Origin of the sequence: Sphingobium abikonense NBRC 16140, from assembly GCF_001598335.1 — a bacterium.
GTDB classification, from domain to species: domain Bacteria; phylum Pseudomonadota; class Alphaproteobacteria; order Sphingomonadales; family Sphingomonadaceae; genus Sphingobium; species Sphingobium abikonense.
Window position 1 is genome coordinate 112493 of the sequence record NZ_BCYT01000008.1, and the last position, 43861, is coordinate 156353.

Annotated in this window: 41 protein-coding genes, 1 other RNA gene, 1 pseudogene and 2 riboswitches (1 of these 45 only partly in view); of the genes and pseudogenes, 21 read left to right on the forward strand and 22 right to left on the reverse strand. The window is 64.4% G+C overall.

Translation table 11 applies throughout. From position 1 onward, the window contains the following. On the forward strand, window positions 1-1737 hold the 3' portion of the coding sequence (locus SAB01S_RS11240) for a ComEC/Rec2 family competence protein (protein ID WP_083951303.1). Its footprint begins 405 nt before the window's first position; 1737 of the gene's 2142 nt are visible here — the last part of the coding sequence; its start codon lies beyond the left edge, outside the window; its stop codon occupies window positions 1735-1737. Here the strand turns inward: SAB01S_RS11240 and lexA are convergent. The 6 genes from lexA to SAB01S_RS11270 form a co-directional block, all read right to left on the reverse strand. After that, a complete protein-coding gene (gene lexA, locus SAB01S_RS11245; RefSeq protein ID WP_062733088.1) occupies window positions 1728-2399 on the reverse strand; it encodes a transcriptional repressor LexA in 672 nt (223 codons plus the stop codon). The genes SAB01S_RS11240 and lexA overlap by 10 nt on opposite strands. Window positions 2400-2500: 101 nt before the next feature. Beyond that, a complete protein-coding gene (locus SAB01S_RS11250; protein WP_062733089.1) occupies window positions 2501-3679 on the reverse strand; it encodes a molybdopterin molybdotransferase MoeA in 1179 nt (392 codons plus the stop codon). Then, window positions 3676-4149 carry a cyclic pyranopterin monophosphate synthase MoaC gene (gene moaC, locus SAB01S_RS11255; RefSeq protein ID WP_062733090.1) on the reverse strand — a complete coding sequence of 158 codons (474 nt, stop codon included), beginning with the start codon at window positions 4147-4149 and terminating at the stop codon, window positions 3676-3678. The genes SAB01S_RS11250 and moaC overlap by 4 nt, the downstream gene beginning before the upstream one ends. Next, window positions 4146-4937, reverse strand: coding sequence for an indole-3-glycerol phosphate synthase TrpC (gene trpC, locus SAB01S_RS11260; RefSeq protein ID WP_062733091.1), 792 nt, complete (start codon window positions 4935-4937; stop codon window positions 4146-4148). The genes moaC and trpC overlap by 4 nt, the downstream gene beginning before the upstream one ends. Beyond that, window positions 4934-5926, reverse strand: coding sequence for an anthranilate phosphoribosyltransferase (gene trpD, locus SAB01S_RS11265; protein ID WP_062733092.1), 993 nt, complete (start codon window positions 5924-5926; stop codon window positions 4934-4936). The genes trpC and trpD overlap by 4 nt, the downstream gene beginning before the upstream one ends. Window positions 5927-6011: 85 nt before the next feature. Then, window positions 6012-6602 carry an anthranilate synthase component II gene (locus SAB01S_RS11270; protein WP_062733093.1) on the reverse strand — a complete coding sequence of 197 codons (591 nt, stop codon included), beginning with the start codon at window positions 6600-6602 and terminating at the stop codon, window positions 6012-6014. 64 nt (window positions 6603-6666) lie between these two features. On the opposite strand from SAB01S_RS11270, the gene ssrA reads away from it, so the two are divergent. From ssrA to SAB01S_RS11295, 5 genes are all read left to right on the forward strand, one after another. Beyond that, window positions 6667-7010, forward strand: a transfer-messenger RNA (tmRNA) gene (ssrA, locus tag SAB01S_RS11275). Window positions 7011-7314: 304 nt separating this feature from the next. Further along, window positions 7315-7698, forward strand: coding sequence for a tetratricopeptide repeat protein (locus tag SAB01S_RS11280; protein ID WP_062733094.1), 384 nt, complete (start codon window positions 7315-7317; stop codon window positions 7696-7698). 265 nt (window positions 7699-7963) lie between these two features. Beyond that, window positions 7964-9559: a beta-helix domain-containing protein gene (locus SAB01S_RS11285; protein ID WP_062733095.1), complete on the forward strand. Its 1596-nt coding sequence runs from the start codon at window positions 7964-7966 to the stop codon at window positions 9557-9559. A gap of 91 nt (window positions 9560-9650) precedes the next feature. Beyond that, window positions 9651-12344, forward strand: coding sequence for a TonB-dependent receptor domain-containing protein (locus SAB01S_RS11290; protein ID WP_062733096.1), 2694 nt, complete (start codon window positions 9651-9653; stop codon window positions 12342-12344). 145 nt (window positions 12345-12489) lie between these two features. Next, window positions 12490-13917, forward strand: coding sequence for a CYTH and CHAD domain-containing protein (locus SAB01S_RS11295; RefSeq protein WP_062733097.1), 1428 nt, complete (start codon window positions 12490-12492; stop codon window positions 13915-13917). A 3-nt stretch (window positions 13918-13920) separates the two neighbouring features. Here SAB01S_RS11295 and SAB01S_RS11300 read toward each other — a convergent pair whose 3' ends face one another. After that, window positions 13921-14580 carry a prolyl hydroxylase family protein gene (locus SAB01S_RS11300; protein WP_062733098.1) on the reverse strand — a complete coding sequence of 220 codons (660 nt, stop codon included), beginning with the start codon at window positions 14578-14580 and terminating at the stop codon, window positions 13921-13923. Window positions 14581-14743: 163 nt separating this feature from the next. On the opposite strand from SAB01S_RS11300, the gene SAB01S_RS11305 reads away from it, so the two are divergent. The 13 genes and pseudogenes from SAB01S_RS11305 (at window position 14744) to SAB01S_RS11365 (ending at window position 26636) form a co-directional block, all read left to right on the forward strand. Then, window positions 14744-15589 carry a type II secretion system protein N gene (locus SAB01S_RS11305; protein ID WP_062733099.1) on the forward strand — a complete coding sequence of 282 codons (846 nt, stop codon included), beginning with the start codon at window positions 14744-14746 and terminating at the stop codon, window positions 15587-15589. Continuing rightward, window positions 15586-17796, forward strand: coding sequence for a type II secretion system secretin GspD (gspD, locus tag SAB01S_RS11310; protein WP_062733100.1), 2211 nt, complete (start codon window positions 15586-15588; stop codon window positions 17794-17796). Before SAB01S_RS11305 ends, gspD begins: the two co-directional genes overlap by 4 nt. Further along, window positions 17793-19319 (forward strand): type II secretion system ATPase GspE, encoded by a 1527-nt coding sequence (gspE, locus tag SAB01S_RS11315; protein ID WP_062733101.1) that lies wholly within the window; start codon window positions 17793-17795, stop codon window positions 19317-19319. The genes gspD and gspE overlap by 4 nt, the downstream gene beginning before the upstream one ends. Beyond that, a complete protein-coding gene (gspF, locus tag SAB01S_RS11320) occupies window positions 19312-20529 on the forward strand; it encodes a type II secretion system inner membrane protein GspF (RefSeq protein ID WP_062733102.1) in 1218 nt (405 codons plus the stop codon). Before gspE ends, gspF begins: the two co-directional genes overlap by 8 nt. A 10-nt stretch (window positions 20530-20539) precedes the next feature. Continuing rightward, window positions 20540-21025: a type II secretion system major pseudopilin GspG gene (gene gspG, locus SAB01S_RS11325; RefSeq protein ID WP_062733103.1), complete on the forward strand. Its 486-nt coding sequence runs from the start codon at window positions 20540-20542 to the stop codon at window positions 21023-21025. 76 nt (window positions 21026-21101) lie between these two features. Beyond that, window positions 21102-21536, forward strand: a pseudogene (gene gspH, locus SAB01S_RS11330) (type II secretion system minor pseudopilin GspH); the annotation flags it as partial. Beyond that, a complete protein-coding gene (gspI, locus tag SAB01S_RS11335; RefSeq protein ID WP_062733104.1) occupies window positions 21529-21903 on the forward strand; it encodes a type II secretion system minor pseudopilin GspI in 375 nt (124 codons plus the stop codon). The pseudogene gspH and the gene gspI, both read left to right, overlap by 8 nt. Further along, window positions 21900-22592: a type II secretion system minor pseudopilin GspJ gene (gspJ, locus tag SAB01S_RS11340; protein ID WP_062733105.1), complete on the forward strand. Its 693-nt coding sequence runs from the start codon at window positions 21900-21902 to the stop codon at window positions 22590-22592. Before gspI ends, gspJ begins: the two co-directional genes overlap by 4 nt. After that, a complete protein-coding gene (gspK, locus tag SAB01S_RS11345; RefSeq protein WP_062733106.1) occupies window positions 22585-23574 on the forward strand; it encodes a type II secretion system minor pseudopilin GspK in 990 nt (329 codons plus the stop codon). Before gspJ ends, gspK begins: the two co-directional genes overlap by 8 nt. Next, window positions 23571-24689, forward strand: a complete 1119-nt coding sequence (gene gspL, locus SAB01S_RS11350; RefSeq protein WP_062733141.1) for a type II secretion system protein GspL — start codon at window positions 23571-23573, stop codon at window positions 24687-24689. The genes gspK and gspL overlap by 4 nt, the downstream gene beginning before the upstream one ends. Next, window positions 24686-25174 (forward strand): type II secretion system protein M, encoded by a 489-nt coding sequence (locus SAB01S_RS11355; RefSeq protein WP_062733107.1) that lies wholly within the window; start codon window positions 24686-24688, stop codon window positions 25172-25174. Before gspL ends, SAB01S_RS11355 begins: the two co-directional genes overlap by 4 nt. Next, on the forward strand, window positions 25171-25893 hold the full coding sequence (gspN, locus tag SAB01S_RS11360) for a type II secretion system protein N (RefSeq protein WP_062733108.1): 723 nt from the start codon (window positions 25171-25173) through the stop codon (window positions 25891-25893). Before SAB01S_RS11355 ends, gspN begins: the two co-directional genes overlap by 4 nt. After that, window positions 25890-26636: a prepilin peptidase gene (locus SAB01S_RS11365; protein WP_062733109.1), complete on the forward strand. Its 747-nt coding sequence runs from the start codon at window positions 25890-25892 to the stop codon at window positions 26634-26636. The genes gspN and SAB01S_RS11365 overlap by 4 nt, the downstream gene beginning before the upstream one ends. Before the next feature lie 30 nt (window positions 26637-26666). Here SAB01S_RS11365 and cobU read toward each other — a convergent pair whose 3' ends face one another. The 10 genes from cobU to SAB01S_RS11415 form a co-directional block, all read right to left on the reverse strand. Further along, window positions 26667-27179: a bifunctional adenosylcobinamide kinase/adenosylcobinamide-phosphate guanylyltransferase gene (gene cobU, locus SAB01S_RS11370; RefSeq protein WP_062733110.1), complete on the reverse strand. Its 513-nt coding sequence runs from the start codon at window positions 27177-27179 to the stop codon at window positions 26667-26669. Between the two features lie 22 nt (window positions 27180-27201). After that, window positions 27202-28140, reverse strand: a complete 939-nt coding sequence (gene cbiB / locus SAB01S_RS11375; RefSeq protein WP_062733111.1) for an adenosylcobinamide-phosphate synthase CbiB — start codon at window positions 28138-28140, stop codon at window positions 27202-27204. After that, window positions 28133-29110 carry a threonine-phosphate decarboxylase gene (locus tag SAB01S_RS11380; protein WP_062733112.1) on the reverse strand — a complete coding sequence of 326 codons (978 nt, stop codon included), beginning with the start codon at window positions 29108-29110 and terminating at the stop codon, window positions 28133-28135. Before SAB01S_RS11380 ends, cbiB begins: the two co-directional genes overlap by 8 nt. After that, window positions 29107-29829: an adenosylcobinamide-GDP ribazoletransferase gene (cobS, locus tag SAB01S_RS11385; protein WP_062733113.1), complete on the reverse strand. Its 723-nt coding sequence runs from the start codon at window positions 29827-29829 to the stop codon at window positions 29107-29109. Before cobS ends, SAB01S_RS11380 begins: the two co-directional genes overlap by 4 nt. Continuing rightward, window positions 29826-30395 carry a histidine phosphatase family protein gene (locus tag SAB01S_RS11390; RefSeq protein WP_062733114.1) on the reverse strand — a complete coding sequence of 190 codons (570 nt, stop codon included), beginning with the start codon at window positions 30393-30395 and terminating at the stop codon, window positions 29826-29828. Before SAB01S_RS11390 ends, cobS begins: the two co-directional genes overlap by 4 nt. Continuing rightward, the gene (gene cobT, locus SAB01S_RS11395) at window positions 30392-31408 is read right to left on the reverse strand and encodes a nicotinate-nucleotide--dimethylbenzimidazole phosphoribosyltransferase (protein WP_062733115.1); all 1017 of its coding nucleotides are present in this window, start codon (window positions 31406-31408) and stop codon (window positions 30392-30394) included. The genes SAB01S_RS11390 and cobT overlap by 4 nt, the downstream gene beginning before the upstream one ends. Beyond that, window positions 31405-31806 (reverse strand): DUF1636 domain-containing protein, encoded by a 402-nt coding sequence (locus SAB01S_RS11400; protein WP_062733116.1) that lies wholly within the window; start codon window positions 31804-31806, stop codon window positions 31405-31407. Before SAB01S_RS11400 ends, cobT begins: the two co-directional genes overlap by 4 nt. Window position 31807: 1 nt before the next feature. Further along, on the reverse strand, window positions 31808-33769 hold the full coding sequence (locus tag SAB01S_RS11405; RefSeq protein ID WP_083951307.1) for a TonB-dependent receptor plug domain-containing protein: 1962 nt from the start codon (window positions 33767-33769) through the stop codon (window positions 31808-31810). Window positions 33770-33896: 127 nt separating this feature from the next. Then, a riboswitch (cobalamin riboswitch) is annotated at window positions 33897-34082 on the reverse strand. A 45-nt stretch (window positions 34083-34127) separates the two neighbouring features. Continuing rightward, complete coding sequence (locus tag SAB01S_RS11410; protein ID WP_062733117.1) at window positions 34128-34904, reverse strand: ABC transporter ATP-binding protein; 777 nt, start codon at window positions 34902-34904, stop codon at window positions 34128-34130. Next, window positions 34898-35902 carry a FecCD family ABC transporter permease gene (locus tag SAB01S_RS11415; protein WP_062733144.1) on the reverse strand — a complete coding sequence of 335 codons (1005 nt, stop codon included), beginning with the start codon at window positions 35900-35902 and terminating at the stop codon, window positions 34898-34900. Before SAB01S_RS11415 ends, SAB01S_RS11410 begins: the two co-directional genes overlap by 7 nt. A 41-nt stretch (window positions 35903-35943) precedes the next feature. Between SAB01S_RS11415 and SAB01S_RS11420 the strand changes: the two genes are divergently transcribed. Then, window positions 35944-36810: an ABC transporter substrate-binding protein gene (locus SAB01S_RS11420; RefSeq protein WP_245646462.1), complete on the forward strand. Its 867-nt coding sequence runs from the start codon at window positions 35944-35946 to the stop codon at window positions 36808-36810. On the opposite strand, the gene cobO is transcribed toward SAB01S_RS11420, so the two are convergent. The 5 genes from cobO to SAB01S_RS11445 form a co-directional block, all read right to left on the reverse strand. Continuing rightward, on the reverse strand, window positions 36807-37415 hold the full coding sequence (gene cobO, locus SAB01S_RS11425) for a cob(I)yrinic acid a,c-diamide adenosyltransferase (protein ID WP_083951311.1): 609 nt from the start codon (window positions 37413-37415) through the stop codon (window positions 36807-36809). The genes SAB01S_RS11420 and cobO overlap by 4 nt on opposite strands. A 234-nt stretch (window positions 37416-37649) precedes the next feature. Beyond that, window positions 37650-37875: riboswitch (cobalamin riboswitch) on the reverse strand. An 86-nt stretch (window positions 37876-37961) separates the two neighbouring features. Continuing rightward, entirely contained in the window at window positions 37962-38594 is a 633-nt protein-coding gene (locus tag SAB01S_RS11430; RefSeq protein ID WP_062733119.1) for a nickel uptake transporter family protein, read from the reverse strand. A 21-nt stretch (window positions 38595-38615) separates the two neighbouring features. Next, complete coding sequence (locus tag SAB01S_RS11435) at window positions 38616-40715, reverse strand: TonB-dependent siderophore receptor (RefSeq protein WP_062733120.1); 2100 nt, start codon at window positions 40713-40715, stop codon at window positions 38616-38618. A 261-nt stretch (window positions 40716-40976) separates the two neighbouring features. After that, window positions 40977-41864 carry a TraB/GumN family protein gene (locus SAB01S_RS11440; RefSeq protein ID WP_062733121.1) on the reverse strand — a complete coding sequence of 296 codons (888 nt, stop codon included), beginning with the start codon at window positions 41862-41864 and terminating at the stop codon, window positions 40977-40979. Between the two features lie 4 nt (window positions 41865-41868). Further along, window positions 41869-42762 (reverse strand): TraB/GumN family protein, encoded by an 894-nt coding sequence (locus tag SAB01S_RS11445; protein ID WP_062733146.1) that lies wholly within the window; start codon window positions 42760-42762, stop codon window positions 41869-41871. Window positions 42763-42890: 128 nt separating this feature from the next. On the opposite strand from SAB01S_RS11445, the gene SAB01S_RS11450 reads away from it, so the two are divergent. Further along, the gene (locus SAB01S_RS11450; protein ID WP_021225665.1) at window positions 42891-43763 is read left to right on the forward strand and encodes a glycine--tRNA ligase subunit alpha; all 873 of its coding nucleotides are present in this window, start codon (window positions 42891-42893) and stop codon (window positions 43761-43763) included. The last annotated feature ends 98 nt before the right edge of the window (window positions 43764-43861 follow it).

Consider the following 43861-nt stretch of genomic DNA (forward strand, 5'->3'; position numbering starts at 1 on the left):
ATGGTCCGCGCCATGCTCCGGCCAATCGATGCACCTGCGCTGCCGGCCATAGTGCGGGTCAATATTCCGGTCGAAGATGTGCCCGATGGGTTGGGCAAAGGTGCTGTCATCCGGTTTCGCACGCGGCTGATGCCCCCGGCTCCCCCAGCCGTGCCCGGCGCCTATGACTTTGCAGCGCGGGCCTATTTTCAGGGCATAGGGGCGACGGGAAAGGCGCTGAAGCCGATTACCGTTCTGGAGCCGACACGCGAAGCGCCCCCTCTGCGCGCGCGATTGTTCGCGCATATATTGGAGCAGGTGGAAGGACCGGCGGAAGGCATTGCCGCCGCGCTGGCCACCGGCGACCAGGGCGCGATCAGCGAAGCCGACGCCGAGGCGATGCGGCGCAGCGGCCTCGCGCATCTGTTGTCGATCAGCGGCCTGCATGTGACGGCCCTGATCGGCGCGACGATTTTTCTGTTGATGCGCGTCATGGCCATCAGCCGCAGGGCCGCGCTCGATTGGCCCCTGATGCTGATCGCTGCCGGGGGCGGGGCGCTGGTCGGCATCGGCTATACCTGGCTGACCGGGGCAGAGGTGCCGACTGTGCGATCCTGTATCGCGGCGCTTCTGGTTCTGGGAGGGCTGGCGCTGGGGCGCGACGCCATCACCTTGCGGCTGGTCGCCACCGGAGCGCTGATAGTCCTGTTGCTCTGGCCGGAATCTCTGGTCGGGCCGAGTTTCCAGATGAGCTTCGCGGCCGTGACCGCGATCGTCGCCTTGGCGGAGCATCGCCGCTTTCGTGCCTTTGCCGCGGCACGGGAAGAGCATTGGCTTCGCAAATGTGCGCGCGCCCTCGCAGTGACGCTGGCGACCGGGCTGGTCGTCGAACTGGTGCTGATGCCGATTGCCCTGTTTCACTTTCACAAGGCCGGCCTGCTCGGGGCCTTTGCCAACCTGATCGCCATTCCGCTCACGACCTTTGTCGTCATGCCTCTGGAGGTGTTGGCGCTGCTGTTCGATCTGGCCGGTCTTGGCGCGCCCTTCTGGTGGATGACGGGTCATGCGCTCGATCTGCTTCTTGCCCTCGCTCATGGCGTGGCAGCAAGTCCGCTGGCGACGCTGCTGGCGCCGGCCATGCGCCCGGGCCTGTTTGGCATGGTGATCGCTGGCCTGCTCTGGTGCCTCCTCTGGCGCACGCGGTGGCGGTGGCTTGGCCTGCCGCCGGTTGTCGTCGGCGTGGCGCTGGTTATTTCGGCGCCTTCGCCCGACCTGCTGGTGACGGGCGATGGGCGGCATGTGGCGATCCGTTCGGGGGGCGGCATGGCGATATTGCGCGATCGGGCCGGGGACTATGTAAGAGATACGCTGTCGGAGAGCGCTGGATATGAAGGGGACCTCAGCGCCATCGCGGACCTCCCGGCGGCCCGTTGCTCGACCGATCTTTGCGCTCTCAACATGAGCGATGCGGCCGGGAGGACATGGCGTTTGCTGATGACGCGCAGCGATATGCTGATCGAGCGGCCGGTCTTCGAACAAGCCTGTGCGCAGTCGGACATCGTCATCAGCGATCGTCGCCTGCCGCGCTGGTGCCGACCCCGCTGGTTACGCATTGATCGCTGGCTGCTGGCGCGAACGGGCGGCCTGTCAATCAGCCTGGCACAAGGCGAAGTTCACACCGTTCATCGCCCGGGCGACGAACATCCCTGGATTGCGACGCCGCAGACTAGAAAACGACGCCTTTCCCGTCAGTTATAGCGACGCAACAGACCCGCAAGCTTGCCCTGGATACGCACCTGGCGGGGATCATAGACTTGCGGTTCATAGGCCGGGTTTGCAGGATCGAGCCGCACCCGGCCACCATCGCGCCGGAAATATTTGAGCGTGGCTTCATTATCGTCGATCAATGCGACCACAATCTGTCCCTCGCGCGCGACATCGGTGCGCTGGATGAGCGCAAAATCGCCGTCCAGTATCCCGGCGTCGACCATGGAATCGCCCGACACCTCCAACGCATAATGATCGCCCGAACCCAGCAACGCTGCTGGCACGGACAACATGGTCTGCCCCTCCATCGCCTCAATGGGAACGCCGGCCGCGATCCGTCCATGCAAGGGAATTTCGAGCACATCATTGGCGGCAATCGGGATCGGGGCCGCAGCCTTTGGCGGCAGAGCGATAGGCGCGGCCGGCGTGCGGTGCATCGCGTCGGGCAACTTCAAAACTTCAAGCGCGCGGGCCCGGTTGGGCAGGCGGCGAATGAAGCCGCGCTCCTCCAGCGCGTTGATCAGGCGATGGATGCCGGACTTGGATCGCAGGTCGAGCGCGTCCTTCATTTCCTCGAAAGAAGGCGAAACGCCGCCTTCCTCCAGCCGGTTATGAATGAAGCTCAGCAATTCCTGCTGCTTGGGCGTCAACATCGCTGCGATCCTTCTCTGGAACGAATAAGGAACGCATAGGAAACACAAAGAGATTAGTCAAGCGCGGCAAACTACGCAGGTGGCGATGCGCGCGGCTTTCGTTAGAGCGGCAGGATGATGACGCGATCGCCCGGCCGTGCGGGCGGGGCGTGCGCCGGGCGCAGGATCAGGCAATCCGCCTTCGCCATGGCGGCGGTGGCGGCACTGTCCTGCGACGTGACCGACACGATTCCATCGGCCGATCGCCAAGCGCGCAGATAGTCGTCGCGATCACCGGTGGCGGGCAGCGGGGAGGCGAGCGCCGCGTCGGTCAGGAAGGGCAGGGGATGCGCGGCGCCGGACAAATGGCGCACGAGCGGAAGCAGGAACAGGATGCCTGTGACGAAGGCCGAGACGGGATTGCCAGGCAGGCCGAGGAACTGCGCCTGCCCCAGCGTCCCGGCCATCAGCGGTTTGCCGGGACGCATCCGGATTTTCCAGAAGTCGAGCGTGCCGCCCGCCGCCGCGAAAGCGGGGCGAACCAGATCATGATCACCCACCGACGCGCCGCCCGTCGACACGATTATGTCCGCCTGAGCGGCTTGATGAAAGGCCGCGGTCATGGCGTCAAGATCGTCCGCGACGATGCCAAGATCCATCACCTCGCACGGCACATCGGCGAGCAAGGCGGCCAGCATCGGGGCGTTGGACGAGGGCAGCATGCCGGGCGGGGTATCGGAGCCGGGCGGGACCAGTTCGTTGCCGGTTGAGAGCAGAGCCACGCGCGGACGGCGGCGCACCGGGACGCAGCCATGGCCGCCAAGTACTGCAAGGGCGACCTGCGCCGCACCCAAGCGCGAACCCCGTTCCAGCAATATGGCCCCGCGCGCGAAATCGGATGCCTGCGCCCGCATATGGCGCCCGGCGGGCAAGGGATCGGCGCTGGCCGTCAGCATGCCAGCATCCCGCGTCGCATTTTCCTGAATGAGGATGGCGTCGGCGCCCGGCGGGACGGGCGCGCCGGTGAAGATGCGCAGCGCTTCGCCCGGCGCGAGCGGTGAAGGCGTGGCAGCGCCGGCGGCGCTTTCGCCCGTCACGCGCCAAGGCCCCGGATATTCGATCGCGCGCACCGCATAGCCATCCATCGCCGACAGGTCGGCCCAAGGCTGGTCACGCAGGGCGAGCAGGTCCTCTGCCAGCCAGCGGCCCACCGCCTCGCCAACAGGCAGCGTCTGTGTCGGCAATGGCTCTGCAAGTCCGAACAGGCGCGCCTGCGCCTCTGCGACCGGCAGGAGGCTCATTCCGGCCGCCGCCAGTCGCCCGACTTGCCGCCTGTCTTTGTGATCAACCGGACGTCGCGAATGACCATGGTCTTGTCCAGCGCCTTGGCCATGTCATAGATGGTGAGAAGCGCGACTGACGCGGCCGTCAGCGCCTCCATCTCCACGCCGGTCTGGCCCGCTGTTCGCGCGGTTGCTTCGACCGCGACGCCATGATCGTCGAGGGCGAAGTCCACCGTCACCGCGCTGAGCGCGATTGGATGGCAGAGCGGGATGAGGTCTGCAGTGCGTTTGGCCGCCATGATGCCGGCGACGCGCGCAACCGCCAGCACATCGCCCTTTTTTACCAGCCCCTCCGCGATGGCTCGGGCCGCTTGACTGCTCATGTCGATCCGGCCTGCGGCAATGGCTTCGCGCACGGTGACGGCCTTGGCCGACACATCGACCATGCGGGCCGAGCCTTCGGCGTCGAGATGCGTGAGGCCGCTCATGCGCCGGTCAGCAACGTGCGCGTGGCGGCTTCGACATCGGCCTGCCGCATCAGCGTTTCGCCGACCAGGAAACAGCGGACGCCATGGGCGGACATGGCGACAAGATCGTCATGACTGCCAAGCCCGCTTTCGGCAACGAAGGTGCAGCCTGCCGGTGCCTTGCCGACCAGTTCATAAGTGCGCGCGAAATCGACGCTGAAATCGCGCAGGTCGCGATTGTTGACGCCGATGAGGCGCGAGCGCAGCGCAAGGGCGCGGTCCAGTTCGCCTTCGTCATGCACCTCGATCAGCGCGTCCATGCCGAGGCCTAGCGCGGCATCCTCTATTTCGCGCATCTGGCCATCATCCAATGCGGCGACGATGATGAGGATGGCGTCGGCGCCCAGCGCCCGGCTTTCCAGCACCTGCCAGGGATCGACCATGAAATCCTTGCGCAGCACCGGCAGCGGGCAAGCGGCGCGAGCGGCGACTAGATAGTCATCCGATCCTTGAAAATAGGGTTCGTCGGTCAGGACCGACAGGCAGGCCGCGCCGCCCGCGGCATAGGCGGCGGCATGGGCCGGCGGATCGAAATCGGCGCGGATCAGCCCCTTGGACGGGCTGGCCTTCTTGACCTCTGCGATCAGGCCGAAGCCCGACGCGGATGCAGCGTCCAGCGCGCGCCGGAATCCGCGTGGGGGCGTCTGTTCGGCGGCGCGCGCTTGCAGGCTTGCGATGCTGGTTGTCGCCTTTCGCCGCGCAACCTCCTGGCGCTTGACGTCGCAGATTTCGATCAACTTGTTGGTCATGTATAGGCAATCCAGCAATTCAAAAGCGCGTTGGCAAGGCCGCGATCGAGCGTTTCGGCCGCTTCCTCCAGCCCTTCGCGCAGGTCGATGGCGGCATCCGCCACCACCAGCGCGACGGCGGCGTTAAGCAGCACGGCATCGCGATAGGCCCCCGGCTCGCCCTTTAGCAAGGCGCGCAGAGCCGCCGCATTATAGGCCGCGTCACCGCCCCGGATTGCCGAGACGGGGCGGTTGGGCAGGCCAAGGTCAGCCGCATTCAGGCGGTGCATGGCGACCAGCGTGTGATCCTTGACTTCCGCCATAGCGTTGCCGCCCGCCAGCGACAGCTCGTCCAGTCCTTCGTCGCCCGATACGATCATCGCCCGGTCGACGCCCAGTTCTGCCAGCGCCTGCGCATAGATGGGCACGTAATCCGGCCGGGCGATGCCGACCAGCTGGCGACGGACATTGGCCGGGTTGGCGAGCGGCCCCATGAGGTTGAAGATGGTGCGCTCGCCAATGGCACGGCGGATGGGGCCGAGCCGTTTGAGCGCGGGATGATAATTTTGTGCGAAAAGGAAGCCTATGCCCAGGTCCGCCAGCGTCGCTTCGGCGGTGGCGGCGGCGCGATCGAGGTCGAGACCCAGCGCTTCGAGCGTATCGGCCGCACCCGCCTTTGACGAGGCCGCGCGATTGCCATGTTTAGCGACGGGCACGCCGGCGGCTGCCACGACCAGGCTGACGGCGGTCGAGACGTTGAGCGTATGGTGGCCATCGCCGCCGGTTCCGCACACGTCGATGGCGCCAGGCGGCGCGCTGACGGCGATCATGCGCGCGCGCATGGCGCGGGCGGCAGCGGCGATTTCGGTCGCCGTTTCACCGCGCCGCGCCATCGTCACCAGAAACGCTTTGATATCCTCGTCAGGCAGGTCGGCGTCGAACAGCAGGTCGAAGGCGACCGTTGCGGCTTCGCCGGACAGTGGCGTGGAAGGATCGGGCAGACGGGTCATGACGGCTCGCCTTAATCAGCGCAGGCACGGTAAGTCGAGGGGCAAGGCGGGCGAGCGATGTTTTTTGCGGTGCCCCTCGGTTCGATCAGGCGGCTTCGCGTCGGCGTACGGGCAGCCCCGCCAGCGTCAGGAAATTGGCCAGCATTGCATGGCCATGTTCGGTGGCGATGCTTTCGGGATGAAACTGCACCGAATGGATCGGCAGGCTGGCGTGGCGGAAGCCCATGACCGACCCATCCTCGCTCGTCGCGTTGACGATCAGGCTGTCGGGAATGTCCTCCACGATCAGCGAGTGATAGCGCGTGGCGGTGAAGGGGGAGGGCAGGTCCCGAAACAGGCCGGTGCCGTCATGGCTGACCGGCGATGTCTTGCCGTGCATCAGCCCGCCGCGCACGACCTTGCCACCGAAATGCTGGCCGATGGCCTGATGGCCCAGGCACACGCCCAGTAACGGCGCGCCCGCGTGCGCGCAGGCCGCGACCAGGTCCAGGCTGACACCGGCCTCATTGGGGGTGCAGGGACCGGGCGACAGGAGAAACGCCTTGGCGCCGCTCGATAGCGCCTGGCCGGCCGAAATGGCGTCGTTACGGACGACCTCCACCTTGGCGCCCAGTTCCATGAGATAATGGACCAGGTTCCAGGTGAAGCTGTCATAATTGTCGATGACGAGGATCATGGGCAGCTTCTAGCGGCTAAGCGTCGTGCTGGAAAGATGCCGGAAGCGAACACCGCATCCCGCGGCGCTTGAAGAATCATTTGCTTGCGCCCATATGCTGCTGTGCCGGGTTCGCCCGGCTATGGTGATAAAGTGTGTCGTATAATAGACGCAGCGGACCCGGGGGCAGTACCCGGCGGCTCCACCACCTCTCTCGCGCAGCGGGGAAGATGACGGGGCCGAACTAGGATCGACGTGTGTTGAAAGGCGATGTTTTCACCCGGCCCGTGTAAGCCGTTAAACTGTGCAAAACTCACAAGTGCCAACGATAACGAAGCACTCGCCATTGCAGCGTAATTGAGGGCCTCACGGCCTGACATTACTCTAAAATAGCGCGGTTGAACCCACCGGGCAACAGAAGGGAATTCAGCGGCCCCCGGAGGCGCCGGGCAACAGAAGCCTCCGGACTTTTCCCGCACATCGACGCTATCGAGAGCGCAGGCTTTTTGGCCGGCGGGCGGCATCGTCCGCTCCGTGGAAAAGTGATTCGTAACGCGTCGGATTCGCGCAATTATTTAGATTACGCTTTTATGACATTATGGCGTAAAATATCTAACGTATTGACTTTAAGTGAAAGAAAGTTCTTGTCGCGCGCTCGTCGCCCGCTTGCGCGCTTGTCATCTAAATGAAATACTCTTGGCTATATTGGAAAGTTTTTTTCGGGAGATGAGAGATGTTAAAGGCCGCTATGATGATCGGGGTTTCGCTGGCTATTGCCGCGCCTGCCATGGCGCAATCTGCTCCCGACAGCCTTGTGGTCCTTGGCGTACAGGATGGCAATCTGGCCGCGAATGCAATAGCTTCGGGCCAGTTTGACGCCGCGATCGAGCGGCTGGAGCCGATGCAGCCTTTCAGCGCGAACGACCCGGCGCGCCTGATAAACTTGGGCAATGCCTATGCCGGTGCCGGCCGGATGAAACAGGCGAGGGAGGCCTATCGGTCCGCGCGCTTCGCGCCGGAGATGACGCTGGTGCTGGCCAATGGCGAAGAAGAATCGTCGCGCGTGATCGCCCGCCGCGCGATGAGCCGCCTCAATCCCAGTTTTGCCGCGCGCTGACCGCTTCATTGCGTTCATGAGGGGGAGGGCGTCATCCTGGGGGATGGCGCCCATTTATCATGCCCCACCGCCATTGTCATTTGCCTGACATGAGTGTCACGCGACCGTCATTTTAAAGACGCCAGACCGTCACAGAAGCGGAATGAGCCTGTCACCTGCGCCCCTTAGTGGCCCGTCGGGAGGGCGACAGGGGGCGTTGTCCGATTCGTAAATTCCCCTGCGCTCCGCAGTTCCACAACGCCGGCAAAGCCGGAGCGGAGATGACATGGCCAAGATTAACCGTATTCACACGATCCTGATGGCGAGCTGCGCCTGCGTAGGTCTGAGCGCCTGCGGCGCGGATGATATCGCTTCCCCGGGTGAGGGCACCATCGTCATCCCGGCCCCGACGCCCACCCCGACACCGACGCCAACACCCACGCCGACGCCGACCCCGACCGCAGTGACGCCCGCAGCGAGCTGCCCGTCCATCGCCGGTCCCAACCAGCTCAGCGACCTGGGCACCATCACCGACGGCACCAACACCTGGCGCAATTGCGGCTTCCCGTCGCGCTTCACCGCGACGACGGCGATCGCCAAGGCCGCAGGCGTGATCTACTCGCTGCCCGGCCGCGTCGATGTTGGCACCGATCAAGGCGCTGCCACGACCAACACCGACGTCACGCTGAACATCGATCCGGGCGTCGTCGTGTTCGCCAGCACGGGTAACGCCTATCTGGCGGTCAATCGCGGCAACAAGATCAATGCCGTGGGCAGCGCCAGCGCGCCGATCATCTTCACCAGCCGCGAAAACGTCACCGGTGCCGCGACCGACCAGTCGTCAGGCCAGTGGGGTGGCATCGTGCTGCTGGGTCGCGGCAAGATCACCGATTGCCAGGCACCCGCTGCCGCGCCCGGCACGACGGCGTGCGAACGCGACACCGAAGGCACCAGCAACGCCCTATATGGCGGCGCGAATGACGCCGACAGCTCGGGCCGCCTTTCCTATGTGCAGATCCGTTATTCGGGCTTCGTTTTGGCCGATGGCAAGGAATTGCAGGGGCTGACCCCCTCGGGCGTGGGCACCGGCACCGTCATCGACCATATCCAGGTCCACAACAGCTCGGACGACGGCATCGAAGCCTTTGGCGGTTCGGCCAACATGAAATATCTGGTGCTGACGGGTAACGAAGACGACAATCTGGACACCGACGTCGGTTTCCGTGGCACCGCGCAGTTCCTGATCTCGGTCCAGCGCGCAAACAACAATATCGGCGACACGTTCCTGGAAACCGACTCGAACGGTTCGACCAGCAACAGCAACGCCAGCGAAGACGCGCTGCCCCGCCAGTATCTGAAGGTCGCCAACTTCACGCATATCCAGCGGTCGAACACCGGCGATGACGGCGCTTCGATGCTGCTGCGTGGCGGCGCGGACCTGGCGCTGGTCAACGGCATCATCGTCAGCCCCGATCAGAGCTGCCTGCGCATCAACAGCGCCGCGACCGTTCGCGACGCCGACACGACGCTGCAGGACGCCGGCAAGCCACGCTACATCTCGGTGGTCATGCAGTGCAACAGCACGCCCTACAAGGGCACCGGTGGTGTCGACGTCGCTGTCGTGAAGTCGATCTTCGAAGCCGGCCCGAACAGCAGCATCAACTACACGCCGTCGCTGACCAGCCTGTTCATCAACGGCGCGACCGAAACCGCCGTGACCGCGACCGATCCCAAGACGATCGACAGCGCTTTCACGACCACCAACTATGTCGGCGCGGTCATGGACAGCAGCGACACCTGGTACGCCGGCTGGACCTGCAATTCCGTGACCGCCAGCTTCGGCAGCGCCAGCGGCAACTGCACGGCCATCCCGACCGCCTGATCGGCACCTGACCTCAATAGGGGCGGGGGAGCGTGAACCGACGCTTCCCCGCCTTTCTTGCACTGTATATTCCCAAAGGGGGACCCCTAGCATGTCGAAGCCGCTGACCTTGGCGCGCCTGCTCCTGATTTCCACCGCGCTGGTCGCTCCCGTGGCGATGGCGCAGACCGACACCAGTTCCTCGTCCGCCGGCGACGCGGGCCTGTCGACGACGCCCAGCACTGCCGACGAAGCAGCCGCCCAGTCGGGCGATGTCGACGTTTCCATTCCCGGATCCGACATTGTCGTCACGGGCCGCCGGACGAGCAACATCTCGCAGGCCGCGCCGCAGGTGGTGAATGTCCTCTCGGCTGCCGACATCAAGCGGACGGGCGAAGGCGACATTGCCGGATCGCTTCAGCGCGTCACCGGCCTGTCGGTCGTGTCGGGCGGTTATGTCTATGTCCGCGGCCTTGGCGATCGCTATTCGCTGGCGCTGCTCAACGGATCGCCGTTGCCCAGCCCGGAACCACTCAAGCGCGTCGTCCCCCTCGACATCTTCCCGACCAGCGTGATCGCATCGACCCTGGTGCAGAAGAGCTTTTCGGCCAACTTTCCGGGTGAGTTTGGCGGCGGTGTCATCAACCTGACGACCAAGGCGATTCCCACTGAATCCTATCTGGAAATCGGCGTGGGCAGCTCCGCCAATACCGAAACCTCGGGACAGCTTGGCTATACCTATTATGGCAGCAAGTCCGACTGGACCGGCTTTGACGATAGTTCGCGCGACGTGCCGCCGCTGCTCAAGGATGCCTTTGGCGCGGGCGTGCCCTTCGCGAATATCGATCGCTCCGACCAGCAAGCGATCGCCATGCAGTTTTTGAACAGCAAGACGTCGGTGCTTCAGCGCACCAACAGCCTGCCGTTCAATTTCTCCGGCTCGATCAACGGCGGCACGGCGTTCGACGTCGGCAGCGACGCGCGCGTCGGCATCATTGCCACGGCCGGCTACAGCAACAAATGGCGCACGCGCGACAATTTGCAGCAGGCGTCGCTGACGGTCGAGGAAGGCGCTGGCAAAAGTTATAATCAGGTCGTCACCGACAATCAGATCACCGTCAACGGCCTGCTGGGCGTCGGGGTCGAGTGGGGCGAGCAGAAGCTGCGCTGGACCAACCTCTATATCCGCGACACGCTGAAGCGCGCGTCACTGGCGATCGGTCAAAATGACGGGCTTATCCAGGGTGCGGACTATCTGACGCAGCAGACCGCGTGGTATGAGCGGCAGCTGATCGACACGCAGTTCGTGGGCGAGTTCAAGTTCGACGATGCGCTGAGCCTTGACGTGCGGGGTGGCTATGCCAATTCGCAGCGCGAAGCCCCGTATGAACGGGAGTTCGTCTATGTCCGGTCCAACCGCGATCTCGATATCGACCCGGTTGGCGACCGCTTCATCAATGCGCTCAACCGTCAGCGCGGCGATGCTTCGGTAACGTTCAGCGACCTGAACGAAGATTTGTGGTCGGGCGGCGCGGACCTCAGCTACAAGATCGCGCCAAGCTTCACCGTGACGGCAGGCTATGCCTATACCGACACGAAGCGCACCTCGTCACGCTATGAGCTGCATTTCGATGCGGTGAACCTGCCGGTGCCGGTGCAGCAGCTGCGCCCCGACTATCTCCTGTCGGATGCGACCATCCAGCTTTACGACCTTGGTCTGCTCGACTTTTCGGGTCTTTACCCCGTCTATGACGCGGCGCTGCGCGTTCATGCCGGGTACGGGCAGGTGAAGGCAGAGCTGTTCCCGGGCCTCAGCATCGACGCTGGCGTGCGCTACGAAAATGGTCGCCAGTCAGTGACAGGCGTCGATGTCTATTCGACCGGCGAAACCCCGTTCAATCAGGTGAAGAACGACTACTGGCTGCCGGCCGTTACGCTGACCTATGATGCGGGAGGCGGTTTGCAGTTCCGCGCATCGGGGTCGAAGACCATCGCCCGTCCACAGTTCCGCGAACTGATCGCGCAGCCCTTCATCGACACGGAGTCCAACCGCTTCTATCGCGGCAACCCGTTCCTGCAGGATAGCGAGTTGTGGAATGCCGATATTCGCGCGGAATGGTATATGGGCCGTGACGAGCGGCTGACGGCCTCGGCCTTCTACAAGAAGATCGACAATCCGATCGAAACCTTCACGACCATCACCGATACCTATGCGGTGACGACCAGCTTCGCCAATGCGCCCGAAGCGACGCTGTACGGCTTTGAAGTGGAAGCGCAGAAATATATTCCGCTCGATGGGATGGACTCCAATTTCTTCCAGACCCGCCGCGTGGTGCTGATCGGCAACTATACCTATACCCAGTCGGAACTGAAGGTGAGCGATGGCGACACGACCATCCCCTACACCTACACGACGGGCGACCTGCCGGCCGCGTCGGACTATTTCGTCGATGGCGCACCGCTGACGGGACAGTCGGATCATCTGGTCAACGTCCAGATCGGCCTGGAAGATACCGACAAGCTATCGCAGCAGACGCTGTTGCTGACCTATGCCAGCCCCCGCGTCACCAGCCGTGGCCCGAACCTGCAACCCGACATCAAGGAAAAGCCAGGCCTGACGCTCGATTTCGTCGCGCGTCAGGGCGTGACCCTTCCAGGCGGCATCAACAGCGAGTTCAAGTTCGAGGCCCGCAACATTACCGGTCGTAAATATCAGGAGTTCCAGGAAGCTGGTGGCACCAAGATATTCTACAATCGCTACAAGATCGGCACGACGATCGCTGCGTCGCTGACGGTAGCCTTCTGAACTTGGTCCGGTGGGGGCCTGATCGCCCCCTGATCGCGCGGCCGGCTCGTCCTTCGACGGGCCGGCCGTTGCGATTCTGGAACGAGGGAGGGCAACCGTGCGTCCTGCTTTGCATCCGCCCCTTTCGGCGCGTGACGGAGGATGCATGGGACGCGAAATCGAACTCAAGCTTGACCTGACGGAGGACGCCGCCAGCCGCCTGTGCCAGTGGGACGGCTTGCCAGAGCGCGAGGATGTCACGCGCCTCCGCGCCACCTATTTCGACACGCCCGATGCGCAACTTGCAAACAAAGGCCTCAGCCTGCGCATTCGCCAATCCGGGCGGCGCAAGGTGCAGACCGTCAAGGGCGATGGCTCATCCGCCGCCGGGCTATTCGCGCGTCAGGAATGGGAACGGCCCGTCCGCTCATATTCGCCCGTGCTGGATGGGGATACCCCAGTCCAAGACGCGCTGGGTGACGCGGTCAGCCAGATTGAGCCTTTGTTTGAAACCGATGTCGAACGCACGCGCTGGCTGATCCAAGAAGGGGACGCGCGGGTGGAGATGGTGATCGACCGGGGGGTGGTGCGGGCAGGCGCACGCGAAGCGCCGCTGTGCGAGGTGGAACTGGAACTGGTCGATGGCGCACCAGCCGCACTCTTCGCGATCGCGCGCCGCATTGATGGCGAAGTGCCGGTGCGTCCGGCGGTGCTGAGCAAGGCCGAGCGCGGCTATGCGCTGCGCGGTCCGGTGGCAGAAGCCGTCAAGGCGGAGCCGGTGTTGGTGAACGCCAGCATGAAGATCCGTGAGGCCTTTCTGACGATTGCGGGCGCGTGCCTGCGTCATTATCGCCGGAACGAAGCGCTCTTGCTGATCGAATATCGTGAGCGCGCCCTGCATCAGGCGCGGGTGGCCGTGCGCCGGATGCGCAGTGCGCTCACTCTGTTCAAGCCGGTTTTGCTGGAAGCCGATGTGGCGCGCTTTCAACGGGAGTTGCGCTGGCTGGCCGGGATGCTGGGCGAGGCGCGCGATCTGGACGTGTTGCACGGGCGGTTGGCGCCGGGCGCGCAGGCCGAAATTGCCGGGGTTCGCGCCGAAAGCCAGGCGCGGGTCCGCGCGTGGCTCGAATCAGCGCGGGTGCGCGGTCTTCTGCTGGATATCGCGGAATGGCTGGCGCTGGAGGCAGGATGCAGCGGCGCTGCGGATGCACCAATTTCCGACTTCGCGGGCAGTCGCCTGAAAAAGCTCCACAAGCGCGTCGCCAAGGGCGGCGATGGCCTCAAGAAACTGCCACCGGACAAGCGACACAGAGTGCGCAAGGACGCCAAGAAGCTGCGCTATGGCGCTGAATTCTTTGCCGGCGTCTATGCGGACAAGGGGGCGCGCAAGGCCCATGGCGCTTACGTCAAGGCCTTGGCCAAAGTGCAGGATCGGCTGGGCGATCTCAATGATCTGGCGACCGCGCCCGCCCTGTTCGCGCGCTACCATCTGGCTGACGATACCGGCTTGGTCATCAAATCGGAGGAGACATTGCTGCGCAAGGCCGGGAAAGCGCATGACCGCTTCGCATCGGCTTCGCGTTTCTGGCGATAGTGATCAGCCCCAGGGACGTTCGCGATACCATTTGGTGATGACATGCTTGACGCCGCTGCGCACCTTCATGCCGTGGTGGATGCTGGCGGGGTTGGGGGTGCCTGATAACAAGCGATTATTCCATGCCAGCAGCTTGCCGGTTTCAGGCTGGACCGTCTTGCCGATGCGAGTGAAGCGCGTGGCGCCGCCGGCAGTGGGCTGGTCCAGATAGATCATCACCGTCCATGTGCGATTGCCCGCGACGGCGCAGTAGCGATCAAAGTCAGCGCCTTTGGGATCGAAATAGTCGGTGTGCGCCTTGAATTCCTGGCCCACGGCATAGCGCTGGCCCTGGATCGGTTCTCCATATTCGGTCGATATGCCCGTGAAGGCGTCGAGACGCGCGTTGATGCCCGCAACAAAGGGATCGTCATGATCCAGGTCGCACGTTTCGCTCGTGCGGAAATAGCCGTCGCCATTATGATCGGCGATGGTCGACGGGCGGCGCTGCGCGTCGATTCGGTCGATCAGCTGCGTGCATTCCTCAGCGCTCAAGAAGCCCTTCAAGATGAAGAGCGCTAGCTCCTTGCTGGGGACGCGCTGAACGCGGGGGCGCGTCGCGATCCATGCCGGATCGGCGTCGAGACCGGCGGGCGCGGACGGTTGAAGGGCTTTCGACGTCATAGGTCCTCTATAGAGCGACGATTTGGGAATCGTGGAAATGCTGCTTTTCAGCGCAAGACAGGCTCCGCGCGCAAGTCTGTCATATCACCGCAACATTAGCGTCATTTTGCTGTAAAGCGCCGCGCCTAGCAGGCTCGCAGAATTCGGGGGCTTGTCGAACATCATGCGCGTGCCGATTGGGGACAGGATTGACCGGTGGCGTCGCGCCCGGCCTGCCGTGCGGGGCGTCGACTGGCTGAGCCTTCTGGAAAAGGCGTTGCTGGTCGTCCTGGCGCTGCTGCTCGTCCGTTTGATCTGGGCCGTGGTGACGCCCGTCGGCAGCTTCGGCCCATGGGAAGGACGCCAGGCGCAGCTCTTGTCTCCTCAGGCGCGCGCGCTGTTGTTCGGCAGCTTCGACCCGTTTTTCCGGGCTGAAGCGCCGCAGCAGTCGGGCGGCGTCGTTACCTCCCTGGCGCTGACAGTCTATGGCATCCGCCTGAATGAAGGGTCGGGCCTTGGGTCGGCCATCATTGCAACCCCCGACGGCGTGCAGAACAGCTATGCCGTGGGGGATGAGATCATGCCCGGCGTGGTCCTGAAGGCCGTCGCCTTCGATCATGTCACGATCGATCGCGGCGGGGCCGAGGAACAGGCGTTTCTCGATCAGTCGACGCCCGCAGCCGACGCCGAAACTCCACCGGCGGGCGAAGGATGGACAAGCGCCGCGCCGCCTCCTCCTGCCGCGCCCGGTGGCGGGGGCGGCGTGACCGCCGATATGCTGAAGCGGGATGTCGGTTTCGCCCCCCGTATGGACAATGGCCGGATGACGGGGCTGGTGGTCGCGGCCAAGGGGCCGGGCTTCGCCACGGCAGGCTTTCGCCCGGGCGACATCGTGACACAGGTCAACGGCCAGCCGGTCGGCGACCTGCAAAGCCTTCAGAACCAGATCGCGCCCGGAGCGCGCCTATCCCTGACTGTCGAGCGCGGCGCGGCCGTCGCGTCGGTCAACCTCATAGTGCAAGGCCAATGACCCGCAAATTCCTCTTTTCCGCCGCCATGGCCCTCGCTCTGGCGACGCCGATCGCTTCGGTCCAGGCGCAGCAGACGCTCAATGTGCGTGACGCCGACATTCGCGCCTTCATCCAGGACGCGGCGCGGGTCACGGGCCGCACCTTCATCATCGACAACAAGGTGCAAGGGAAAGTGTCGGTCGTCACCGACCGGCCGCTCAGCCGATCGGAATATTTCGAGATTTTCCTGTCGACCCTGCGCGCCAACGGACTGGTGGCGGTGCCGGCGCCGGGCGGCGCCTATCGCATCCAGCCGGTCGATGGCGCGGCGGGCCAGCCCAGCGGCGTCGGCCGCGCGGCCAACCGCAACAGTTTCGTGACCGAGGTATTCCGCCTGCGGTCGATCGACGCGGCAAGCGCATTGGAAACATTGCGCCCGCTCGTCAGCAAGGAAGGGTCCGTGACCGCAAATCGCGCGGGCAATAGCGTTGTCGTCGCCGATTATGCCGACAATGTCGCGCGCATCCGGCAGGTGATCGCCCGCATCGACCGGGATACGGCGGCAACGCAGATGGTCGCGCTGAAAAATGCCGGCGCGCGCGAGATCGCAACCTCGCTTCAGGCGCTGGTGACCAATGGCGGCGGGGGCGAGAATGCCGCGCCGTCTGCCGCAACCGTGGTGCCGATCGACAGCAGCAATTCGGTGGCCATCCGAGGGGATGCCGGAACGGTTGCGCGACTTGCCAATATGGCGCGCGAACTCGATCGGCAGGCGGCCAGCGGCACGGAAATCCGGGTCTACTGGCTGGAACATGCGGACGCCGAGAAATTGTTGCCGGTCTTGCAGCAACTGGTGGGCCAATCGACCAGCGAGCCGATTACGTCTTCGACGCCTGCGTCGGGTGGCGGGCAAGGCGCTGCGCCTGCGTCGCAGGCGGCCGCTCCAGCCGCGTCGGCGGCGTCCTCCTCATCTGGCGGCGGGATCAACACTCGGGGTCCGGCGATCGTGACCCGCTATGAGGGCGCGAATGCCATCATCGTTGCCGCCAACAGCGATGTGCAGCGCATGCTGGGCGAAACCATCCGCCAGATCGACACCCGCCGCGAACAGGTGCTGGTGGAGGCGATCATCGTCGAAATCAGTGATGCCGCCGCCAAGAAGCTGGGCGTTCAGTTCCTGATCGGCAGCACAAAGACCGGCTTTGCCGCCACCAACTATAGCAATGCGTCACCCAACCTGCTGACGCTGGCTGGAGCCTATGGCGCGGACCAACTGGGCACGACGACGACCACGGTGGTGGCGCCTGATGGCACGCGCACAACGACCGAGGTGCGCGAGAACAGCGACCTTGCCAGCACGCTGCAACAGGCTGCGATCAACAGCCTGCAAAGCGCGACCGGGGCGATCGCCGGCTTGGGCGGCAGCATCGGCAGCAACGGCATTTTCGGCGCGATCATCAACGCGGTGAAATCCGATACCGAAAGCAATCTACTGTCGACCCCTTCGGTCATGACGCTGGACAATCAGAAGGCGTCGATCCTGGTCGGTCAGCAAGTGCCGGTGACGACCGGCGAGGCGCTCAGCCAGAATTTCGACAATCAGTTCCGCACGGTGCAGCGCCAGGATGTCGGCATCAAGCTGGAGGTGAAGCCGCAGATCAATACCGGCGGTGCGATCAAGCTGTTCCTGCGTCAGGAAGTGTCGAGCGTGGCGGGGCCGGTCAGCAATGACAATAGCGACCTTATCATCAACAAGCGCGAGATCGAAACGACCGTTACCGTCGACGATGGCGAGATATTGGCATTGGGCGGGTTGCTTGACGACAATGAGCGCAAGACGATCGAGCGCATCCCGCTGCTGTCCGAAATTCCGGGCATCGGCGAACTCTTCAAGTCCCGCAGCCGTAGCCGCACCAAGACCAACCTGATGGTTTTCATCCGCCCGACGATCCTGCGATCCAAGGAAGACGCGCAGAAGCTGACGCAGCAGCGCTACGGCTATATTCGCGGCATGCAGTTGCAGCGCGATCCGGACTCCGAGCCGACGATCGACGAGCTGGTGCGCGACTATATGGGTGCGGCGCCGCCGATTGCGCCGCCGCAGCCAGGCGACATGGTGGTGCAGCCGCAGGCAAGCGCGCAGCCCGACGTCATCGAACCCACCGTCCGCCAGTCCAGCGGCGTGGTGCGCCCGGTTGATATCCCCGCGAGCGGAGAGCAGCGATGAGCGACGAAGCCGCGCCCCCACCGCCATCTCGACCGATTGACATTCCCTATGTTTTCGCTCGCAAGCATGGCGTCGTTCTGTTGCCGCAGGAAGGCGACCGGATCATGATTGCCGTGCGGGCGGGCAGCGATCCGCGCGTGCTGCTGGAGGTGCGCCGTCATCTTGCGCGCAGTTTCGACGTGCGCTTCGTCGAACCGGCCGAGTTCGACCGGCATCTGTCCAATCATTATGCAATGCAGGGCAGCGCGGCGGCGATGGCGGGCTCGCTCGAAGTCGGCGCGGATGAGCTGGACATATTGGCGGCCGACATTCCCACCGCCGACGATTTGCTCGACAGCGCCGATGACGCGCCGGCGATCCGCCTGATCAACGGCATCATCGCCGAAGCCGCGCGGCAGGGCGTGTCGGATATTCATATCGAGCCATATGAAACCGGGCTGATTGTACGGATGCGCGTCGACGGCGTGCTGCGCGAAACGCTGCGGATGCCGCCGCACGTTGCCCCGGTGGTGGTCAGCCGCATCAAGGTGATGGCGCGGCTCGACATTGCCGAGCGCCGCGTGCCGCAGGATGGGCGCATCGGCCTGACCCTTGGCGGCAAGTTGCTCGACGTCCGTGTATCCACGTTGCCGAGCCGGGCAGGCGAGCGGGTGGTGCTGCGTATTCTCGACAAGGAGAATGCGGGCATGAACCTGGACCTGCTGGGCATGACGGGCGCACCCGATCGCATCTTTCGCGAAGGGCTTTCCGAACCCAATGGCATCATCCTTGTCACCGGCCCGACCGGGTCGGGCAAGACGACCACGCTTTATGCCGGTTTGCGGCAGCTCAACGATGGCAGCCGCAATATCCTGACGGTCGAGGACCCGGTCGAATATGCGATCGAGGGCGTCGGCCAGACGCAGGTCAATGCCAAGGTCGGGCTGACCTTTGCGGCGGGTTTGCGCGCGATCCTGCGCCAGGACCCCGATGTCGTCATGGTCGGCGAAATCCGCGACCGCGAGACAGCCGAGATTGCGGTTCAGGCGTCGCTGACCGGGCATCTGGTGCTGTCGACCGTCCACACCAATGACGCGGTGGGGGCGATCACCCGGATGCGGGACATGCGGGTCGAACCCTTCCTGCTCGCCTCCACCCTGCGCGGCGTCGTCGCTCAGCGGCTCGTCCGCCGCCTTTGCCAGCATTGCCGCGAGCCGGTGCAGGCGGACAAGTCGGCAAGCGCGCTACTGGGTTTCGACCCCGGCACTATCATCTACAAGGCGCGCGGGTGCGAGGAGTGTGGCGGTTCGGGCTATAAGGGCCGCATTGGCGTTTTCGAGGCGATTCGCGTGGACGACACGATCCGTCGCCTGATCAACGATGGCGGGGACGAGTCGATGATTGCGCGCCATGCTTTCCTCAATGCGCCCAATCTGGGGTCGGCGGCGCGCGCACTGGTGCGCGACGGACAGACGACGGCCGAAGAAGCGATCCGCGTGTCGCGCCGCGACGCGACCGAGGTGGAAACCATCGCCGATGGCTGATTTCGACTATGTGGCGATCGACCCGGCGGGGCGCGAGCGGTCGGGCAAGGTCAAGGCCGATACGGTCGATGACGCCCGTGCCCGGCTGGACGCGCGCAAGCTGTTCATCGTGCGGCTGGAACCCGGAGCGGCCACCAAGGCGCGGCAACGGGCGGGGCTTTCGCTGCGTGCGCCACGGCTCAGCGCCAAGGAACTGACGCTGTTCACTCGCCAGCTTTCGACGCTGATCCAGGTCAGTCCGTTGGAGGAATCGCTGCGGACCATTGGCCGCCAGAGCGAGCAGGACCATGTCCGCGCCATCGTGGGCACGGTACATGGCGGCGTGCTGGAAGGGCGGCGGCTGGCCGATGCGCTGGGCGCCGAGCCGCGCAGTTTTCCGCCGCTCTATCGCGCCATGATCTCCGCCGGCGAAAGCTCGGGCAGTCTGCCGACCATCATGGAGCGACTGTCGGACCTGATGGAGCGGCAGGCGCTGATGCGATCGAAAGTGCTGACCGCCATCGCTTATCCATCGGTCCTCGCGACATTCGCCGTCTGCGTCGTCGCCGCGCTCATGATCTTCGTCGTGCCCAAGGTTGTGGAGCAATTCGACACCGTGGGACAGGAATTGCCGCTGCTGACCCGCATGGTCATGGGCCTGTCCGCGTTCCTGGCGGATTATTGGTGGTTGTTGCTGCTGTTGCTGGGCATCTCGGCTTTTGCGTTCTGGCGCGCGTTGAAGGTCGACGGTTTCCGCTACCGGTTTGACGCGACATTGCTGAGCCTCCCGCTGCTCGGCCGGCTGATTCGCGACCTGCATGCGGCTCGAATGGCGCGGACGCTGTCGACGATGGTGGCGAGTCGCCTGCCATTGATGGAGGGATTGTCACTGACCGCGAACACGGTCCACAATCGCGTGCTGCGCCGCGCATCCGACGATATTGTCGAGGCGATACGGGGCGGCGGCAGCCTGTCGGCGGCACTGCGCCGGGCCGGCGTATTTCCGCCGCTGCTCGTCTATCTCGCGGCTAGCGGTGAAAGCGCGGGTCGGCTTGACACGATGCTGGAACGCGCCGCCGACTATCTGGAGCGTGAATTTGACAGCTTCACCTCTGCTGCCCTGGCCATGCTGGAGCCGGTGATCATCATAGCGATGGGCGGCATCGTCGCCGTCATCATTCTGTCCATCCTGCTGCCGATCCTGCAGCTGCAAAGCCTGACCGGGGCTTGAAGGAGTGAATATGCTGAATTTGAACAAGATCCGGCTCGCGCTGGCCGAGAGGCAAGCGCAGCTTGCCGCCCGCCGTCCGGTGGAAAATGGCTTCACGCTGGTCGAGTTGATGGTGGTTATCGTCATCATCGGACTGTTGGCAACCATCGTGGCAATCAACGTCATTCCCGCCACCGACACGGCGCGCATTGAGAAGGCCAAGGCGGATATCGCGACGATCGAGCAGGCGCTGGAGCAATATCGGCTCGACAATCTGACCTATCCGTCGGCATCGGATGGACTTCAGGCACTGATCAGTCCGCCCGCCTCTCTGGCGCAGCCGCAGCGCTATCGTCGCGGCGGCTATATCAAGAAGCTGCCCGATGACCCCTGGGGCCGCGCCTATGTCTATACCGTACCGGGTCGCCGGGGCGCGTTCGACATCAGTTCGCTGGGCGCCGACGGCCAGCCGGGCGGGGAACAGGAAAATGCGGACATCTATTCCAGCGAACTGTGAAGGGACATGCCGGGCGGAACGCGCTCCAAAGGCGCGTTCCGCCCAACAGGGCTTCACGTCATGTGAGCGTTCCGCCCAACAGGGCTTCACGCTGTTGGAACTGATGGTCGTGCTGACGATCATCGGCTTCATTTCAGCGGCCGTCGTACTGGCCATCCCCGATCCGCGCGGCCGCGTGGTCGAGGATGCCGATCGCTTTGCCGCGCGCGTCGCCGCTGCGCGCGACGAAGCGGTCGTGACCGCGCGTCCCATGGGCCTTTGGGTGTCCGCATCCGGCTATGGCTTCCAGCGTCGCGATGACGGCCAATGGACGCCGCTGGAGCAAAAGCCCTTCGTCACGACCAACTGGAAGCCGGGCACGCGCGCACAGGTCGGGCGAGATGGCCGCTTGCAGATCGGCTTCGACGGCACCGGACTGCCCACCGACGCCATGACTGTGACCCTGGCGCGCGAAGGCGAGCGCGTATCCGTCCGCATCGACATGGCGGGCAAGGTGGTGGTCGATGGCTGAGCGCGCGCGGCAAGGCGAAGGGGGCTTCACCCTGCTGGAAATGCTGGTGGCGCTGGCCGTATTCAGCCTGGCCGCGCTGGCGCTCGTGCGGTTGCAGGGCGTGACGCTACGCACGGCGGCGGACCTGGACAGCAAGGCGATGGGCCAGATCGTCGCGCGTAACCTGATGGTGGAGGTGCAGACCGATCCCGTGCCGCCCTCGATCGGGGAAGAATATGGCGAGGCGGTCAATGGTGGGCGCCGCTGGCGCTGGACCCGCGTGGTGAAACCGACAGACGATCGCCGCCTGCTTCAGGTCGACCTCACCGTCGATGGCCAGCCGGGCGCATCGCCGGTCGCGCTCAGCTTCGTGCGGGTGGTGGAATGAAGCACAGCAATATTTCTGGCCAGCAATCCGCCGAACACGGCTTCAACCTTTGTGAGCGTTCCGCCGAACACGGTTTCACGCTGATCGAACTGCTGGTCGCATTGATGATCTTCGCGATGCTGGCGAGCGCGGGCGTGCTGCTGCTGGGAAACAGCGTATCAGCACAGGCGCAGGTCAAGGCGCGGCTGGATGATATGGCCGCGGTGCAACGGGCTGGCGGCGCGCTGGCGAGCGACCTCGGCCAAGCCGTGCCGCGCATCACCCGGACGGAGGCAGGCACGCTGGCCCCGGCCTTTTGGGCGCATGACGATGGGGACGCGCAGCCGGTGCTGCAATTTGTGCGCGGCGGCTGGGACAATCTGGGCGATCTGCCGCGTCCATCGTTGCAGAAGGTTGAATATTGGGTCCGGCAGGGGCGGCTGGAGCGGCGCACCTATGCGCAGATCGATGGTGCGGCCGGCGATGATCCCGCCGCGTTGCTCGACAATGTCGAGACCGTCGTGCTGCGCTTTCGCGATGCGCAGGGGCAGTGGCAGGATGATTGGACACCAAGCCAGCCCGACCTGCTCCCCAAGGCCGTCGAAATGACGGTAACGCGTACTGGCGAGCCGCCTGTCACGATGCGCTTCCTGGTCGCGCCCGGGCCGGTCGAAAAGCTGGAAGGCGTGGAGGCGGCAGCCGATGCATGATCCCGGCAAGCAGAGCGAACGTGGCGCGGCGCTGCTGACGGTGTTGTTGCTGGTTGCGGTCATGGCGGTGGTCGCCTCCACCGCGCTGGAGCGCGTTGCGCTCGCCACCCGCATGACCGGCAATGGCGGCGCGGTCGATCAGGCGCGCGCCTTCGCCGACGCGGGCACGGACATGGCGCGATTGCGGATCAACGATCTGGTCCAGTCCAACCCCGCGAAAATCACGCTGGCGGGCGGATGGATGGGCACGCCGCAGACAATTCCCGTGCCCGGCGGTATCGCGACCGCGCAAGTGACCGATGGCGGCAATTGCTTCAACCTCAACAGCGTGGTGAGCGGGCAAAGCGACGCCGCGCTTAAGGTCCGTCGGGTCGGCGTCTCGCAGTTTCAGGCGCTGCTGGAGGCATTGGGCGTTGATGCGCGGCAGGCAGCGACGGCGGCGGCCGGCCTTGCTGACTGGATCGACAGCGATACCGTGCCGCAACCGGGGGGCGCGGAGGACGAGACCTATGCCGGCATGGCGCGGCCCTATCGCGCGGCCAACCGCATGATGATCGACCCCAGCGAACTGCGCGCCGTGGCGGGGGTGACGCCCGCGATCTATGATCTGGTGAAACCGTGGATTTGCGCCTTGCCTGTCACGGACCTGTCGCCGATCAACATCAATACGCTGCTGCCCGCGCAAGCGCCCCTTTTCGCGATGTTGCTTCCTGGGCAATTGAGCGTAGCGCAAGCGCGGCAATTGCTGGCGCAGCGACCGGCGGACGGCTACGGCAGCACGGTGCGCTTCTGGATGCTGCCCTCCCTTGCCGGCCTGTCGCCGGCGACCGAGGTTGCCGAGCAGGTGAAGTTGAAGACGGGGTTTTTTGGAGTGACGGTTTCGGTGGATGTCGGGGGAACGCAGGTGGTGGAGCGCGCGCTGATCGATGCGCGGGAAAGCCCGGCAAAACTGGTCCGGCGCGATTGGGGCGCGGGCGCGTGAGCAGTCGCGATGCCCTGATCCTGTTTCTGCCAGAAACCGCGGAACGGCCAGTGCGCTGGATGCGGGTGATAGATAGCGCGCTGGTCCAGTCGGGTGAGGGTGCCAACTGGCTTGCCGCTTGCGGGATAGCCGCCTTGCCAGATCAGGCACGCGTGCTGCTGGTTCCACCGGCCGCGCTGGTGACATTGCACTGGTTGGCCTATCCCGATCTTCCTGCGCGCCAAGGCCGGGCGGCCGCGCGCCTGGCGGTACTGGCAAGCGGTCTGGTCCCGGCCGACCAGCTGTTCGCCGCAACCGATGAAAATGACGATCCGTCCGTGCCGCATCTGATCGCCTTGGCCAGCCGAAGCGATATGCAGCATTGGCTGCTTTGGGCGCAGCATCACGGGCTCGACCCGGATTTGATCGTGCCCGCACCCTTGTTGATCGAAGCGCCCAAAAAGGGGTTCGGTCGCGCGATCATTGGCGGCGCGTCGGTTTTGCGGGCGCAGGACATGGCCATGCCCGAAGACATGGCGCTGCCCGAACTGATCGCCGATGCGCCCATCGTCGATGTCGCGCCGGGGGTGGTCGAGGGACGCGCCATCGCGGCGTTGGACACGCCGCCCCTCGACATGCGGCAGGGCGATTTCGCCAAACGCGTGCGTCCGTCCCTGGATCGTCGCGCGCTGCAACGAATAGCGCTGTGGAGCGGCATGATCCTGTTGCTGCTGCTGGCGACCTCGCTGATCGGGCTCGCGCGCCAGCATAGCGAGGCGAGCCGGCTGGATCGCGACAGCCTGGCGCTGGCGCAGCAGATTCTGCCCGACGCGTCGGATGCGGCGCAAGCGCAAATCGAACTGGAAGGCCGCTTGGCCGCCCGAGGTGCGGGCGGCCGCGCCTTCACCGCGCCAGTCGCTGCCTTGCTGTCGGCCATGCAGGACGCGCCTGGCGTCGCTCTGACGACCCTGTCGCGGGACGCCGACGGCATGGTGCGCGCCACATTGGCATCCGCCAAGGCCGAAGACATCAACATCGTGCTGCTCGCGCTTCAGGCGGCGGGCTTCACGATCACGGCCACGCCCTCCCAGGATCCGGGCGGTCGGACGCTGGCGGAAATCACGGTGCACGCATGATGGACAGGTTGGAAAGCTACTGGGCGGAGCGTTCGACCCGGGAACGCTGGCTGCTGGGGGTGATGTTCGCGCTGCTGGCGATCGTCATCCTCTGGTTTGGCGTTGCCCTGCCGCTAGACCGGGCCCAGCGCGACGCGCGCAACCGGCTGGTGGAGGCGACCGAGCGCAATGCCGCGGTCCGCGCCACCGTCGCCCAGCTGAAGACGTTGCCGCGCGCATCCGCCAATGCCGGATCCGCCGTGCCGCTCGACCAATTTGTCGGGCAAAGCGCCGGGGAGGCCGGCCTGACGCTGGAACGCGCGCAGGCGCAGGGGAATGACCGGATGGACATCGCCATAGCATCGGTGCGCCCGATCGCGCTATTTTCCTGGCTGTCGGGTCTGGAAGCGCAGGGCGTGCGGGTCGTCACCATGAATGCGCGGCCGTCGCCCACGGCCGGGAGCATTTCGGTACAGGCCGTGCTGGAACGGGGGGAAGGGCAATGATGGGCCTTACCCTCTCGCGCCGCATGCGCGTCATCCTCATTCTTGCGCTGCTGCTTGGGCTTTTGATTTTCCTGCCGATGCGGGTCGCGCTGGGACTGGCCGGGCTGGAGCGGCTGGGCGTGTCCGCCCGGGCAATAAGCGGGACGGTGTGGAGCGGACGGATCGACCAATTGATGCTCGGCAATATGCCGCTCGGGTCCGTCCGCGCCGGATTGTCGCCGATCAGCCTGTTCCTGGCCCGCGCACGGTTCGACATCGCCCGGCAGAAGGGGCTGCCCGACGATATCGCCGGGGCCATCACGGTGGGGTTCGGACGGATCGGCGTCGATGATGTGACCGGCGCCGTGCCGCTGGGACGGACGTTCGCGCCGCTGCCGGTCAGCAGCCTGATCTTGGAGGATGTCAGCGGCTATTTCTCCGGCGAACGATGTGGCCATGCCGAAGGTCGCGTGCGCGCGCGGCTGGCCGGGCAGTTTCCGGGCCTCAATTTGTCGCAAGGGCTGTCGGGTGTCGCGGCCTGTGACGGCGACGCGCTGCTCCTGCCTCTGGTGAGCCAGTCGGGGCTGGAGAAAATCACGCTGCGCCTGTGGCGATCGGGCCGCTATGTCGCCGACATGCGGATCGAAACGACGGACGCAACCTTGGCGACGACGTTGGGGCAAGCTGGCTTTGCCGCAGAGGGGAACGCCAGGACGTTGAAGGTCGAAGGCACATTGTGATTGATCCGCTGGCGGCGTTGATCGGCGCGCTGGCCGGCGCGATCCTTGGAAGTTTCCTTGCAACGGTGATAGTGCGCTGGCCGCTGGGCAGGGGGGTGTTGCGCGGCCGGTCCATGTGCGACAGCTGTGGCCGCACGCTCGGCCCTCGCGACCTCATCCCTCTGGTCAGTGCCCTGCTGAGCCGCGGACGCTGCCGGTCCTGTGGCAATCGCATCGATCCGCTCCATGGTCGGGTGGAAGCTGGCTGCGCGATCATCGGAGGCATGGCGCTGGGTTTCGCGCCGGGAATGGGTGGCGTTGCGTGGGCGTGTCTTGGCTGGATACTGCTGACACTGGCGATCTTGGACTGGCGTCATTTCTGGCTGCCCGATGCGCTCACCTTTCCGCTGGCGTTCCTGGGATTTGCGCTCGGCCCCTTCGCGACCAATGTCGGCTTGTTGGATAGAGGCATTGGCGCAGCGCTGGGCTATGCAGTGCTGTTGATCATCGCCCTGTCCTATCGCGCGATAAGGGGCAGGGATGGGCTGGGGCTGGGGGATGCCAAGCTGCTCGGCGCGCTGGGCGCGTGGTTCGGATGGCAGGCATTGCCGCTCATCCTGTTTTGTGCTGCCGGATCGGGGCTTTCGATCATGCTGCTGATGGGCAAGGCGAAATCTGCAACCGCACGCGCACCGCTCGGCACATTTCTGGCGATTGCGGCCTTGCCGGCCTGGATGCTGAAAACCTACCTGATGCCAGGATAGGACAGTGGGCCGACGAGACTGGCGGAGCGCTCATTTCAAGCGGAGGGGTAGGCCCGCGACGATGAGCGTCACTTCATCACAGGCGGCGGCAACCGCTTGATTGAGGTGTCCGGCGTCGTCGCGGAATTGCCTGGCGAGCGCATTGTCGGGAACGATGCCCCACCCCACTTCATTCGCGACCAGGATGATGGTGCCGTCAAAGCGGACGACGGCCTGCGTCAGGGTGGCCGTTTCCTCCTCGATCGGCTTGCCGGCCAGCAAGAGGTTGGACAGCCAGAGCGTCAGGCAATCGACGAGGACGATCTTGCCCTGACCCGAAAGCGCGTCGATCGCCGGTGCCAGGTCGAGCGGGGCTTCGATACAGTGCCAGCGCTCGTCCCGGTCCGCGCGATGGCAAGCGATCCGCGCGCGCATTTCGTCGTCGAATGGCTGGGCAGTGGCGATGAAGACCGGCGCGCCCTCCGCCGCTTCTGCGCGTTTCTGGGCGTAGCGACTCTTGCCCGAGCGCGCGCCACCCAGGCAGAGGAGACGATGGCTGGTCATAACGAACAGTCCTTGTTTGCGGTTAAGATGCCAAGATGGCCGCGGCGGTGATCACCCATAAAAGCATGCAGGCGGTGATATAGATACGGAGCGCACGATCGATATCCCGCCCGTCGGCCGATCGCCCTTCGGCGTTGATCCATGGTTTGTCGTACAACTCGCCATCATAGGCCACAGGCCCCGCCAGTCTTAGTCCCAATGCGCCCGCCATCGCTGCTTCGGGCCAACCGGCATTGGGCGATGCATGTTTGCCCGCATCCCGCCACAGGACGCGCCAGCCGCCTCCGCCGGCAAGGCAGAGCAGAAGAGCGGACAGGCGCGCCGGGATCAGATTGGCTACGTCATCGATTCGCGCGGCCGCCCAGCCGAACGCGCGCCAGCGTTCCTCGCGATGGCCGATCAGGCTGTCCGCCGTGTTGATCGCCTTATACGCCCAGACGCCGGGAAGCCCCAGGAGCAACAGCCAGAAAAGCGGCGCGACGACGCCGTCGCAGAAGCTTTCCGCCAAGCTCTCGATCGCCGCGCGCGAAATCCCGGCTTCGTCCAGCCTGTCGGTGTCGCGTCCGACGATCGCGCTCAAGGCCTCTCGCGCTTTTGGCACGGAGTTGGCGTGGAGGGCAGCGGTGACGGCGCGGACATGCTGGAACAGGCTGCGCTGGGCCAGAGCGGGCCATGCCAGGATGCCGAGGCCAATCCATGCCGCTTTGCCCGTCAGTTGTTCGACAATCAGCGTCAGTGCGACGGTAACGCCGATCACCGCACCGAGCAGCAGGATCAAGGTCGCAACACCCCATGCGCGGCGCGTGCCAAAAGCGAAGGACGGGAGGTTCCACCGTCTTTCGCACCCCTCGATGACATGGGCGAACAGACCGATCGGGTGGCCGACGCCGCGATAGAGGCGTTCCGGCCAGCCGAAACCTGCGTCGAGTATCAGGGCAATCATCGCCGCTGGCTCAACCATCACGCAAGGCTCGGTCCAGCCGGTCAAGGTCCGCCGCGACGCGCGGCAATCCGATACGCAGCCATTGCGGCTGATCGGTGAAGGGCCGCGTCAATATACCCTGCCGGGCGAGACGGTTGAACAGTGCACGGGCGTCTTCCGTTTCAATCAGGCGGAACAGCGGGCAGGCGCCGACCGCGCTATAGCCATGGTCGTTCAACAGCGCGTCAAGTCTGGCAGCGGCGCGGGGCAGTGCCAGCCGTGTCTGCGCAATCCACTGCTGGTCCTGATAAGCAGCGGCGCCGATCGCCAGCGCAGCGGAAGACAATGGCCAAGCGCCGAGCAGTCGGCGGAGCGGCTCGACCATCGTCCGGGGTCCCAGGACGAAACCCAGGCGAACGCCCGCCAGCCCGAAAAATTTTCCGAAGGACCGGAAGATGATGAGCCGCTCTGCATCGTCAACCGCGCTGGCTAGGCTGATGCGTGGATCGACGTCGGCAAAGGCTTCGTCCAGTAACAGCCAGCGGTGATCGGACCGCCCGTGCAGCAGCGGTTGCAGGTCTGTGCGGCTCATCGTCCGCCCGTCCGGGTTGTTGGGATTGGCCACTATCAGGGTAGCCGACGTTCCTGCGGCATCCTGCGCTGCTATCGGCATGCTGCCTGGGATCATCTCGGCATGTGTGCGATAGGCGGGCGTGACATGATAAGCCGGCCCGCCTAGCATCTGTCCGACCAGCCGCATCCCGATTTCCGTGCCCGGAACCGCGCAGATATGAGCAGGCTCGACGCCGAAATAGGCTGCGGCGGCCCGCTCCAATTCCTGCAGCGCCGATGCTTCGGGGAGGCGATGCCAGTCGAGAATCAGGCCGGCCGCGCCGGGCCACGGATCAGGATTGATCCCGGTCGACAGGTCGAGCCACGGCCCATTATCGCCAAATGCCTGCCTGGCCGCTTCCAAAGCGCCGCCATGCCAGACAAAGGGGCTAGTCATGCCAGGTCAGCCATGACGGACGCGGCCACCAGCAGGGTCGTTTCGGTGAGTTCAATGCCAGCGCCATGGCCATCGCCCGAGATGCCGCCGATGTGCCGCCTGATCCACCGTCCCCAAAGGAGTACCGCCAAGGGCAGGGATAGCAGCGAAGGCGACACCATCATGGCAGCCGCGATGAGCGCCAAAGCCCAGAGGATGAGGTCGACCGCGCGCACGGCATGACGAAAGCGTGATCCCAGCCCCTCATGAAGCGGCGGCAACCAGCGCGCCCAGCATAGGGGCGCGATGCGGGCGGCAAAGGGGATGGGGGCCAGGGCGATAAAGGCATTCACATCGATCAGATAGTGCAACAGAATGAGTTTCGCGATCAGTTGCATTGCGATTGCAACGATGGCGAAGCTGCCGGCATGCGGATCACGCAGCACGGCGACGAGCCTGTCCTTGCCTTTGTGCGCTGCGCCGGCGGCGTCGGCGATATCGCCCAGACCATCGAGATGCAGCGCGCCTGTGATCCAGGTCCAGGCCGCCAGCGCCGCCAGCGCGCCGATCCAACTGTCTATCTGCGCACCAGCCCAGGCCGCTGCCATCACCAGCACGCCGATGATGATGCCGGCGGCCGGGAACCACCGGATCGAGGTTGCAAAATCATCGGTATCGGCCGTTACGGTGGGCAGGGGCAGGCGGGTCAGAAATTGGAGCGCAAGAACAAAACGCTTCATCGCGCCAGCCCGACAATCTGCGCCGATGGCCGATCCCCCGGCCAGACCTGCAACGACAGCAAGGCGCCATAGGGGAGGTCGAACGACCAAAGCTGCGGCCAATCAAAACCGCACAGCAGGTGAAGAGTGGCCCGCATCGGCCCGCCATGAGTAAGCACCAGGGTAGAACGCGGCGTAAGCCCCGTAAGCGCGGCCGACACGCGATCGCGCAGATCGGACCAGCGCTCGCCGCCGGGGGGCGGATAAGCGTCCGGGTCGGCCCAGAATAAGCTGAGCGCCTGCGCATCCAGATCGGCAGCGGCGCGCCCGTCCCATTCCCCGAAATCCAGTTCGCACCAGCGCGGGTCCAGTGCCGGGGTCAGATCCTGCTCCGCACCAATGGCCGCGGCTGGCAAGCGACAGCGCATCCTATGGGATGCGATCAATTGATCGAGATGCAAACCGCGCGCCTGCCGCACGCAATGGTCGATACCCTCTTGCGTGGGTGCCATGTCCGTGCGGCCCAGCATCAGGCCGGGTATGACGGGTTCGCCATGGCGGAGCAAGTGCAGGCGATAGCTGGTCATTTCCCTTCCGAAACAGAGGCTTCGGCAAAGGTCGCCATCTCGGCATGGGCGGCGAGCGCAGACCGCACGATATTGGTTGCCACCGCGGCGCCACTGCCTTCGCCCAGACGCATGGTCAGCGACAGCAACGGATCGAGCCCCAGACGGTCGAGCAACCGCGTGTGGCCCGGTTCGGCTGAACAATGGCCCGCGATACAATGATCGGTGATCGCCGGATTGTCGCGCGCCAAGGGAGCCAGCGCCGCGCAGCAGATGAACCCGTCAAGCAGGACCGGCACGCGAAGCTGGCGCGCGCGCAGCATCGCCCCGGCCATGGCGGCGATTTCCCGGCCACCAACGTGGCGCAACGTTTCAAAGGCGGAACGCGGTGCCGCGCGATGGAGGGCGAGCGCGCGGTCGATGACGTCAATCTTGCGCTGCACGCCGGCGTCATCCACGCCGGTGCCTGGGCCGGTCCATGCCGCAGCGCCCTCCCCGAAACTACGGGCGCACAAAGCCGCCGCCGCCGTAGAATTGCCTATCCCCATTTCGCCGAGCACGATCATGTCGAGATCGGCGTCAACCTGTGCTGCACCGATGCTGAGCGCTGTCAGGCATTCGTCAGCGGACATGGCAGGTGCGATCGAGAAGTCCTGCGTCGGGCGATCAAGGTCGATGGGGACGACGCGAAGGTCAAGACCGGCCGCGCGGGTGAGGGCGTTGATGGCCGCGCCGCCGCGTTTGAAATTATCGACCATCTGCGCGGTGACGCTGGCGGGAAAGGCGCTGACGCCCTGCGCCGTGACGCCATGATTGCCGGCGAAGACGACCGCGCGCCCCTTGTCGATCCTGGGGCGGACCCGCTTCTGCCAGCCGGCGAAGAAGATCGCGATGTCCTCCAGCCTGCCCAGCGATCCGGCCGGCTTGGTCAGGTGCGCCTGTCGATCGCGCGCCGCCGCCTGTGCCTGCCGGTAGGGAACGGGCAGGTCGGCAAGAGCAGCCTCAAAGGCAGCAATGGTCGAAAAGCCGGTCATGTCGCGACATATCCTGCTGGAGGCACGCGGACCAGGAAATGGCCCTTCACACCCTGCGGCCAGAGGGCATAGGGCACCTGGCCTTCCGCACTGGCCGCATGATGCAGCGCATAATCCAGGATCGCGCGCGCTGCGTCCTCATCCGGGTCGAAGCGGCCCAGGACATAGCCGATCTTGGCCGGCGCCCGCAGGTGAACCGTGCATCCGTCGCCACAGGCGAACAGGCAGGGCATCGATTGAAGGGCGATGCCCTGATAGGCCGGATCGCTTGCCTGCACCCGTTCCAGCGCCGCCAGGAGCCGCGCGCCATCGCGCGGCTCCCTCGACGCCGGACCGTCGGGACGACGGCAACTGCTGCACGCCACCACGGACGGGCCGGGGTCGACCGGGGTCAGCATGTCAGAAACGACCCCTGATCCCGGCATAGATGCTGCGGCCCAGCGTGCCGTAGCGATAGGCAGTCATATATTGTTCGTCGAAGACATTTTCCGCCCGCGCGAACAGCCGAACGCTCTCGTTCAGCCGATATTCCGCCCGCAGGTCGACCAGCGTATAATCGTCAAGCCGCGTGGCGTTGGACGCATTATCATAGCTATTGCCTGCCCAGCGAACCGCTGATCCCAGGGTGAGGCCGAAGGCGAAATCATAGGAGACAGACGCATTGGCCATATGGCGCGGGCGGCGGGGCAGCCAGTTTCCTTCATTGGCGGTTCCGGCGGAGCGGTCCTTCGCCACGGTCCAGCTATAATTGCCGTCCAGCGTCCATCCGCCAAGGCGCAGCGCGGCGTCCGCTTCGATGCCGTGAGCCTCCGCGCGCGCGACGTTCAGATAATAGCCCCAGCGCGGCGTGTCGGTGCCCGGCACGACGCAAAGAGGATCGGTGCTGCCAAAGTCGCAGCCATTATAGATGATCTGCCCGGTCGTCGTCCGTTCGAAATAGGTCGCGCCAATCGTCAGGCTATCGCCGAAAAAGGCTTGCTGCACACCCGCTTCCCATCCATGGGCGCGTTCGGGGTCGAGGTTCACATTCCCATATTCGCTGAACAGCTGGTAGAGGGAAGGGGCCTTGAACCCTTCGCCATAGCTGGCGCGCAAGGTCGTTCCGCTGGGCAGGACCCAGATGCCGCCCGCCGAAAACAGCGTGCGCCCGCCATAGCGATTATGATCGTCATGCCGCACGCCGCCATTGATGGTGAGGCCATCGAGCGGCCGGACGGTCAGTTGGCCATAGACGCTGGTTATTTCCGCCTTGCCCCGGACAAAGTCGGGCAGGGGATCGGACAGCGATCCGGATGGCGAACGGCTTTTGAAGCGCGACCGCTCATTTTCAACGCCGAAGGTGGCGGAGATGCGATCGGACAGGTCGAAAATGCCCTGATATTCGAACCGGCGGTTCTTCCCGGCCGCTTCGAAGCTCAAAGGCTGTTCAAGTTCGGGGCTGTAGCTGTCGCGATCGGTGTCGGTATAGCTATAGGCGATGCGATTGCGCAATCGTCCGTCGAGCATCGCAAAGTTGAGGCCGGCATAGCCGACAAATTCGCGGTTATGGCTGTAATCAGACGCGTCGCCGCTAAACCCGTCAATTTCCACCCGGCCTGTCGAATAATAGCCCCGCAGGTCGATGCTGGCATTTGCACCGAGCGCCAGTTCCGCGCGTCCGGCGACATTGCGATTGGTATAGCCATCCCGCTCGCCACCGCCAAAGGCCGGCGCGATCGCTGAAATGCCGTCGGTTGTGAAGGACTGGCCGCCGATCCGCCAGCTCAGCGGCCCGGACACACCGCCCAGCGCGGCGCGGGCGCTGACGGTATCGCGCGATCCGGCTTCTATGTCGAAACTGCCTTCCAGTGGCGCCTGCGGGCTGGCGGTGACGATGTTGACCACGCCGCCGATCGCCTGGCTTCCCCAGAGCGTCGATTGGGGGCCACGCAGCACCTCAATTCGCTGCGCATCCCCGATGAGCAGATTGGCGAAATTATAGCCGCCGCCGGTCGAGGACGGATCGTTGAGCTTCACCCCGTCGATGACCACGACGGTCTGTTCGGATTCCGCACCGCGGATGCGCAGCGATGTGGCGGTGCCATAGCCGCCGTTGCGGGACAGGCTGATGCCCGGCGTGCGCAGCAGCAATTCGGCTGCGCCGATATCCTGCGCCCGGTCGATTGCGGCCTTGTCCAGAACCGTGATGGAGGCGGGCACTTGGTCCAGTGGCGTGGGCGCGCGGGTGGCGGTGACGACAATGCCGTCTGCATCGCTCATCTCGTCAGGCGACTGCGCCAATGCCGGGCAGGCAAGAGTGAACGCGATGACGGCGGTGGAAGTCTTGAGCAACAGGCTCTGCATGGTAACCCCTTTTGACACGAGCCACGCGCACGCGGGCCATGCCGTCCCCTTGTGAAAAGGACAAACGACATCGCCCGCGCAAAGCACGGCGCTTCCTGTCGTCATGCGGGTTTACCCCCGTCCGCCCGGCTCACCCTGTCCGCGCGAAAGACGACGGCGACGGGCAGGTCTCCTGGCTTGCGGGTCAGCGCCGGTCGGCCGCCTTCTCGGAAGCTGCGCTTCCAATGGCATATGGCCGATGACTCACCGCATACAGTTGCAGGGGCAGCCGGGTGTTATCCGTTCCCATTTTCATCCCCGTCACCGGGGAACCTGTCGCTGCGCGGCCGTTACATCGGAAGGTGGCAAGCCGTCAATCGTTTCGCGCGGGCAAAAATCATCGGCGACGGCGGCCCGTCGGAAGGATGCTGGGCCAATCTCCATCCATATCCACCCGCACGTCTATGCCATAGACCATGGCGAGATGATCCGGTGTCAGTACCTGTCGAGGACTGCCGTCAGCAATGAGGCGTCCCTCATCGATCAGGATCAGGCGATCACAATAGCGCGCCGCCATGGTGAGGTCATGCAGAACCGCGATGACCAGCGCCCCGTGACGGGCCTGATCGTGCAGCAGGTCCATGACGTCGATCTGATGTCCCGGATCGAGGCTGGCGAGCGGTTCGTCCGCGATGAGGGCGGGAGCTTCGACGGCGAGCGCGCGCGCGAGCAGGACGCGAGCGCGCTCACCCCCGGACAATTGCGTGGCAATGCGGTGGCGAAGGTCGATGACGTCCGCTCGCTCCATCGCCTTTTCGATCGCGGCGGCGTCGGTTTCGGCCAGGCGCGACATCGGGCCGAGATGGGGCAGCCGGCCGAGGCCCACAAGACGCTCGACGGTGAGGGGCCAGTGCAATGTCTGCCCCTGCGGCAGATACGCGATCTGTCTGGCAAGGTCCGCCCGCCGGAGTGCGCCGACAGGCTGCTCGTCGAGGGCAACCCTTCCCCGCGCAGGGACCAGCGCCATGATCGCGCGGGCGAGCGTGGATTTGCCCGCGCCATTGGGGCCGACAATGCCGACCAGTGTTCCTGCCGTCAGATTGGCATGAACGTCATGCAGGACCGTGCGGCGGCCAAGCGTAACGCAGACCCCTTCGAGCGTGAGCATCACCATAGCCGCCGCTCCCGCAAAAGATGGAGGAGAAAGATGGGAATACCAAGAAATGCCGTCACGACGCCCAGCTTCAATTCATTGGTGGTGGGGATCAGGCGCACGGCAATATCGGACAGGGTCAGCAGCGCCGCGCCCCCCAATGCGGCGGGCAGCAGGATGGCGGAGGGGCTGCGATCGGTCAGCGGACGTATGAGGTGAGGCACGATCAGACCGATAAAGCCGATGGTTCCGGACACGGCCACCGCCCCGCCGACGCCGATGGCCGTGCCCAGCATCAGCCGCAGGCGGGTGCGGCGAAGGTCCACGCCCAGCGCCATCGCGCCGTCCTCCCCCAGCGTCAGCGCATCGAGCGCGCGACCGTCCCAGATCAGCAGCAGCATGCCAAGGACAATGCAGGGCAGGGCGATCCAGAGATGATCGAACGACCGGTTCTCCAGACTGCCGAGCAACCAGGTCATGATCTCCATGGCAGCGAAGGGGTTGGGTGACAGGTTGAGCGCCAGGCTGATGCCGGCCTGCGCCAGCGTCGCGACGGCGATCCCTGCCAGGATAAGGGTCAATGAACTTTCCGATCGTCCGGCAAGGAAGAAGAGCAGGACCAGCGACAGGCAGGCGCTGCCAATCGCCATCGCCGGCAGCATCAGCGGATGGAGTTGCGCAAAGCCGAAATAGAGCGCGCCGACCGCGCCCAGCGCCGCTGCGCTCGACGTGCCCAGCACCGAAGGCTCGGCCAGCGGGTTGCGGAGATAGCCCTGGAGAGACGCGCCCGACAGCCCCAGCATTGCGCCCACTGCAAGACCCAGCAGTGTACGCGGAATGCGCAGATCGAACAGGATCGTGTGGGTGATGGCGTCGCCATGACCGGTCAGCGCCGCCACGATGCGGGCTAGGGGCAGGGCGACGGCGCCTAGTAACAGGGACCCGAATGCTGCGATCAGAGCCAGCGAAAACAGCCCGGCTAGCAGCAGAGTGCGACCGCGCCCATAAAGCCTCGTCATCGCCATTGGCTCGCCAGTGTCCAAGAGCTATGGGGCGTGGCATGACGCGCAAGGCCCTCATACCGATTTTCGCATCTTGCCTGATGGTCGCCGCCCTTGGCTCTGGCCTTTGGGCAAAGGACGCGCTTTCCGGCCGGTCGACGGGTTTCGCGCCCAGGCGGATCGTGTCGGTCAATCTGTGCGCGGATCAACTGGTGCTGGCGCTGGCGGATAGAAGCCAGATTGCCGGCCTCACCCGCAATGCGGCCGATCGCGAAATGTCTGCGGAGGCCGACCGGGCGCGGGGATTGCCTCTGCTCAGCAGTTCGGCCGAGCATATCCTCGGGATCGATCCCGACTTGGTCGTCGGGATGCCCGCCAGCCGCAGTGCAGCGCTCTCGGCGCTCAAGGGGCATCACAATCGGACGCTTGACCTTAAAAGCACGGACCGACTGGCCGATATTTACGACGCGATCAGAGAAGTCGGCAGGGCCGTTGGCCATCCAGAGCGTGGCCGGGCCATGATCGCGGCCATGGAGCGCAATCTTGTCGGCTTGCAGAAAAGCGGGCGAGGGCGGGTTGCCGCTTATTATCAGCGGCGCGGCTATATGACCGGCACCGGCACGCTGGTGGATGACCTGATGCAGCGCGTGGGCCTTACCAATCTGGCGGCAAAATTGGGGAAGCCGGCGCTGGCCCAGGTGAGCCTGGAGGAGATGGTGGCGGCGCGCCCGGATTTCCTGATCGTGGAAAGCGCGACGGATGCGGTCACGGACCAGGGGAGCGAAATGCTGCACCACCCCGCGCTGCGCAACATTCCGCGCATCAGCATTCCACAGGCCTGGACGGTGTGCGGCAGCGCTGCCTATGCCCGCGCCGCGCACAGTATGTCGGCGCAAATCGCCCGCTTCGACGCGCAACAACATTAAAATTCGATCCCCCGCTGCGCCTTCACATTCTGTTCGCGAAAGGGGTGTTTGACCTGCGTCATGTCAGTGACGAGGTCCGCCGCGTCGATCAGGGCCTGCGGCGCATTGCGACCGGTGATGATGACATGCGTCATGGCCGGCTTGTCCGCCAGCACGGCCAGAACCTCATCGACCGGCAGATAGTCGTAACGCAGCACGATGTTGAGTTCGTCGGCAACCACCATGTGATAGGAGGAATCAGCGATCATTCGCTTCACTTCGTCCCACGCCGCGCGCGCAACGGCGATGTCGCGGCTGCGGTCCTGCGTGTCCCACGTGAAGCCTTCGCCCATGGGCTTGAATTCGACGAGGTCGGGAAAGCGATCGAACGCCGCCTTTTCGCCGGTCTGCATCGCTCCCTTGACGAACTGGATGACGCCAACCTTCATGCCATGGCCGATGGCGCGGACCACCATGCCGAGCGCGGCCGACGTCTTGCCCTTGCCGGTGCCGGTATGGACGATGATCAGCCCTTTTTCGATCGTCTTCGACGCCACCTTCCTGTCCTGCGCGACCTTGAGCTTGCGCATCCGTTCCTGATGCTCGGCGTCGGTGCGCGGCTTCACTGGCCAAAGCCCGTGATGATGGCATAGTAGATGATGATTGACTTCACTTCCCTGACTCTCCGACGCGGGTGCAACGAAGGCTAAGGGTCTGCCGATCCGCGGCGTGCGATCGACCGGTGGGCGGGCCGGGCGTCTGCGTCCTGACACCGGTCGACCTGCCTGCCGTGGCGACCCCTGCCGCCTGGTCGTCGCTCGCCGGACATGCCGCGCCCCGGCCATCCCCTGGACCAAGGACAAGAGCGACCCACGCCGGCAGGTCTCCTGGCTCGCAGGTCGTCGCCCGCCGCACGCCTTCCCGGACAGTCATGCCCAGTGGCCGCTCCGGCTATCAAGGCCGGAACCCGTGCGACGCGCTCACCGCTTACAGTTGCAGGGACAGCCATGGCATTGGCCGCCCGAAGCGCAGCCGCACCATATTCCCTATTAAGCCCGATATGGGCACCAGCGCGATCTTTGACGGACATCTTTGCGAGTCCGCGATCGCGCCATAGCGCGGGCGGCGCAGCCTTGGCAATCGCAAGCCTGACTGCGCCGCGCCTCCCGCGATCAATCCTTGACGAAGCTGGTCGTCGTCATGTGATAGATGGTGGCAACCGGCGTGCCGCGCAGCGCCAGATTGCCGCTTTCTTCCTGCGTGGCGCTCAAAATATAGCGTCCCTTGGCAGAAATGGGCAGGGATACGCGACCCTGATCGTCCGTGACGAAATTCTTTGACCATTTGTCGGGAGAGATCGCCAGTATCTTAGCGGCCGGAACAGGCTTGCCATTCCGCATCAGCGTGAAGCTTTCCGCCCCTGCCGCCGTCGGCACGATTTCCAGCGGCAATATAGCCTTGGGCTCGGCGCGGCCTGCGCGGGCATAATAGATGACGCCCTGCTTCTTGCCATCCTCGCCCCAGGGGTCGAACACGCTGTCATCCGTGACCCGCACGTCACCCGCCGGCGCGGCGACTTCGATATAGCCCGTCTTGCGGACCCGAGCCGCGTCACTTGCCCCGACGAGCTTGGGGGCCTTGAGCTTCTCAAATTCCGGATCGCCGCCTTCGGGCAGGACTTCGCCCGGTTCGCCGAGGTAAATGCGCGCCGGTCCATTGCCATCGCGCTCGACCCAGATTTCATGGGCCTGCGCCGCCATGGGCAGGGTCATCAGCGCCAGAAGCGCGAGCGGCCATCTCTTCATTGTCTCTCTCCTCATCACTCGTCAGAAGCGGAAGCCGACCGTGCCCATCACGTTGCGCGGCGCGCCCATGAAGCAGTCGCCCCGCGCCAAGCAGGACGCATAATAGTGATTGTTGAGCAAATTTGTCGCGTTGATCGCAAAGCGCCAGCTGTTCCAATTGATTTCCGCTAGAGCGTCCACGGTCGTGCGCGACGGCGTTACGATGGTGTAGAGCGTGCCTGCGGGGATAGTGGGGTCAAGCCCGTAGGGATCGATCGCCCCGGTTGATTTGCTCTTGCCGCTATAGACCACGCCTGCGCCCAGGCGCAGTTGCGCCGATTCGGTCATGCCGAACGTCTTGGTCGACCAGACCGACGCCGTGTGCCGCGGCATGTAATTGAGGCTGCTATTCACTTCGGATTTCAGCTTGTTATAGCCATAGTTGACCACCAATTCGAAATCGCCCGGCAAGCGATGGCTCGCCTCGACCTCGATACCCTTGGTCGTCAGTTCGCCCGACTGCGTCGTCACATTGTTGGGAAGATAGAGTACGCGGTTGCGCTCCTTGATATGGAACGCCGTCACCGTCACCAACGTGGCGAGCTGCGGCTGCCATTTCACACCCGCTTCATATTGCGTGCCGGTCTGTGGGCGGAACCCTTCGCCATCACTGTTGACGCCGGCGATCGGCAGGAAGCTTTCCGTATAGCTGAAGAAAGGCGAGAAACCCGCGCCGATTTCCCCGATTATCCCCGCGCGAAAGGTCGTGGCATTGTCTTTCGTGCCCGCTGTGCTGGTGACATGGTCCCGCCGCGCGCCGAGCACAACGGATATGCGGTCAAAAAACCGGATCTGGTCTTGGACATATACGCCAAGCTGTTTCTGGGAATCGTAGCTGAACGGGCCGGTCGGGTCATAGGTCTGCAAGGCATCATAATCGATGTCGTAAAGATCGATGATCTCGGTGCCGCTGGCATAGCGCTTGCCGACCTTGTTCCAGCTGTAGTCGATACCTGCGAGCAGCACATGCTCGATCGCGGCGCCGGTGCTGAACTTGACCTGCAGATTATTGTCCGTTGAAAACACGTTCATCCGCGCGTCGCTGGCGTCGGCATAAAGACCGATGGTGCGACCATCCGTGCCGTACACCGCATAGGGATTGGTCGGGTTGGTGTAACTGTCGGCATAATGGGTGAAATATTCCAGGTCGCTGTCGATATAGCGCGCCTTGAGGCTCAACCGGATATTGTCCGAAAAATCATGAGTGATCGACCCGCCGCCTTGCAGCGAGCGTCCCGAATAGCGGTCCCACCCCGGCTTGCCGACAAAGGTGAAGCGGTCGAGCTTGCCGGAATAGGTGGGATTGGGGCGGAATGTCCCCACGATCGGCAGAAACTGCGACGTCGATCCGCTATCATCCTCCTGGTAAAGACCTGTCAGGACAATGTCGGTATCGGGCGTCGGCTGCCAGCGAATGGACGGCGCGAACATTACGCGATCGTCGGCCACATTATCGACAAATGTATCGGCGTCGCGAACCCTGGCTACGCCACGAACCGCAAGCGTATCGCTCAATGCCAGATTGACGTCCGCCATCGCTTCCTTGCGATCATAGCTGCCATAGACCAGGTTGACCTCGCCCCCGGTCTGGAATTGCGGGGTCTTGGACACGAGATTGACGAGGCCACCAATCGAGCCTTGGCCGAACAGCACCGACGCTGGACCGCGCACGATTTCGACGCGGGAGAAATTATAGGGGTCGGACGTAATGCTGGCGTAATAGCTGAAAATGTCCCGCATCCCGTCCCGAAACTGAAGCGCGCTGATGCCGCGGATCGTGAAGCCATCGACGCGCGTATCCCGACCATAGGGATTGGCCAGCACGCCAGCGGCATATTTGACGGTATCGCTGATGCTGACCGCACCCTGCGACAGATATTGATCTGCGTCGATGACGGTGATGGGCTGGGGCGTTTCAATGAGAGGCGTATCGGTTTTCGTGCCCGCATATTGGATGGCGGTCACGACAATCGAATCTCCGTAATCGGAACCGACATCTGAGGCTTGCGCATAGGCGGTCATCGGCCATGCTAGTGCGAAGGCCGACGCAGTATAAAGCGCGGAAGAGCGAACGAAATGCATGATATCCCCTTTGCCAAGGACGGCAGGCCTATAGCTATTGAGAGTATGTTGCAATAGCTATAACGAGGAGCGTTCGCTTCTGGCTGATGCTTATGGTTGCTGGCACAGGTGACGGTGGCCAGCAATAGCCCGCAAAGGAAGTTCGGCTGGCAGAAATGTGATCAGCCGCCCGCACATTGGTCAATCGCCGATGGAATTGCTTCTACCGGTGGTTGGTCGCACCATGCAAATATGGCGAGTGGGCGCGCCGTCGACTATCGGTTACTGCACCCGCGTCACCGTGAACCCGCGGTCCTTCAGCAGGTCGATCAGATTGTCCTTGCCCGTCAGATGCCCCGCGCCCACCGCGATGAAGGGGCGGCCGGTCATCGGCTCGATGGCTTTGACCCAGTCGCGGTTGCGTGCGGTCAGGATCGCTTCCTCGACGACCGGGTCGGGCTGCTCGCCAATCTGGTCCTCCTTCGCGATCGCTTCCATGTCGCCCTTCAGCCAGGCAGCCAGAATACGGTCGTAGAGCGCCTTCATGCCCTTGGCCTCGTGCACGGTCTGCACCAGCAATTTGGATTGCGCGTCCGGAGGCAATGTGTCGAAAGCCTGGAACTGGCGCTCGACGGTTTCCAGGCCGCCGATTGGCTTGCCAGCCTTTTTGAAGGCGGCGATCAGGACAGGTTCGACGCCATTGTCCTGACTGACGTGAAGCGCTTGCTGGCTGGCGGCAGACAGCAGCATCGCGGCGGCCCAGCTTTCATAGCCCGACAGGAGTTGGGAGGATGTGCCGCCATCGCTGATGGCTTTGAGCAGCGCAGGTCGTTCCTTGGCGGGGACGCGCTGTTCCAGCGGGGGCAGGTTCGGGCTGCGGCCCATATCCTCGAATATGCCGAGCGTCTTTTGCTCATCTTGCAGGTCGGCCGCTTCCAGCACCAGCCGGTCCGCCTTCGCCATGGCGTCGCGGATCGGCGGCGTGTCCCATGCCACGTCCTTTGGAAGAACGTGGATGGTGCCAAACAGCCAGCCTTTGAGCGCACCGCGCTCCACCTGCCACAAGGCCGGTCCGCCCTGCTCCTGCGCGGGGGGCGGCGGCGCCTTGTCGCAGGCGACAGCGAGCGTCAGCGAACAGAGCGCGAGGAAGCGGAGGAAAAGGCTGGTCATGTTCTCAATCCTTCACCCGGCTGACCGTGATGTCGAGCGCGCGCAGTTGCTCCTGCACGCTGCCCTTGCCGGCCAGATGACCAGCACCGACCGCGACGAAGACCGTGCCGGGGCGGTCGAGGCGCGCCTTGATCCAGCGCGCCCAATTGGCGTTGCGGTCGGTCAACAACACGCGCGCCAATTCCGGCGTGGCCTCCAGGGACTCATTCATCTCCCGCGCCAACTTGTCGGGCTGTCCGGCCTTCCAGTAGCGCAGCAGGGAATCGAAACTCTTGTCCAGATCCGGCAGGCCATCGACGGTAGCGTTGAGGAAGCTGACCTGCTGGTCCATCGGCAGGCCCGCGAAGAAGCCGATCTGCTGCTCGATGGTTTCGAGCGCATCCACGCGCTTGCCTGCGTCGGTGGCGGCCGCGCGCAAAATCTTTTCCGCGCCAAGGTCGGTGCGGAAGCCTGCGCGGGCCAGGGGTGCGACCGACAGGGCCATGCCGGGCATCCACGGATTGAAGATCTCGAAGCCCTGCCAGGGCATGCCATTGGCCTTCATCGCGGCCTGATAGGCGGCGCGCGCGGACGGTGACAGGCGATCGGACAGTTTCACCCCGTCCTTGGCCAGCGCCATGCCCGCCATGGTCGTGCCGAGCGCGCGGGGATCGTCCGGTTCGATAATCTCCAGCACCAATTCGTCCGATAAGTCGAAGGCGCGCTTCACCTTGCCATCAAACCAGCTGACGCCCGGCTTCATCACATGCACCGTTCCGAACAGATAGATGCTGGTGTCCGCATCGCTGACGCGCCAGAGGGCGGGGGTGGCCACATCATCGGAGCGGGCCTGCGCTTGTCCGCCGACCAGCAGCAAGGCAACGGCCGAGGCGCGCAGCAGGGTGGAGAAAATCGTCATGCGCCATCCATGCGCAGCACGGGCGCGCAGGGCAAGCGCCTTAACCCTGTTTGCCGCCGCTTCCCCTTGACCCTGTTCCTGCCATGCGCCAAGGCGCGAGGCCAAGTTTCGAGCGAAAAGGACCATCGGTGGCGACGACCAAGGCGCTTTCCTTTCAGGACCTGATCCTGACCCTCCATGCCTATTGGGGGAAGCAGGGCTGCGTCATCCTGCAGCCCTATGACATGGAAGTGGGGGCTGGCACATTCCACCCGGCCACCACGCTGCGCAGCCTGGGGCCGGACGCCTGGAACGCCGCCTATGTGCAGCCCAGCCGTCGCCCGACCGATGGCCGCTACGGGGAAAATCCCAACCGGCTCCAGCATTATTACCAATATCAGGTCATCATGAAGCCCAGCCCCGCGAATTTGCAGGAGCTGTATCTGGGAAGCCTGGTCGAAATCGGCATCGATCCGCTGGTCCACGACATACGCTTTGTCGAAGATGACTGGGAAAGCCCGACGCTGGGTGCCTGGGGTCTGGGCTGGGAAGTCTGGTGCGACGGCATGGAGGTGACGCAGTTCACCTATTTCCAGCAGATGGGCGGCTTCGACTGCAAGCCGGTCGCGGGGGAACTGACCTACGGGCTTGAACGGCTCGCCATGTATATTCAGGGGGTGGACAGCGTCTACGACCTCAAATTCAACGACGCCGGCGTCACCTATGGCGACGTGTTCCTCGAAAATGAGCGGCAGATGTCGAAATGGAATTTCGAGGTCGCGGACACGGACAAGCTGCTGCGCTGGTTCAAGGACTGCCGCGCGGAATATGACCAGTGCATCGACAGCGGCGTGCCGCTCGCAGCCTTTGAACAGGCGATCAAGGCCAGCCACACCTTCAACCTGTTGCAGGCGCGCGGCGTCATTTCGGTGCAGGAACGCGCGAGCTATATGGGGCAGGTGCGCGACATGGCGCGCGGCAGTTGCGAAGCCTGGATGAAGCATAATGGGTGGGCAGCGTGATGCGCCTGTTTATCATCCTCCCCTCGCAGGGGAGGTGGCATCGCAAGGCGATGACGGAGGGGTGTCACCCTCTCGATAGCGGGACACCCCCCCCCCCC

What these genes read in the sequence shown, in the direction of transcription:
- lexA (WP_062733088.1), bottom strand. Translation starts at nt 2,399, where the DNA reads ATGTTGACGCCCAAGCAGCAGGAATTGCTGAGCTTCATTCATAACCGG.
- SAB01S_RS11250 (WP_062733089.1), bottom strand. Translation starts at nt 3,679, where the DNA reads ATGAGCCTCCTGCCGGTCGCAGAGGCGCAGGCGCGCCTGTTCGGACTT.
- moaC (WP_062733090.1), bottom strand. Translation starts at nt 4,149, where the DNA reads ATGAGCGGCCTCACGCATCTCGACGCCGAAGGCTCGGCCCGCATGGTC.
- trpC (WP_062733091.1), bottom strand. Translation starts at nt 4,937, where the DNA reads ATGACCAACAAGTTGATCGAAATCTGCGACGTCAAGCGCCAGGAGGTT.
- trpD (WP_062733092.1), bottom strand. Translation starts at nt 5,926, where the DNA reads ATGACCCGTCTGCCCGATCCTTCCACGCCACTGTCCGGCGAAGCCGCA.
- SAB01S_RS11270 (WP_062733093.1), bottom strand. Translation starts at nt 6,602, where the DNA reads ATGATCCTCGTCATCGACAATTATGACAGCTTCACCTGGAACCTGGTC.
- SAB01S_RS11280 (WP_062733094.1), top strand. Translation starts at nt 7,315, where the DNA reads ATGTTAAAGGCCGCTATGATGATCGGGGTTTCGCTGGCTATTGCCGCG.
- SAB01S_RS11285 (WP_062733095.1), top strand. Translation starts at nt 7,964, where the DNA reads ATGGCCAAGATTAACCGTATTCACACGATCCTGATGGCGAGCTGCGCC.
- SAB01S_RS11290 (WP_062733096.1), top strand. Translation starts at nt 9,651, where the DNA reads ATGTCGAAGCCGCTGACCTTGGCGCGCCTGCTCCTGATTTCCACCGCG.
- SAB01S_RS11295 (WP_062733097.1), top strand. Translation starts at nt 12,490, where the DNA reads ATGGGACGCGAAATCGAACTCAAGCTTGACCTGACGGAGGACGCCGCC.
- SAB01S_RS11300 (WP_062733098.1), bottom strand. Translation starts at nt 14,580, where the DNA reads ATGACGTCGAAAGCCCTTCAACCGTCCGCGCCCGCCGGTCTCGACGCC.
- SAB01S_RS11305 (WP_062733099.1), top strand. Translation starts at nt 14,744, where the DNA reads ATGCGCGTGCCGATTGGGGACAGGATTGACCGGTGGCGTCGCGCCCGG.
- gspD (WP_062733100.1), top strand. Translation starts at nt 15,586, where the DNA reads ATGACCCGCAAATTCCTCTTTTCCGCCGCCATGGCCCTCGCTCTGGCG.
- gspE (WP_062733101.1), top strand. Translation starts at nt 17,793, where the DNA reads ATGAGCGACGAAGCCGCGCCCCCACCGCCATCTCGACCGATTGACATT.
- gspF (WP_062733102.1), top strand. Translation starts at nt 19,312, where the DNA reads ATGGCTGATTTCGACTATGTGGCGATCGACCCGGCGGGGCGCGAGCGG.
- gspG (WP_062733103.1), top strand. Translation starts at nt 20,540, where the DNA reads ATGCTGAATTTGAACAAGATCCGGCTCGCGCTGGCCGAGAGGCAAGCG.
- gspI (WP_062733104.1), top strand. Translation starts at nt 21,529, where the DNA reads ATGGCTGAGCGCGCGCGGCAAGGCGAAGGGGGCTTCACCCTGCTGGAA.
- gspJ (WP_062733105.1), top strand. Translation starts at nt 21,900, where the DNA reads ATGAAGCACAGCAATATTTCTGGCCAGCAATCCGCCGAACACGGCTTC.
- gspK (WP_062733106.1), top strand. Translation starts at nt 22,585, where the DNA reads ATGCATGATCCCGGCAAGCAGAGCGAACGTGGCGCGGCGCTGCTGACG.
- SAB01S_RS11355 (WP_062733107.1), top strand. Translation starts at nt 24,686, where the DNA reads ATGATGGACAGGTTGGAAAGCTACTGGGCGGAGCGTTCGACCCGGGAA.
- gspN (WP_062733108.1), top strand. Translation starts at nt 25,171, where the DNA reads ATGATGGGCCTTACCCTCTCGCGCCGCATGCGCGTCATCCTCATTCTT.
- cobU (WP_062733110.1), bottom strand. Translation starts at nt 27,179, where the DNA reads ATGACCAGCCATCGTCTCCTCTGCCTGGGTGGCGCGCGCTCGGGCAAG.
- cbiB (WP_062733111.1), bottom strand. Translation starts at nt 28,140, where the DNA reads ATGGTTGAGCCAGCGGCGATGATTGCCCTGATACTCGACGCAGGTTTC.
- SAB01S_RS11380 (WP_062733112.1), bottom strand. Translation starts at nt 29,110, where the DNA reads ATGACTAGCCCCTTTGTCTGGCATGGCGGCGCTTTGGAAGCGGCCAGG.
- cobS (WP_062733113.1), bottom strand. Translation starts at nt 29,829, where the DNA reads ATGAAGCGTTTTGTTCTTGCGCTCCAATTTCTGACCCGCCTGCCCCTG.
- SAB01S_RS11390 (WP_062733114.1), bottom strand. Translation starts at nt 30,395, where the DNA reads ATGACCAGCTATCGCCTGCACTTGCTCCGCCATGGCGAACCCGTCATA.
- cobT (WP_062733115.1), bottom strand. Translation starts at nt 31,408, where the DNA reads ATGACCGGCTTTTCGACCATTGCTGCCTTTGAGGCTGCTCTTGCCGAC.
- SAB01S_RS11400 (WP_062733116.1), bottom strand. Translation starts at nt 31,806, where the DNA reads ATGCTGACCCCGGTCGACCCCGGCCCGTCCGTGGTGGCGTGCAGCAGT.
- SAB01S_RS11410 (WP_062733117.1), bottom strand. Translation starts at nt 34,904, where the DNA reads ATGGTGATGCTCACGCTCGAAGGGGTCTGCGTTACGCTTGGCCGCCGC.
- SAB01S_RS11415 (WP_062733144.1), bottom strand. Translation starts at nt 35,902, where the DNA reads ATGACGAGGCTTTATGGGCGCGGTCGCACTCTGCTGCTAGCCGGGCTG.
- SAB01S_RS11420 (WP_245646462.1), top strand. Translation starts at nt 35,944, where the DNA reads ATGACGCGCAAGGCCCTCATACCGATTTTCGCATCTTGCCTGATGGTC.
- SAB01S_RS11430 (WP_062733119.1), bottom strand. Translation starts at nt 38,594, where the DNA reads ATGAAGAGATGGCCGCTCGCGCTTCTGGCGCTGATGACCCTGCCCATG.
- SAB01S_RS11435 (WP_062733120.1), bottom strand. Translation starts at nt 40,715, where the DNA reads ATGCATTTCGTTCGCTCTTCCGCGCTTTATACTGCGTCGGCCTTCGCA.
- SAB01S_RS11440 (WP_062733121.1), bottom strand. Translation starts at nt 41,864, where the DNA reads ATGACCAGCCTTTTCCTCCGCTTCCTCGCGCTCTGTTCGCTGACGCTC.
- SAB01S_RS11445 (WP_062733146.1), bottom strand. Translation starts at nt 42,762, where the DNA reads ATGACGATTTTCTCCACCCTGCTGCGCGCCTCGGCCGTTGCCTTGCTG.